The following is a 57671-nucleotide window of genomic DNA, read 5'->3' on the forward strand; positions in this document are numbered from 1 at the left end:
CCCTAATCCCCACTCCCTTGGGGGGAAGTGGGGGCCGGTGAGTTCCCCATCTCCCCACCTCCCCACCTCCCCATCTCCCCATCTCCCCACCTCCCCATCTCATACAAACTCCCCCCTCGCAACCATAACCACTCGTCCTCCCACATTCACGTCAATGGTTATACCTTTTTGCTCTGCTTGTAGCAAAATCAAAGAAGGTCTGTTAATTTCGTATCCCTGCTCAACTCGTAAATTAATTTCTGATTTGCCGAAATAAGAATATTGAACTAAATAACCAGCTAAACATCCATTAGCACTGCCAGTAGCAGGGTCTTCCGGTATACCCAGATAATCACAGAATACCCTGACATTCAGATCATTCTCTTGTTTGTATGTTGCTGGGCAAAATACAAGGATACATTTCGCATCTATGGTGTTAATCAGTTCAAAATATTTGTCTCTATTAACCTGAATTCGCTTCACAGATTCCAGAGTTTTCAGAGGAACAATTATAAAGGGAACGCCTGTAGAAACTGCTTGAATTGGAAAACGAGAATCTATCTCATCTGACTCTATTCTCAAAACTTCAGCTATTTTATGTCTATCCAAGATTTGATGAAAAGTTGGCGCTTGTTGTTGCATCCACAGATATTCTCCAGAACTATTGTGTTCATCAATTTTTACTGGTATTTGCCCAACTTTTAAATTTAATAAAATTTTTTTAACTGAGCTTTTAATAATCTCTTTTTGGAGGATATAGGCTGTGCCTAAAGTAGGATGCCCAGCAAAAGGCAATTCTTGTTTTGGTGTAAATATTTTTACATTATAACCTCCGGATAGTGTCTGGGTTGAAGTCACAAACGTAGTCTCAGAATAGTTGATTTCTTTGGCTATTTGCTGCATCTGCTCTGTAGAAAGATTAGCCGCGTTGGTAAAAACAGCTAGTTGATTACCGGTATATTTTGCTTCAGCAAATACGTCAACTATGTAAAAAATAAGACTGCTCATTTTTTATTTTACGTATTTAGACTGGACTCGTCTAGCAGATTTTTGCATATTTTGTGGATTTTATTTGCGTGTCTTATAAAAAATTTAAATTGAAAAACCAGTATAAATTGCTTTTCACATCTGAAAGTTTTATGGAACATTGATTTGCTTATTTAGCATTAACAGTATAAGATGATCCCTGCTGGTAATCGCTCATTTGGTGTGTATCTAACTAGATGCATATTCTTTTTCAACAAAAGAATTTATGCACAAATAGTTGTTGAGAAACTTGGGAAAACATAAATAAAGTTGCACCTGTAGAAAGGCGCACTGTTCTGAACATTGACAATAACCATGATATTGTTTGGACTACTTTGGGCTACATCCTGGATTGGTTCGTTTTTGTCGCTGAATCAAAGCTTGCCACCAAGCATTACATCAGCAGTTGATTCGACAAAACTTTCTGCTAATTTAGGTAAATTGGTTAGTAAGCCTCACCCATTTTTTGTGCAGCCAAAGCAACCAGTAAAATTTTGGAGTACGACGCTACTACCTACACGTTTTTTAAAGATAGATTGGGGAGATAAAACAGCAAAACCTACGCTAAATAAATCGTCAAATGCTTTGAAAGTAAGGGCTAAAAGCAGCAAAAATCAATTTTGTTCTTCTCTCCAGGTAACTGAAATTCGACAGCCTCCTGTCAAAAGTGTCAGTAATTTATCAGCCGCTACATTTATAGAAGCAACTTCTACTCAACCAGCTTTTCTCGCAGATAAAATCTTGCGATCGCTACATAACTTCTTCCATTTTTCCACGCCTTTCGAGTCTCTTTTTAGTTCTTCATCAGGTTTGCCGGTGGGTGTGGTGTATCGTGATGAAAGTAATTACGAAGTCTGGGTGAATAACCGCTTGATTGCAAATTTACCCAATAGGTTGCAAGCAATTTTGATGCAACAACGTTTGAGACGATTGTTGCAGACACCCAATCTCAATGCATTGCAACTACAACCAGCATTGGTAGATGGTGTACCAGCATTAATGGCAGGGAATCGCTATTTGTTTGGCATTAACAAACAAATTACTCAAAAAGCCAACCGTAGTGGTGAATTATTAGCAATTGAATGGACTAATAACCTACGTACGGCAATGAACGCACCGACATTATCACTTGTGGAAGGGCAGTTAGAGATGTATGGTTTAAAGCCTTCCCAGAAAAAAATGTATGGCTTAGCTTCTTGGTATGGCCCATATTTTCATGGTCGCTTAACGGCAAATGGTGAAATATTCAATCAAAATGAATTGACAGTTGCTCATAAATCCTTGCCTTTTAACACCTTCTTAAAAGTGACTAACTTGCAAACTGGCAAAGCGGTAATTGTGCGAGTAAACGATCGCGGCCCTTATATTCCTCCTCGCAGTCTAGATTTGTCACGAGTAGCCGCTCGTTGTATCAATAGTGAAGTAGCTGGAGTTGTACCCTATGAAGCAGTGATTATGCAACCAAGTGAAGCGAAAATAACTCTGAAAAATCTCAACCTGAGTCTGAAAAATCAGAAACCTAGTAAAAAGCTGGCAATTGTCACGGATTTGTGATCAAAGTGATCAACAAGCCGTGAACTAAAGTTCCGGCTGATAGCTCAAACCCGCTTAAGCGGGTTAGAATTTTTGTTCCAGTAGGTTTAGCACAGTTGTTGCAACTGCTGGAAAATCTCAGAAACAAGGAACCCCGATCATGGCAGCAGCGCAAGATATGCATCGCTTTGGACATCACCTCATAGTCGGTATTTCTGGTACTAAATTAAACGATGAAGATAAACGCATACTGAGCGAGTTAAAGCCAGTGGGGATTATCTTTTATGCTAAGAACTTTCGTTACGGTATTCATTACGAAGAATGGCTGCAAATCTATCAGGATCTAGTTCATCAGATTCGGCAATATGTTGAACGTACCTCGATGTTGATCACTATCGATCATGAAGGTGGTACTGTCCATCGTCCATATTTACCAATCACTCGCTTTCCCCATGCTTTCTTGTTGCAGTCCCAGGCACGTGAAGTCGCAAAAGCAGCAGGATCAGAACTGAAGTCATTGGGAATTAATATATCCTGGGCACCTGTAGCAGATATTTTCTCTAATCCTGATAACCCAATTATCGGGCCTCGCGCTTTTGGTATCACTCCGGAGACTGCTGCTGCTGGTGCGCGTGATTATTTATTGGGACTGCGGGAAGCTGGGATTATTGGCTGTGCTAAGCATTTTCCTGGACATGGAGATACCAACACAGATTCCCATCTAGAGTTACCAGTTTTGGATTTAACCATAGAAGAACTACGAAATCGCGAACTTATACCCTTTAAAGCACTGATCGCCGAACAAGTGCCGATGATCATGACTGCTCATATTTTGTTCCCACAGATAGATGCAAATGTACCTGCAACACTTTCACAAACTATCTTAACGGGCATACTGAGGGAAGAACTGGGGTTTGCAGGGGTGATTGTATCTGATGACCTGGATATGAAGGCAGTCTCAAATATGTATGCTAAAAGTGGGACTGTGGCACAGACATTTAATGCTGGCTGTGATTTATTCATTGTCTCCCGCAATCTACCTTCATCATCTGTGGAACGCACCTTTGCGATCGCTCAAGATTTTGTAGACTCTCTAAGTAACGGTAGCCTGGATGAACCCATTGTCGAAGCAGCAAGAATGCGAATTGATAGCTTAATCGCCATGACGCCGCAATACTCAGTTTCTGCCCTTGACCAAGACACACTCAAGCAACATGCAGAATTAGCGATCGCTTGTACTTTTAAATAGGCTTGTAACTAGATAAAGCGATCGCATTCCTAGCAATTTGGTGAAAAAGTAAAGTTTAGTTGCAGAAAAAACTATATCTAATTTAGTAATGATAATTTATTAATTGAAGCTAAAAAGCTTCCCTGGCAGATTTAACAGCCAATGTTCAATTTAGTTAAGAGGTAAAAAAGCTGTTTTATTGCAATCTGTCTCGTCAACTAACACCAACACCCAACTCGAAAGCTGATATTTCCTCATACTGGTAAATTGAGGGCAATGTAACTGTTTTTAAGCAAATTTCAAGCAGTACAACCCTGAGTTGATTGAAGAAACAGAGGAGATTTCTAAGCGATTAGATGGTTGGGTGTTATTGTTTTAAGAAGAAATTATTCCAAATTTTAGTAGGTCTTTCTTTGGTAACGACACGGCGATGGTACGTGATTCTGCTATTTCTCGAATCAATTAGTTCAAGTTTTTCGGGAACATCCCAAATGTTTTAGTTTATTTTTAAACGCTATGGGTTGCAGAGGTGAACGCAAGGAAACACATAGTGTTAATTAGAGCTTATTCGTTTTGTGTTTTGCAAAATTTGGGATGCTACCATTTTTTCGTTTCTTAGACCTTTTTATACCATTTCATAAAATTATTGATACGAATCCTCCACGCCAGGTAACGCCACGTGACGCCAGGAAAATAGTCCACCGCACTAGTGGTCTATCGCAAAAGTTATGAGAAGTTGTGAGGGGTCAGATCCCCGACTTCTTCAAGAAGTCGGGGATCTTGTAGCCCAGCAAAATTAATGCGATGAACCACTAGTCTCCTTGTCTTCTTTGTTGCCTGGCTGCCGAATGTATCGGACTTATAGTCAAACGGTATTACTCCTCTACATGCCTTTTTCATTCAGGGTTTAGTCTGATTTAACTGCATTTATGGTTGCAAACTAATAGGATTTGAGCAATTAGTTTTAAAATCAGTCACACATTACGTTAAATTATTAATTATGAATTAGAGAATAATTTCATGGCTTGGGTTTTTCTGTTTCTCGCAATCGCTTGTGAAATCTTTGCAACCACTTCTCTAAAATTTGCAGATGGCTTTTCAAAACCGATTTATTTAATGGGAGCAGTAATTGGTTATCCTCTAGCATTTAGCTTTTTTGCATTCTCTCTAAAAACAATTGAAATTAGTGTTGGGTATGCTGTCTGGTCTGGCATAGGAATTATTGGGACATCAATCTTGGGTGCAATGATCTTTCAGGAAAGTATTAGCCTAGCTAAAGCTTTATGTATTGGCTTAATTTTTGTAGGAGTAATTGGTTTAAATGTAATTAAATATTAATATTTTTATTATTCAATTAACTGAAAATTAATCAGATGTAGCAAAATTAATGAAATCACACAATTAAAATTGCGATTGTTTGAGAACATTATAGAGAGTATGTTAGGAAAAACTGATAATTGTAAGGCAAATAGTTTGAGTGTAAAGGGAAGCAATGACCATATAAATTAATCGCTTGGAATATCTGTAACAGCACACCATAAATTATTAGGAGAATCTTGTGATTTCCCCAACTGAACTAGAAATCAAGTTATATGAAGCTTATGATGCTAGCTACCAGGTCTTCCTAAAAAACTGGCAAGTCAATCGCCAAGTAGCTCTTGATTTGATGCAAAAACACCTGAAGCCACACCCCCCACAAATAGCTGTATTAAGTGTCGGGGCAGGACCAGGGGATTTTGATGTACAGGTGATATCTACTCTTAAGCAACAAATATCACAAGAATTAAAACTTCGTTATGTCGCTGTTGAACCAAACCATTTACATCGACAGCGCTATGAGCAAAAAATCACCGCCCCAGAGTTTGCTGATGTCGATTGGAAAGTTCATCCAGAAAAAGTTGAAGAATTTTGGACAGATGAAAAGTTCGATATTATTCACTACACTCACTCGATGTATCATATGCCCGGTTACGAGCAGCTGCTTGTGCAGAGGGCAATGGAGATGCTTAAAGATAATGGCTTTTTGATCCTGACTCTTGATACTACAGACGCCGTTATCTATGACACCATCTTTAAATATGCCGCCCTCACAGGAGAAGGCTTTACAGAAATGCTACAGATGGAAAAAATGCAGACGATGGTTGACGAACTGGGATTGTCTTATGAAGTGGTAAATTATCCAGAATACATGGATGTGACGCTTTGCTTTGAAGAAAATTCTTCAGCAGGGAAAGCACTTATGGATTTCTTTTGTCAGGCAGACTCGAGCCAGCTTTCTGAAGAGCAACGGCAAGAAATGTTACATATTCTAGCGTCTAATGTAAGTGAAAGGGATGGTAGGAAACTCGTTCCACTGCCTGCTGCAACAATGATGATTCCTAAACCAAAAAAACACTAGTTGGCTAATTTTCAGTATATAGACTGGCGATCGCTCTCACCAATTCTTCTGGACCTACAGGTTTAGATAGGTGCTTTTGAAATCCCGCAGCGATCGCCTGCTGCTGATTCACCTCGCCTGCATAGGCAGTCAGAGCAATTGCTGGAATTTCTCCGCCTTGCTGTTTTGAGCGGGTTCTCACTTGTCGAATCAACATATAACCGTCTATTTCTGGCATACCAATGTCACATACCAAAATATTCGGAAGTGAATGTGCCAGTATCTCCAGCGCTTCCCGTGCTGATGCAGCTTTGGTGACATTTGCTCCTGCTTGTTCTAATACAAAGCTAATCACCTCACGGGTATCTGGTTCATCGTCTACAACTAGGATGGCTACTCCATGCAAACTAGGTGAGTCTTCTAATTTAGTGCTTTTTTGGTTTGCCTCTACAGTTGTATCTGCCAAGGGTAACTTGACGGTAAATGTTGCCCCTTGTCCTTCTCCCTCACTCTCTACAGAGACAGAACCGCCGTGCATTTCGACAATATGACGCACGATCGCTAATCCCAATCCTAATCCACCAAATTTACGGGTAGTTGTGCCATCGGCTTGTCGGAAGGCATCAAATACGTAGGGCAAAAATTCCGGGTTAATTCCCTTGCCTGTATCTTTTACTGTGATTTGAGCGTAAGTGTCAATGTACTCCAACTTGATATGAATCTGACCACCATTCGGAGTAAATTTGACTGCATTAGATAGCAGATTCCACACGACTTGTTGTAAGCGATTTGGATCACCACTCACTTGTTTGTTCGTGGGTTCAAATTTTGTTTCAATTTGAATTGATTTAGCTTCTGCTGCCAAACGTACCGTTTCTTTTGCAGCTTCAATAGTCACAACTAAATCAACAGGACATACTTGCAGGGTGAGTTTTCCTTGTAAAATTCGGGAAACATCCAGTAAATCTTCAATCAGTTGAGTTTGCAGTTTGGCATTGCGCTCAATAGTTTCTAGGGCAAATGCTATCTTCGCCTCGTCCAATTTTTTAGTCCGCAACAATTTTGTCCAACCAAGAATCGGATTGAGCGGAGTTCGTAGTTCGTGGGAAAGCACAGCTAAAAATTCATCTTTAATACGATTGGCAGTTTCGGCAGTTTCCCGTGCAATTCGTTCTCGTTGGAGTAGGTGTTCTCGTTCGGCTTCAGCAACTTTGCGTTCAGTGATGTCCAAAAACGCACCGACAGCTCCTCTCACCTTACCTTGATCATCATATAGGGGAGCTGCATAGCCGTACAAATTAAATAACTTACCGTCATGCCGTAGAATATCGACCTCTGCCCCTTGAACTGTTACACCATGAATCGCAGCAAAACGCAGGGGAGTTTCTTCTGGACGCAGTTGTTTGCCATTTCTAAAAATTTTGTAGGGAGGGCTGTGATTACCTTCTGGTGGAGTATACGAGGCGTTGTTCTCCTGGGAAATTCCCAAAATTTCGGCAAAGGCAGGGTTGGCTCGAACCTGTTTAAACTCTGGATCTTCACTTATGAGAATGCCAATTGGAATGACCTCAAATAGGGTTTCCAGTTCGTCAACTCGCTTTTGTAAGTCTCGGTTGAGAGCAGCAATTTGTGCTTCGGCTCGCTTGCGATCGCTTATATTCAGAAAATAGAGCGTTAGTCCCACAGCAGAAGGGTAAGCACGCGCGGAAAACCAAGCATCAAAAGGGGGATAATAGTCTTCCAGTTCTAGTGGCACTCCCTCAGCTACTGCCCGTTTATACATGCGACCGAAACTGCTTTGTGCGAGTTCGGGAAATTCTTCCCACAAATTCTTGCCCAGCAGTTCCTCCGCAGAACGTCCTAAGGTACGCGTGCCTTCATGATTAAGGTAGGTAAAGCGCCACTCACGGTCAAACGCCAAAAAGCCGTCGGTAATACTCTCCAAAATTTTGGTGATTTGTTCTCTGGCAGTTTCTGCTTCCACCCGTGCTGCTTGTTCCCGAAGCAGGAGTTGTTCACGTTCCTGTTCTGCTTGATACATAACAGTAATATCACTGATGGTGACGATCGCCAAAATCACCTCACCCGCTTTATTACGCACAGGTGTCCCTCCATACTGAGCCACCCAACGCTTACCCGTATCTGTTCGGTGCAGTTGCAATCGTCTTCCAGAGAAGGTTTTGCCTGCTAAAGCATGGGAGATGGGCCAATCTGCCACTGCTACGGGTTGACCATCAAGTTCGCGCACGTCGAATAGGCTAGCAAAAGACTGCACGTGTTGACGTACCTCTTCGAGAGATTGGAAACCATGCATAGCTAATGGTGCTGGATTAAACATTAGGACGTTGCCTTGGGGGTCGGCAATCACTAGCCCTTCGGTGATGCTATTAATTACAGCTTCTAATTGTGCCAAGTAGGTTTCCAGTGCTTCCTCGACCTGCTTGCGATCGCTAATATCAATATTGACACCTAGAAACCGTTCAACCTGCCCTTGGGCATTGCGGATAACTTGTCCTTGGGATGCCAACCAGCGGATAGAACCATCTCCTCGAAGAATGCGGAACTCGTCATAATAGTTTTCCCCGTGGGCAAATACCGTTTCTACATTACGCATCGCTTGTTCGCGATCGTCGGGGTGAATAAAATCAATCCAAGGTTGGATACTTGGTTCCTCAGTATTTTGTTCCAGTCCTAATAATCTCCAGATGCCTTCTGACCAGGATACTTCACCAGTTTGCACATTCCATTCCCAAGTACCAATTCTTGCTGCCCTTTGTGCCAATCGCAACCATTGTTCGCTTTCTTGCAATGCTGCATCTGTCTGTTGAAGTTGCGATGCCAACTGACGGACTTCCTGGACTTGTTGGCATTCGGATAGCGTAGCTTGCTGTTGGGTAATTTCTTTGATCGCATTTACGAACCGATGAGGTTTCCTTGTTGATCATGCAACTGGGAAGATTTTACCTGCACTCGCTGAATTTTTCCCTGGGGATTTTGGAAAAGACATTCACGGCAAAATTCACTACCTGCAAATACTGCTTCCACCCACATTGCCATGACAGATTCCCGTTCATTAGGGTGAAGAAACTGCACCCAACTTGCTTCTAAAATTTCCTCAGCCTTGAAGCCACACACAGATTCAGCCTGTGGGTTGAGATAGGTACAGCGACCTTGGGTATCCGTCGTAAAGATACCTATCGGACAACAAGCACTTAAAGCGCGGAAAAAGTCCACACTATGGGGTAATGAGTTCCCTGAGTGGTTAGATTCATCGTTGCCCTGTCTTTGCATAGGTTGCAATGGGGGTGGGGAGTATGCCAATAATGTTCGGTTAAAGGGTAAGAGGAAAAGGAATAAAAACAAACGTTTTTCCAGCTTTTACCTGTGACCTTTTAGATTTAACCTAAGCCTATTGGAGTATAAGCCAATAATTACACATATATATTGATAGAAAACAGTCGCTAACCAGTATAATGAAATATTTTGAATAATAAATTGAGCGATCACTATAATCGACTAATTATTGCCAACCTCTTCATAATTTCTGTAGTAGAGCAAACACGTAATACTACTCATTAGCAAGTTTCAAATACTCGCTTACAAAGTTTTGATACTCGTCTACATAGTTTTGAGACTTGTCCATGAGATTCTGATACTGATTGACAAAGTTTTGATACTCGTCTACATAGTTTTGAGACTTGTCCATGAGATTCTAATACTGATTGACAAAGCTTTGATACTCATCAACGAAGTTCTAATCCTCGTTGACGAAGCTCTAATTCTCGGATTTGAATAATTTACATAAGATGTTGACTCTCAAAAACTCAATGTTGACTTTCAAAGACTCAAAACATCCTGGCTATTCCCACAAAAGCAGTCGTATACACTCAACTTTGATATCCTAACACCTTCTTTCCCCTTGTCCTCCTCATCCCCGATCCCCGATCCCTAATTCCTTCTAAATCCCATGACTCTTCCCAATCACCCAATGACGCCGGAAAAACCTTGCTAAAGAAGACTCTTCCAACGATAAAAAAATCGGGCGTCCGTGGGGACAGGTGCGGGGGTTGCGGGTACGTTGCCAATCATCTAAAATTTGCTGCATCTCTGGCAAGGAAAGGGGTGTACCGTTGCGAATAGCACTGCGACAAGCAACAGCTACTTGTGCTGTTTGTAAGTCACCTCCGCGACTCAGTTCTAAAATTGCATCTGCACAGTCATCTCGCTGCTGTAACATTGCGGGTACGCTGCGGATTGCCCAAAGTTGTTCACCAAAGGGTTCGATATCTAAACCAATACGTTGTAGTTGGGATACTTGCACTGACGACAATTGATAGAGAATGATCGGTGGTTCAACAGGGACGATTTGCCAGCGATCGCACAATTGCTCGTACAATATCCGTTCATGGGCTATGTGCTGTTCCACTAACCACAAACCACCAGGATGTTCGGCAACTATATAAGTATTGTTAACTTGGCCTACGGCTTTGAGGGTGTGGGAAGTTGCGGGATTTGGGGGAGTAGAGGGGTTGGTGTTATAAGCACCAGTTTCTTCCGCAACTTTGATTAATTTTCCTACTCTACTAGTGTGAACTGCCTCCTGAATCGTATCAGAGTTGATGCGGAGTGTTTGTTCAATCGCTTGGCTGACTTGCTGTTGCCAATAACTCAAGTCATTGAGATATATTTCTGTTTTAGCTGGGTTGCGGTTCCAGTTGATTTGATCTGGGCAAATCAACAAATGTAGACAACAAACCGGGTAGCGATCGCGTGGTAATGTTCTGTGAAATGCTCCTAAGATAGTTTGTTCTAATTCTGGAGCTTTTACCATTCTGCCGTTTACTGCTACCCGTAGCCAATCTGGACGATGGCGATGGCAACGGTCAGGCAATCCCACAACTATATTTAGGGAATTTTGTTGAGAATTAGGCAATTCTAGTTGCAATTCTTGCAAGTCACCCGGACGCACTTGCTGGAGAAGTTGCGGTATGAGTTTCCCCATTGTCGGGGCGGGAGAGATGGTGAACCATTCTCGGTCATTTTGCCAAACTTGCCAAGCAACTTGGGGGTGACACAGGGCAATTTGGTAGATTGTTGCTTGCACTGCTTTCATTTGCTGTGCTACTGTTGGCAAGCCTTGACGTCTGGCTATACAACTACCAAAGAGATTGGAGACTGTGACAACTGTACCAGGTGCGATCGCAGCGACTTGTTGTTCTAGTATTTGTCCCCCATGGCCATACACTACTCGCCAACCGACTTCCCCTTCCGTCCCCCCCGTCAACGGAACAGATATACGTGCAGAGGGACGACTCAAAATTTCTAATTCTGCCAAAGTCGTCAAACTGTGCAATGCTTCACCACGAAAACCCAAACTAGTGATTTTCCATAAATCTGCACAGCTACGAATTTTACTAGTACTATGAGCTGATGCTGCTTGCTGTAAGTCTTCCAAGTTCATGCCGCAGCCATTATCAGCAACTCGCACTCGCCATTGTTCGGGCCACAGAGAAACTACTATCCGCGTTGCCCCTGCATCGAGGGAATTTTCGACTAGTTCCCGCACAACAGCTGCTAAAGAGTCTATTACCTCTCCGGCTGTAATTAAATGTACGACTTCTTTTGGTAAAACTTGGATCGTGGATACCATAAAGTCTAGTTTAGGCGAGGAGTTAATTGGTGTAGCATCTAAATAAATTTCCTGATATTTCTATATAAAAATTTATATTTTTTAAGTTAAATTTATTCAATTTTGTCAACCTTAATAAAAATATTTATTCTTTTTAAAAAAAGCTCGAGAAAAATAAATTTTTTGATAGATTGCTGTTTATGGTGAAAATCAACTAACTATTAGGCAAAAACAATCAATTAGGTGGCTATTATGCTTGATTCTGTTGCACACGACTTGAAATCTCGTCTGGAATTGGGTCAACCAGGTTTTACAATAGTGGATGTACGCGATCGCAACAGCTACAATAGCGGTCATATTACAGGAGCAGTACCCATTCCTTTAACTGATTTGGCAAGCCGTGCCAAAACTTCTTTCCATAGCAAGCGTGAGATTTTTGTTTATGGTGAAAACGATGAACAAGCCGCCCAAGCTACACAGGTGCTAAAAGAGGCAGGATTTGCTCATGTCTGTGAAATCAAGGGTGGCTTGTCTGCCTGGAAAGCAGTTGGAGGTGCAACAGTAGGAGCATAATTCAAGGGGATTGGGGATCAGGGACAAGGGGGACGACTTGGGGGACAAGGGAAAATATTTTTGATTGATTCTCTGGGTCATCTACATATCCGCCTTACTGCGTTTTCCCCCGATCCCCGATCCCCGATCTAATTTTGCATCGCTACAAGTTTACTATCTTCATCATTTAGCAACCCATTTAACAACGATGCTGGACGTTGACCGTAAGGCCAAGCAAAAGCATGACGAAAAGCAGCATCCTGACAAGCTTGCAGTTGTTGAAAATTAATGATGTCGTAGGTGAGAAGATTTTCGTACTCAAACGGTAAACGCACGTTATGCAATCCGGCGTTGTCTGTACAAATAGCGATATCTACTCCAGCATCAAAACAACGGTCAAAAACAACCTTAAGTTGCCGCATATCCTCTAAAGTACCTGTTTTGAGGTAAGTTGTGGGGCAAACTTCCAAGCACTGATTGCGTTTCGCTAAATCTGGAAGTAATTCGGGGTATAACAAAGGAATTTGGATACCGTGACCGATTCGCATCAGATAAGGTAACAGTTCTGGGTAACAACCAGCGGTCGTTTCGTAAAGATGTCCTGTTGTGCCAATTCCTAGAGATAGGGCATATTCGTATAACTCTACCCATTCTTCTAGGCGATCGCCATAATAGTTATCCCCACCTGCCACGTCTACTGCACAAACATACTGCTTATTTTGTGTGGCTAAATCTACAATCGCTTTATTTACCTCATAGGGTAGGCGCGAATGCATACAAAGAATTTGACTAGTAACAATCGGATATTCAGGTATTTTGCTTGCCTGGCCCACAACTTCGACAATTTCCGCCATTTTGTCAATTCTTTCTGATTGACTCAGGTGTTCTGGTGTCCGCAGATAAGGTGTGTAACGCAGTTCTAAGTAAGCCAAATTTTCAAATATATAAGCACCCCGCAGCAGACGATAAATAAAATAGGGTAGAGTTTCTACAGTTTGCACACTTTCTACAAGCGTGTGTAACTCTAAATACTCATCCAAGGTATTACGCGGACGTGTGTAAAATTCTTCAAAATCTCCATAGTTAGCAAACCGAGAAATTAACTCGGAAGAATGACGTTCAAAGTATCGCCATAAAACTCTTGGTACAACCGAACCACCAAGGTGTCTGTGTAACTCTGCGTATAAAGCCATAGTAGTGTATTTAGAAAAAATTTTAATTATTATTAACAGTAACAAATAAAAAAACAACCTGCTTTTGGATAAATTTTTTGTAAGTTTCTTTAATTACTTTTGTTGACTGCGGCAATTGTCAGTAATAATTCTTTCGCCGTACAAGGCTTTGATAAAAATACTTTTACTCCTACACCTTGTGATTCGGCTACATTTTTTGTGAGGACAGTCCACTAGTAGAAATAATTTTGACATTGGAATTGATTTTTTGTAGCGTGCGGATCGCGATCGCTCCATCCATTGATGGCATCATCAATATCTAGTAGCACCACACTAATTTCCTGCTTATACTGTGCGTAGATTTTTACCGCTTCCACGCCATCACTAGCAGTAAGTACGCGATAGTTGTAAGCTTCTAAAGAGGATTTAGTAATTTCCCGAATAGTGGCTTCATCATCTACTACCAAAATTAATTCCCCATCCCCTGTAAGTTCTTCCATTTCTTGGGTAGATTGTTGGGTTTCATTACCTTTGTTGAAAAAATTCCCGTGGGTGATAACCAGAATTAATCAGGCGGTGATTTTTTCCCAAAAGTTCTTCTCTGGAATATTTGGAAATTTCGCAAAATTTATCGTTGACGTATGTAATCGTTCCCTGATTGTCGGTAAAAGCCACAATTGCAGCTTGATCTAGTGCAAACTTCATGTCTGCTAGATTTTTAAGCGACTCTTGCAGCGCTTGTTCTCCTTGCTTACGTTTTGTAATGTCTTCTATAACTGAAATAAAATATTTAGGCTCTCTACTCAATTCGCGTACAAGCGATACAGTCAAATTTACCCAAATGCGATCGCCATTCTTCTTGATGTACCGCTTCTCCGATGTATTTTACACCTACAAATGAAAATAGCAAATCTATCTATAGGTGCGATCGCTAACCTATTAAATACAGCAAAAATAATACTATCATGAAACATAATCGCAATATTATTAGGAATTATTTTACTAACAAAGTGACACCTTAATATCGTCTTGGGCTTTGGTAACTTGCGCTCACCCAAAAATAATCAATACTAACTTCCTGAAGCTTGTAGGCGATCGCTCCTCCCAATTACTTTCAGGATGTACACCGCAGAGGTTTGTAAGCAAAGATTTCAATTTGATTGCAAAGACACATTTGCAAATATTATCTCTCTAATAGGAGACGTGCCTACGTTTGTCTCTACTAAACTTTTGCTTTCAAAGCTTGACATCTGCTACAAAATTTGTCGATAATTAACGTTTGTGGAAACTTTAGCTTTTTAAAATAAACTCTTGGCTAACGTCATTGTTATAGGTGCCCAGTGGGGCGATGAAGGAAAAGGAAAGATCACTGATTTACTCAGCCGCTCCGCAGATGTAGTAGTACGTTACCAAGGGGGTGTCAATGCTGGACACACGATTGTAGTCAAGGGTCAAACCTTTAAATTGCATTTGATTCCCTCTGGTATTTTGTACCCGGATACAGAGTGCATTATTGGTTGTGGAACAGTCATTGATCCACAGGTTTTAATAGCAGAACTCGATCAAATAGAAAAACTTGGCATTGCTACTAGCAACTTATTAATTGCTGAAACAGCACATGTAACGATGCCTTATCATCGCTTGATTGATCAGGCATCAGAAGAGCGGCGAGGAAATCATAAAATAGGCACAACTGGTCGAGGCATTGGCCCAACCTATGCCGACAAATCGGAGCGGACAGGCATCAGGATGTTAGACTTGATGGACCCCCAAGGGCTACGTGACCAGCTAGAGTGGACGATTAATTACAAAAACGTAATTTTAGAAAAGCTTTACAACTTACCACCGTTAGAACCCCAAAAGGTAATAGACGAATATCTAGGGTATGCAGAAAGATTGCGACCCTATGTAGTCGATACCTCGCTGAAAATTTACGATGCGGTTCAGCGGCGGCGCAATATTTTATTTGAGGGCGCCCAAGGTACACTTCTCGATCTAGATCACGGGACTTATCCCTACGTCACCTCTTCTAACCCAGTAGCCGGAGGGGCTTGCGTTGGTACAGGACTAGGCCCGACAATGATTGACCGGGTGATTGGGGTAGCAAAAGCCTACACCACTCGAGTTGGTGAAGGGCCTTTCCCCACAGAATTAGATGGGGAATTAGGAGAATTATTGTGTTCCCGTGGAGCAGAATTTGGTACAACCACCGGACGTAAACGTCGGTGTGGCTGGTTTGATGCGGTTATTGGTCGCTATGCTGTGCGTATCAATGGCTTGGACTGTCTAGCAATCACCAAACTAGATGTCCTCGATGAACTAGAGGAAATCAAAGTTTGTGTTGCCTATGAGATAGACGGCGATCGCTGTGAACATTTTCCCACTAGCGCCCGGAAGTTTGCTCAGTGTCGTCCTATTTACAAAACCTTGCCTGGGTGGCAACAGTCTACAAGTAACTGCCGTTCTTTAGATGATTTGCCAAGGCAAGCGTTGGATTATCTGAAATTTTTGGCAGAATTAATGGAAGTGCCGATCGCGATTGTTTCTTTAGGAGCCAGCCGCGATCAAACTATCATTGTCGAAGACCCCATACATGGCCCCAAACGGGCTTTGCTACATGCTGATGGCTCTCCAGCTTCTTTGCTGAGTGCTTAGGCTAGCCCAATTTGTCGATTCACAACTAACAATTTCTATGGAACTTACGATTGAGTGTAAAAAGCGGCCAGAAGGTAGCAAGCCTAATGCTTTGCGTCGTTCTGGGTTAATACCTGCTAATTTGTATGGTCACAAAGGTAGCGAGTCTGTTTCTTTAGTTGTTGATGCTAAAACTGTTGAGCAGTTGCTCAAAAAGGCTCGTGTCAACAAAACTGAGTTTGAACTTAATGTAACAGATTTGGATTGGCGCGGTAAAACCGTGATCCGGGAGGTTCAAACTCATCCAGCTAAAGGGACACCTTATCATTTGAGTTTTTTTGCTTCCAGCAAAGGTTGATACAGTTTGTCATAATTGCTGATGGAACCAGGGTGAAAACCCTGGTTTTTTATTGATTGAACCGCCAAGACGCCAAGGAAGCTAAGAAATGACAGAGGTTTCGATTCCACCTTTAATTCAGCAGATGTTGCAGCCTGGGTTTTATCCCCATCCGGTGCAGGAACCAGTGAAGTTAATTCAGACGCATGTTTCTTATGTGTTGTTGACTGGGGATTTTGTTTATAAGTTGAAGAAGCCGGTAAATTTTGGCTTTTTGGATTATTCGACTTTGGAAAAGCGCAAGCATTTTTGTGAGGAGGAGTTAAGGTTAAATCAACGGGGTGCGCCGGAACTTTATTTGGAAGTATTGCCTATTGCTTTGGTGGGTGAACAATATCAATTAGGGGAAACCCAAGCGGTAGAGTATGCGTTAAAGATGCGTCAGTTTCCCCAAGAGGCGTTGTTGAGTGAGATGTTTGAGCAGGGGAAGTTAAAACAGAGGCACATAGCACAATTGGGACGAGTAGTAGCGGATTTTCATGGGAAAACCGTTACCAATGATTACATTCGTTCTTTTGGGGAAGTATCACAAGTCCGGGCTGCGTTTGACGAAAATTACCAGCAAACGGAAAAGTATATTGGTGGGCCACAGACACAGGTACAGTTTGAGGAAACGAAGAAATATACAGATCAGTTTTTTGCAGAGCGTGGGGAACTGTTTAAAAGTCGTATTGCCAATGACTATATTAGGGAATGTCATGGTGATTTGCACTTAAGAAATATTGCGCTATGGCAAGATAAGATTTTGCTATTTGACTGCATTGAGTTTAACGAGCCGTTTCGCTTTGTTGATGTGATGTACGATGTGGCGTTTACGGTAATGGATTTGGAAGCGCGGCAGTCTCAAGATTTGGCTAATGTGTTTTTGAATACTTATATTGAGCAAACAGGGGATTGGGAAGGTTTACAGGTATTACCTTTGTATTTAAGTCGCCAGGCGTACGTCAGGGCGAAAGTAACTTCCTTTTTACTGGATGATCCGGGCGTACCGACAGAAGCTAAGCAGGAGGCAACAAAAACTGCTGCTACTTATTACAAACAGGCGTGGGAATATACTCAGCCGCGTCAAGGACAGCTAATTTTAATGTCTGGGGTATCTGGTTCTGGAAAAAGTACAACAGCTAGGTATTTAGCTCAACAGATAGGAGCAATTCACATTCGTTCCGATGCAGTACGAAAGCATTTGGCAGGTATTCCCTTACTGCAACGCGGTGGAGATGATTTGTATACCCCCGAAATGACTCAGAAAACCTATACACGCTTGCTGGAATTGGGAATAATGCTGGCAAGTCAAGGTTTTAATGTAATTTTAGATGCCAAGTACGATCGCCAGCAGTTACGACAAGAAGCGATCGCTCAAGCCCAAGCTAAGCAAATACCCTTGGATATTTTGTATTGTAAAGCACCGCATGATGTTTTACAACAACGTCTGCAACAGCGCACTGGTGATATTGCTGATGCAACTGCTGATTTGTTGGCGTCACAACTTGATACTGCTGAGACTTGGACTGAAAAAGAAAAACCATTTGTGAAAATTTTGGACACAACTCAACCAATACAGGCACAATTAAAGGAAATATTTAACTAATAGCCTTGACAGTGAATTTGAGATTCTGGAATTTGGATTTTAGATCGGCAGTTATTAGTGATTAGGAAAGTAATTGTTAGTAATCGGCTTGATGCTCATTAATCCAAAATCCAAAATCCACAATCCAAAATCCACAATCCAAAATCGGTTGACCTTATGGCACCACAAAAGAACAATTTCAACCAATTTCTCTCGATTTCACCCAATTTTTTAAATCAAATCCTATTTGGGATCTTTTTAACACTCATTTTTTTGGTGGTACGTTATCCACTACCTGTGAGTCTTTTTTTGGGCATATTAGGTGGTTTAGCCGTAGGCTGGCTGACAACAGCTAATAAAAGTAGCCCTCAGGGTGATTCTATTGCTTCTTCTGAGGGTGTTGACGCGGGTCTTAAATACTGGTTATTTTTCCTGCTTGGCTTTGTGTTTTTGGGATATCAACCATCCGTAAGTATCTTGCTGGGTTCGTTAGCTGGTATTGGTGGAGGCTGGATTATTGCTTGGTGGAAAAGCAAGGAAGAGACTAGAACACAAATCCCCGATGAATTAACAGATGAAACACAACTAGAATTACCTCCAACCCCAACTGTTAAGCGACGAGTCAGAAAGCCTACACGTCGTTACCGTCGTTCATCTGGAGGTTCTAACTGGCCACAATTTTGGCGGAGGTAAAAAGTTTTGTTAGTAGTTAGTGGTTAGTGGTTAGTGGTTAGTGGTTAGTGGTTAGTGGTTAGTGGTTAGTGGTTTGTTTTCTCCCCTGTCCTCCTTGTCTCCCTTGTCCCTGCTCCCCAATCCCCGATCCCTCTTTATGTTCTTGTATCTCTCAAAGTTGCTACCACTGTTTTTTTATCCCTTGGGGCTAGCTAGTATTTGTTTGCTGGTAGCACTGTTCATGTTGTGGAAACGTCCTCGTACAGCAGCGATCGCTATTACGTTGGCGCTAGTGATATTGCTGTTAAGTAGTAATGCCTGGATTGCTAATTTACTGGTGCGATCGCTAGAATGGCAATATTTGCCACCTGCACAACTACCAAATGCAGAAGCAATTGTTGTGTTAGGCGGTGCTACCAAACCAGCTTTGCCACCACGGCCAGGTGTAGATTTAAATGAAGCTGGCGATCGGGTGATTTATGCTGCTCAACTTTATCGCCAAAACAAAGCCCCTTTAATTATTCTGAGTGGTGGGCGCATTGATTGGGGCGACAATCAAGGCTTAGCAGAATCTGAAGATATGGCCCAAGTCCTCACCTCTATTGGTATACCACCAGCAGTTCTCGTTCAAGAATCTGAATCTCTCAATACCTATCAAAATGCAGTAAATGTCAAAAAAATACTTGACACTCGTGGGATTCGCCGGATTTTGCTAGTAACTTCTGCTATGCATATGCCCCGGTCATTTTTAATCTTTAAGCGTCAGGGTATTGAAGCTATTCCTGCACCTACTGATTTTCTGATAACTAACACTGAAATCAAAGCACTAGGTCATACTCCTAAAGCTGCTATTTTGAGTTTGTTACCAGATAGTTCTAATTTACACAAGTTTACTACGGCAGCTAAAGAGTATGTTGGTATGTTTGTCTATCGCTTGAGAGGCTGGCTGTAAAAATTTCAAACAAACCCGACGCATATTTCTGTTTGCTTTTTTCCTCATCAAATAACAAGTGTAGAGGTTGTAATTTGACCTCAAATAGTGAAAATATATTAATAAACATCGTTATATTAATAAAATTTGAGCGATCGCCTGATAACTAAATAAACCTATATTTTCCAGAGCATAAATTTTTGTGGGAAAAAGCTACAAAAATACACTAGACTTCTCCGACAAATAGTGTACCAGACGTGCCATGGCACGTCTGGTACAAGGATTTTGGGTAACGCATAATTAATTTCTGGAGATGTGTACTAAGTAAGCTATGAAACAAATGGTTACAATACAATCCAATAAGTGCGACCTCTTGATGATGGCTCAGCTTTGGCTGTAACTATTGCCAAGTGGCGTACACCCAAAGGACGAGACATTAATAAGTCAGGGATTATACCTGATGTAGTTGTAAATTTAACACAAGCTCAACAGCAAGCAATGCTTCAAAAGCGTTCATTTGGGACAATGGCAGATCCTCAGTACTCTCAAGCTGTGGAAAAACTTACCCAATTGATACAGAAAAAGTGATGATCAAAGAGTGGCAAGCCAAGGAATGCGATCGCATTTTATACCCCGTAATTAAACTGATAACTGATAACTGTTAAATAAGCCTAATTGTATATCGTGCATCTTATCTTGAGTATGCCAGAGACAAGTTATCTGCCCTTCTGCCTCCAGCATAGCTGCCTTCTTCAATAAGTACGCAATAATGAATGAGGAGTTGAACAAGAAATTATCAACTTTCACTCTTAATTTTTGCTTTTAATTAATTAAAATTATGTATAAAGACTTACCACATATTATTCCTTCCCCTCAACCTCAAATTGAGGAAAGTTTTGCTGTCTACCAAACAACTCACCAGTTTTATCACGAAGTTAAAACCAGAGCAGATTATCAAGAATACTGTGAGTGGTATTACGCAATAGCAGAACAGCATCGTCAAGACCTTAAAAAAGTGCGCGGCGAATTCAATATAATGCAGTTTTTTGTTCGCCGCCAATGAGGGACGTTAAATAATTTCTAACTCCTTTTCGCGGAAGTGAGCTTTAAATTTTTTGCTAAACTGCACTAAAACAGGCAAGTTAGCACTAACTGGTCTATCGTGCCACTGGGTAACAATATCTACCACTTCTCCCTCTGTACCTTTTAGGTCAAATGGATTACCACGATGTTCGGGATGATGGTAAACTACCACGGATTCTTTAACACGGACGCGATCGCCTTTCTTCATAATAGAATTCACACCTAGCTTCTGCTTTTCCACAAGTGTCTCCACTGCCATCCCTCACTGAACTTGCTGCTGATAAAACATAGACTGCTTGCAAAAGTTGCTGTTGGCTTCTAGGCAGTATTGAAGCTTGATTTAATGCCTCAATACTGCCTAGACAAACAAAGCCTGCCTATGCAGGCTTGAATATGGTTTGTTCTCTTAGTCTAAAACCCTTGTTTTCCAATCGACGGGAGAATAAGAGAACCAGGCGACATCTAAAATCACCTGTGCTTTGGCAAGGGGCCTAACCATTTTATCTTCACTCTAGGGTGATACAGCAGTCAAGTTAGTTGGTTGTGGTTGTTGGTGGTTGGTGGTGAGTCAGCGCGCCCCAAGGGGGGTCCCTCCCCCAACCCCAAAGGGGGCCCCTAGCCCCCAATCCCCACTCCCTGTCGGTCGTGGGGGCCGGTGAGTTCCCCACCACCCCACCACCCCATCTCCCCACCTCCCCATCTCCCCACCTCCCCACCACCCTACCTCCGGGGTAGACACAGCTGTTGCACTCTTTGGGGAAGTTGTCTACACATTTGCTGGAATGTTTGCGGCTGCAATTGTTGCCAAGCAAATAACCCTACCGTTGCACCTCCTAGCAACAAAGCCAGTAATCCCAGCAGTAAAACCAAAGGTTTATGTTGGCGTTGAGTAGTATTAGAAGTTTCGCTGATGGGGGAAATGTCTAACTCCAGCAATACTTGTGAACTTGCTGCTAACTCAGATTCTTCTGGTTGTGGTTCTTCTGGGACAATTTCTACTTGTTTTTCTTCGACAACTTCTATTTGTAATTTCTTTTGAGTAACTGGAACCAAATAATCTGGAGAAAGACGATAATGGGCAAGCACCACAGATACATTGTCATGGCCGTTTTTCTGATTTGCCAGTTGAATCCAAGCATGAACAGCGTCTTCTAAAGTCAGTTCCCCTGTTAATACTGGTACAGCGTAATCTCGCCAAGCTTGTTCTACTAAATTATTGTCGCTCAAGCCATCGGAACACAACAATAATATGCCGTCTTCTTCCAAAATCAAGCGCCGAACTAGAGGACGAAGCAATTCACCATCTTTTGTTCCTAAAGCTTGGGTGAGGACAGTAGCATCTGGGCGTTGCAACGCCTGGCGATAGAGACTGCGGGCATGGCATACTTCCCGTGTTGCCACATCATCATCAACTGTAAGTAGCTGGCAGTAGTTACGGGTAATCCAGTAAGCACGACTATCACCCACATTAACTAAATAAAGTTCCTGGGCATTGTCTGATTGCCACCCAGCAGTAGTTTGAATGCGTTGCGGGATTTGGGCAGCCATAACAATGGTTGTAGCCATACGTTGGGTGCCTGTACGTTTTTGTTCGTCATTACAATTGCAAATAATGTTGTTGATTACCCGCAAACTCGCTTCTAACTGTTGTTGCAATAAATCTGGCGGTACAATCTCGGCTTGTTCGGTAACTTCTTGTAATAATGCGCGAATTTGCAGTTTCGCAGACTGCACTGCTAATTGACTGGCAACTTCACCGCCTTCATGCCCACCAATACCATCGCAAACGATCGCTACTCGTGGTAATAATGAATCAGCGATCGCATTGTTGCCATGAGGATAGCAAGTATCTTCGTTTTGTATCAGTCCTTCAGCCCCTTTATCGGTTGCACCTGCTACTTTGATGCTTAAAGGTAATTCCGCCGCAGATGTCAATAATAAAGCATTCAGTTGAGCAGCAATATCTTTTAACCCTGCCTCACCACTACACATTTGTTGAACTATTTTTTGCAAGTCTCTTGCAACTTGGGTTTTGGCAGTAACTACCAAAGGTTGCCAACACTCTCCCAAATGCTTTACACTTGGCTGTCCTGACTGCTGAAGTTGTAACAGCCGCACACACCAACCTTGCACTCTTAAATTATTTGGTATGAGCAAACTACTTGCTACTCCCATTTCAGACAAAGGCTGCCACAATTGCAGAATTTGCCATAGCCAGTAAACTTGTCTAACTGCCGTTGCTTGCTGCCATGCTTTTGTTAATGTTGGGTAAAGATTTCCCGCTTCATCTATAGGCACATTTTCCAGCAAGAGAATATCATCTGCTGCTTCTGTTTGAGAAAGAACAAATCCATAAACTTGGGGTAGGTGTAACCGTTGTTGATATAACCGCAGGTAAGGAATAATTTCTTTTGGTATTGCGCTGGGTATGTTAGGTAACTTTCCTGGTTGAGTATCCAGCCAAATCCGAGGTGCAATTACCTCATATTTATCAGCTACTTTTTCTCCTTGGGGAATTGTACCTGCTGATGACCCAATTACCCAAAGATAGCGATGAATCAGGGGAGTTTGACAATTTGCACAAACACGGTTATCTACAGGGTTGATTGGGCGAGTACAGATAGGATTAGGACAATTAATTATCCGTTGAGCCAAAATCATGCAAGTGTAAATATCTAGGTAAATTGATAGGTGAAGTTCGATTAAATTTAGCAGCCAAAAATTGAAATGTTAGACTAGACTGGATTTACTGGTTTACTTTTAACACTAGTTAATTAAAAGTTGAAAATTTTTACGTAAAAAATTTTAGTACATCACAGTAGAAATATAAATAAATATAATGTTTAGGATGGCGCTATGCCAATTTCTACGGCAATGTGGTTGTCGAGTTCTACCCTCATCTGGCTGCTGGTAGGAGCAGGTTTGTGCTTAATAGAACTGTTTTTGCCAACGGCTTTTGTAGCTTTGATGATGGGAATTAGCGCTTTTGTGGTGGCGCTACTCTCTCCAGTGATTTTAGGAAAATTATGGCTGCAATTAGTTGTTTGGCTACTGCTTTCTGTAGTGCTAATTGTGCTTTGTCGTCGTTTAGTGACACCGGTGCGAGGCAAGTCAAAACTTCAGGATGCAACCACGGCTGAAACTTTAACAGAAATACCACCTGGAAAAGCAGGAAGAGTATTATACGAAGGCAATTCTTGGCGGGCGCGGTGTTATGATGACCATTTAGCGATCGCACCAAATCAAAGAGTTTATGTAGTCAGGCGCGAAGGGACAACTCTAATTGTCATGCCGGAATATTCTTCACTTCAATAGTTGGTGGTTAGTGGTTGATTGTTGATTGTTGTAGAGACGTGCCATGGCACGTCTGTACATTGATTAGTGGTTAGTGGTTAGTGGTTAGTGGTTAGTGGTTAGGAATCAGTACCAGCCGCAGTGGGTAATAGAATTTGATAACTGATCACTGATAACTGATAACTGATTTATTCACCTACTTAAAAATTAGGAGATAAATAATGGAACCTTTGTTTTTTCTTATAAGTTTAGTTTTAGGTGGTTCGGTAATAGCAAGTTCTGTGAAAGTAGTCAACCAGGGTAATGAAGCTTTGGTTGAACGCTTAGGTAGCTATAATAAAAAGTTGGAACCAGGACTGAACTTTGTTGTTCCTTTCATGGATAGAATTGTCTTTCGTGAAACTATCCGAGAAAAAGTTTTAGACATTCCCCCACAACAATGCATTACTCGCGATAACGTCAAAATTACCGTTGATGCAGTAGTTTACTGGCGCATCGTCGATATGGAAAAGGCTTATTACAAAGTAGAAAATCTCCAAGCTGCCATGGTGAATTTGGTGATGACACAAATTCGTGCGGAAATGGGCAAACTAGAACTAGATGAAACCTTTACCGCCCGTTCAGAAGTAAATGAACTTTTATTGCGAGATTTAGATATTGCTACCGATCCTTGGGGAGTAAAGGTAACGCGGGTAGAACTAAGAGACATTCTTCCATCTCAAGAAGTGCAGCAGTCGATGGAATTGCAAATGTCGGCGGAAAGACGTAAAAGAGCAGCAATTTTAACTTCTGAAGGTGAACGAGAATCAGCTATTAACAGTGCCAGAGGTAAAGCAGAAGCACAAGTTCTAGAGGCTGAAGCTCGTCAAAAAGCAGTGATTTTGGAAGCAGAAGCTCAACAAAAAGCCCTAATTCTCAAAGCCCAAGCCGAACGCCAGCAACAAGTTCTCAAAGCCCAAGCTATTGCTGAGTCTGCGGAATTGATTGCCCAAAAAATTAAAACCAACCCTACAGCCTCTAAAGCCTTAGAAGTTCTGTTTGCCTTAGGTTATCTAGATATGGGCGCAACTATTGGCAAGAGCGATAGCAGCAAAGTCATGTTTATAGATCCTCGCACAATTCCTGCTACCCTAGAGGGCATACGCTCGATTGTTTCAGATGTCCCAACAGATTCTAACCAGATTTTAGACAACCAGACGTCAAACATAAATACAAATGGTCTTGGCTGAGATAATTCTTCAATGGTACAAGTCCCCAGATTCCATAGAATCAAACCAATCCACAATCCAAAATCCTGTTAGCGGACGACTATTCCATCGCGGCTTGAGCCATATGGCATTGTTTACACAAACCAAAAAACTCTAAGGTATGGTAAAAGATTTTAAAATTATGGGTGACTTGCAATTGTGTTTCTAGTTCATGGACTGGACACTGATTAATTGCAATGGAAGTGCCACATTGCAGACAGGTGAGATGATGCTTATCTTGCTGCGCCAAGCTATAAAGGGCTTCACCGTTAGCCAATGTCCGCACTTGCACCATACCTTCCAGTTTTAAGGCTTCTAGAGAGCGGTAAACTGTTGCCAAACCCATACTTTGATCGCGGTTACGCAGTTCCACGTAAATATCCTGGGCAGAAATACCTTGTTTGATGGTTTTGAGAAGATTCAGAATCCGCTCTTGGCTACGGGTACGTATAACTTTCATAGACACTATCTTGAAAATGGGAGCAAGGGTAAAGCTATGTCTTGGCTAACTTATAGCTTAACGCCGATAACTTGTAATCTTTATTGTCGCTGAACTGCAACATAAAGATATAGTATGAGCGTAGCAGCATTCAGCGAAAGTCAGTGCAAAGGAAGTATCGAGCCAAAATTTTTGTCACACTCCGTCCTTCAGTTTTAGATCCTGCTGGTGTAGCAGTGCAATCGGGGCTGAAGCAGTTGGGATACAATAACGTGGAACAAGTGCGGATTGGTAAGTATATAGAAGTCACCCTGATTTCACCAGATGAGAATTCTGCACGTCAAAATCTGGATCAGATATGTGATCAAATGTTAGCAAATCCAGTGATTGAAAATTATCGTTTTGAGTTGATTGAAGTGGAATCACAGACGGGAGTGATTTAAAAAGATGGGGAACTCACCGGCCCCTGGTGGGGATTAGGGGCAGTGGGGAGGTTGGGTGATGGGGAGAAGAACAAATGATCTGGACAATTGACCATTGACTATTGACTATTGACTAAAAATGAAATTTGGTGTTGTTGTTTTTCCAGGTTCTAATTGCGATCGCGATGTTGCTTACGTTACCAGGGACATCTTAGGGCAACCAACTCGCATGGTTTGGCATCAAGATACGGATATTGCCGATTTGGATGTGATTATTCTCCCTGGTGGATTTAGCTATGGTGATTATCTGCGCTGTGGTGCGATCGCTCGTTTCTCACCCGTGATGCAGCAAGTCATTGAACATGCACAAAAAGGCAAATTTGTCCTCGGTATTTGCAACGGGTTTCAGGTATTAACTGAAGCAGGGCTATTACCGGGAGCATTGACAAGAAATCGGGATTTGCATTTTGTTTGCGATCGCACTCCCTTGAAAGTCGAACGCAATGATTTAGCTTGGACACAAGCTTACTCTAGTGGTGAAATTATCACTTTACCCATTGCCCACGGAGAAGGACGATTTTATGCAGATAGACCGACATTAGCAGAACTAGAAGATAACGGTCAAATAGTGTTCCGTTACCAGGGTGAGAACCCCAACGGTTCGCTGAAAAACATCGCCGGTATTTGCAATGCTACAGGTAATGTCTTAGGGATGATGCCGCACCCAGAAAGGGCAGCAGATCCCGCCCTTGGTGGTACAGATGGGTTGAAGTTGTTTGCTGGTTTGTTAGAAAAAGCAGTCGTGGCAGCAGGAGTTTAGTACATTAGTACAAATTTAAGCCTCTGGATAGGGTATTCCTCGTGTTTGCGAATCTAAGCTGAGGTGTATTCAGTTACGCAAATCGAGGAAATTATTATGCCCGGTGGACACGCCAGCCATAAAGGCACTTCTGCTAAACCCAACGTCAACGCCAGTGGACTCACAAATGCTGCTGACGATGCTACGGAAAATCCTCAGGAAGTTGTAGGAAATCGTACCGATTCTTCGAGTAGAACGGATGAAGCGACGGTAAATCCTGCTGCTATTGAGCGTCCGCAAGAACCGGATGAGCAAGAGTAGGGTTTGGCAAGTTGAGAGTAAACGTAGGGACACAGTATTGCTGTGTCCTTTGTTGTGTCAATGATTTTATTTCTTCAAATATATTAGTATATATTTTTACTTAAACAATACATGATATAGCAGTTAAACGTAACACGCTTACTTCAAACCCCGAATTACCAACAGACAAATTAGATTTGTTTGTTTACCCAATTACGAAAATTTCGCGTCATCCCCATCACTCCTACTCTCATCAGGTATTTATGGGTTTATTTTATCGTTGTCACGGTGGAGCGATCGCATTTGCTGCTCTGATAGGTTTGAAAGCCACCCATAACTAAAGTTTTCATTGATATAGTATGACCTTCTGCCCTCTGCCTTTTTTTGTAAGAGTTTTGACATAAAAACAGTATTGTAAAATAGAAAGAGTAGGATTCGGAGGACCAGTTCACTGGTCATAGACGCTTATCGAGACTATTTTCGGTAATCTTCAGGGTTTAAAGTCCAGCCAGCTAAAGCAACTACAGCGGCTGTATCATCAACGCATTCCTGGCGATCGCATCACTACGCCGGAGTTTGCCCAGCGTTTGGCAGCTATTAGTACAGAAATCAATCAACCTGTATGTACCTATCTCAATCGTCGCGGACAAGTGATCCGCGTCGGGGTAGGTACTCCGCGTCAAACGCAAATTCCACCGTTGGAATTGCCTCGTTACGGTGCGGAACGACTAAGCGGTATCCGTTGTATCGCCACCCACCTCAAATCAGAACCGCCGAATGAAGCGGCACTGACATCTATGGCATTACAACGGCTTGATGCATTGGTCGTAATAAATATTACAGGAACAGGATTTCAAAAACGGGGTGGTGGGGCTACAGGATATGTCAAAGAAGCATATTTAGCGCACCTGACCTCACAAGAGTCCCGCGCTTTAATTACCAGTCCCTCTTTGAAGGTGGAAAATGGCAATGTGCCATCCCCAAGTTGGAACGTATCGCCACCAATGAGTCTGGATGCACTGGCAAAACAGGACTTAATTGATTTAGTAGAAGGACTGGAAGAAGATTTCCGGCGGGAATTTGTCGCCCAAGAGGTAGACATTGACCATGACCGCGTGGTGATCGTTGGAGTGATGACCGATGATCTGTCATCCCAACAATTCCAAGATATCGTGGCAGAATTAGGACGGTTAGTGGATACTGCTGGTGGAGAAGTATTACAGACTTTATGGCAAAAGCGATCGCGCATTCATCCCCAAACAGTAGTTGGTGAAGGTAAAGTACAAGAAATAGCCCTCACAGCCCAAACACTGGGAGCTAATCTTGTAGTCTTTGATCGCGACCTTTCACCTTCCCAAGTCCGCAACCTCGAGACTCAAATTGGTGTCCGAGTCGTTGACCGCACAGAAGTAATTTTAGATATCTTTGCTCAACGCGCCCAATCTCGTGCTGGTAAATTACAAGTAGAACTAGCGCAGTTGGAATATATGCTGCCACGGCTAAGTGGCAGAGGACAAGCCATGTCTCGACTCGGTGGTGGTATCGGTACTCGCGGTCCTGGTGAAACTAAATTGGAAACCGAACGACGTGCGATTGGTCGACGTATTTCTCGTTTACAACAAGAAGTTAACCAGCTACAGGCCCATCGAGAACGGTTGCGACAACGGCGACAAAATCGAGAAATTCCTTCTGTAGCTTTAGTTGGTTATACAAACGCAGGTAAGTCTACCTTACTGAATGCCTTAACAAATGCCGAAGTTTACACCGCCGACCAATTATTTGCTACCCTTGACCCTACCACACGCCGCTTAGTTGTTCCCCATGCAGCAACTAATGAACCCCAAGAAATTCTCATTACAGATACGGTAGGTTTCATCCACGAATTACCAGCATCGTTAATGGATGCTTTTCGTGCCACTTTAGAAGAAGTTACAGAAGCGGATGCCTTAATACATTTAGTAGATTTGTCGCATCCAGCTTGGTTAAGTCACATTCGTTCAGTCAGGGAAATCCTGGCTCAAATGCCAGTCACCCCTGGCCCAGCACTGGTTGTTTTTAACAAAATTGACCAAGTTAGTAGTGAGGCCTTAGCTCAAGCAAGGGAAGAATTTCCTTTAGCAGTATTTATTTCTGCAAGCAAGCGCTTGGGATTAGAAACTCTACGTCAGCGTCTTGGTCAATTGGTGCAATACGCTACTTCCTCTGGGTAAATACGTAGCTTTCACCTATGTTCAAAATTCCAGCTGCTTTAAAAGCAAAGCTCACAAGCCATATCATTTCACGCTGTTCATGTAAATAATCTAGATCGTAGAGACGGTACTATTCGCGTCTCTACAAAACTTATTTGTATCAAGCATTTTGTGAAACAGTATGACTCCTTATACATCCAACCCTACCACCGTTAAGTTAGGCGGATGCTCAACTATAAACTGATAATATATCTCCTGTTTCCCCTGAGCAGGAATCATCAAATCCCATTCCAATATCCCCATTTCACCAAGTTGAATTGAGGGGTTGCTGCGAGTTAGACGGACTTTTATTTGCTCGTTGCGACTGACTGGTAATTGTTCAGTTAATTTTAAAGTTGCTGGTTGGTTGAGCAAATTGGTAATTAATAATCGATAAGCATAAGTAATTCTGCGGTTATTACCAATTAATTTTTTCTCAACTTGCCGCTCAACTAACTCACGCTCAATTTTCAATCCTTCGTCAATACCTAAGTTAACTTTAAACTCTTGTCCTGGTGCAATATTTTCGAGCTGAGTAGTTCCTACAAAAATATCGTCGCGGTAAATATTTGCTTTACCAGGTAACAAAGTCGCCCCCTCAGAGCTATTTTTTACCTTTGCTTGCAGATAGGCGAAACTCACCAAGCGCGGCATTGCTATGTAATTAAAGCTACATGGAAAATCATCATCGAAAATTGTAGTTTTGTGGGGTGTGCCGTCACTAGGTATATTAGCGCTACTACTCAGTTTAAAAGTAACTACACTCCCTTCTCTAGATACTTCTGCTATTACAGTTTCGGCTACTATGTCTTCTTGTACTTCTCCACTTCCTGGTGCTGGAGTTGGCATTGCAGTATCTGCTTCTGCGGCTCCTAACTGATTCCTCGCACGCATAGGTGCGGCTGTCATGACGTAACCATACTGTCTAGGAATAGGTATGTCAATATACCAAGGTTCAAGTTTAGGTGGCAGTGTACCTAGTCCTGGTTTGGCGGTAGAAAGAGTCAGAGCTACACCCAACCAATCTTCGCCTGTGCTTTGGGTTACTTCTGCTAAATAACCAAGGTTGACAACATTACTGGTACTGCTTACCCGTACGTCATACAAAGGAGTCCAACTGGCACGACTAACTAGGTAAGATACTTCTAGTTCAAATTCTCCTGCACCCGCAGGTTCTATCCCGACACTCAAGCTTAAACTTTCTTTGGGATGGGGTGTTTGAATAGTTTGCAATTGCTGGCGGAGTGCTTGTAATTGCTTGTCTAATTGTTGCTGACGGGTTTTGCATTCTGCTGTGGCGATCGCATACTCTGTATACTGACTTCCCAGAAAGTTAACAAAATCCAAAGTCTCGCTCAGATTAAGATTTTTCCGGGCCAAACTAATAGAAAATTGTTCTTCTGTTTTCTCACGCAAACCTTGGATAAAACTCGACTGCAATGCCAAAGCATCAACTTGTGCTTGCAGGTGTTGCCATTCTGCTTCTAGTTGTTGAATTTGTTGAGTCAACTGAGCAACTTTTGCCGCTATGGGTTCGGTAGAAAAGATGCGATCGCATCTCACTTCCAACAAGCGCACTGCTACCTTTCCCTTACCACTAACCCTTACCGACTCTGTTTCCACAATATCTGGCAGTGGAGTGATGACTAATTCTTTTTCTTGTCCTGTTAAGGAGACAATACTGCTTCTTGTTACCAAAGCTTTGTCAGAGTACACCGTCACTGCCACAATCTGACTTGTTACAATTTTTCGCACAGATGGTATTTCTGGGTTCACCACTGCCAGTTTCCCCCTATGTTTTTATATAGACGTGCTGGTTAATTTTGCAGGTTTACAGGTCTAGCCGTCAAGATTTAGTTAGTTGCTGGTTGATCGCTGGTGGTTAGTGGTTGATTGTTGATTGTTGTAGAGACGTGCCATGGCACGTCTCTACATTGGTTAGTGGTTAGTGGTTGGTGGTTAATTGTTTACTACTCCCCACCTCCCCATCACCCCACCTCCCCACCTCTTCACCTCCCCATCACCCCACCTCCCCACCTCTTCACACTTCCATTCCTTTAGACAGGGTAAAATAAAAAGTCGCTCCCTGATTAACTGCTGCTTCCACCCAGATGCGTCCGCCGTGTTTTTTGACAATCTGCTGCACAGAAGCGAGTCCTACACCTGTACCTGGAAACTCTTCCTGAGAGTGCATTCTCTGGAAAGCTCGAAATAATTTCTCAGCATATTTCATGTTAAAACCAGCACCATTATCCCGCACATAAAACGTTGGCAAACTGTGAGATTCTGGTGTAGCACCAAACTCAATTCGAGCTTTCTGACACTGGGATGTATACTTCCAAGCATTAGATAGTAAATTTTCTAGCACGATACGCAAAAGAACAGGATCGCCATGTGCTGTGAGTTCTGCTTGAATAATAGTTTCCACTTGACGCTCAGGATCACTAGCCTTAAGGTTTGCTAAAATCTCCTGAGCCATGTTGCTGAGATTGATTGTTTGCGGCTGAATTTCCACTCGTGAGAGTTGGTGTAGAGAGAGGATATGCTCAATCTGATTGTTCATACGTTCAGCAGCAAGGCACATGCGGTTAATGTAATATTTTGCTTGCTCATCAAGTTGACTACCGTATTCATTCAGTAAAAGTGTACTGTAGCCATTGATCGCACCTAATGGCGATCGCAAATCGTGAGAGAGGGTATAGGCAAAACCTTCTAGTTCTTGATTAACAGCTTCTAACTCCGCCGTGCGATCGCGTACTCTTTGTTCTAGTTCGTTGTAAACGCGGACGTTTTCTATAGCTACTGATGTAGTGTCTGCCAAAGCTTGAATCAATTCTACTTCTTCTGAAGTCGCCCGATGTGGTGTCGCCCAATAATTACCAATAGCGCCAATTGGTTCTTCTTTGCGGATCGGCACCATCACTAAACTCTTGATAAAAGTGGGCTGATAAGCTTCAAAAGGAATGCGCTCATCACCATACACATCTTCTATAATTACCTGTTGCTTGTGCTGCATACACCAGCCACCGATACATATATTGATTGGGAAACGTTTGCCTTGCCACAACGGTTGAATAGCATTTTCTTCGGCGTAATAACACATGTCTTTCTCAAGCAACACAAAGGTAGCCCCATCAGCATTGGTAAGTTCTCGTGCTGCTACACGTACAATCGCCGTAATTTCTTCCAAGCTACGCGCTAGTGAAAGTTCCTGAACAACCTTAATCAGTTGTTTCATTGCCGAAATATTGGCACCTAAGCTGCTTGGCGATCGCTGTTGCCTTATACCACTAACTGCACGCTGAACAATCGGTACAAGGCGCCACAACTGATTTTTACTAATATAGTCTACTGCTCCTTGACGTAAATAATTAGTAGCTTCTTGCTCATTGATACCAGAGGAGACAAAGAAAAAGGGAACATCAGGACACTTTTGTTGGGCTGTCTCTAAAGCAGCCTGTGCAGAAAATCCAGGGATGCTGCTATCGGACACAATTAAATCAAAATTACCCTCATCCAAAGCAGCGAGATAATCAGAACCCATCTTCGCTAAGAATATTTCACATTCCAAGCCATTTTTAGCTAGCATTAGCCGAATCAGTTCGGCGTCGATAGGATCGTCTTCAAGGTGGAGAATGCGTAGTTTATTCATAAAATATTCTTTTAAAACAAAATATATTCATTTAAAAAAAGCAATATGCTTATTCCAGTACATATACTTATGATTTCTATTTACCAATTACTTTTTGTAATTAAGTTTTAAAAAATATTTAAAATTAATTATTCTCTTTTAATTATTTTATTCAACAAAATCTAAACAATAAATTATTTTTTAAGCAAATAAAATATGTATTTTAATTTTGAAAAATCTGTTTCTTCTATTTTAACAAGCAACTATATGAATTTAAATCTGAAATAAGAGGTCATTTATAAAGTAAAAATAAAATCACTGTAGGTTGTGTTAGGCGCATTAGATACTGCTTAGTACCAAATTGCATAAATCCATCGCGAAATCCCTGTGCTAAACTCTGCTACCTGGTGCGCTCTCCTCTGCGTTTCTCTGCGTTTAATAACGCTATACTTTTAAGCAAAGCCTACCTAACTATATCCACATCTATTTCAAGTTGAGGTTGCTATATAGGGGGAGATTATAGCCAAGAAAAATTACATGACATTTTCCTTCTATGTCTCCCCTGTTTGCAAGTCAAACAAAATTGCTACAGAATTTCATTTTTAACCTTCCCTGTGAAAATCCAAACTTGAAAATTGCAAACTTTAGTTTATGCCGCTTTCCTCATGCTTATCACTACTAGAAACAACAGTTTGCTCAACAATTTGTTTGGCTGCATCAAGTAGGTACTCAAAATAAGTACGAGCAACAATAGATAGTTGTTTTCCAGATGGATAAACCATGTACCAATCTCGTTTAATGGGAAAGTTTTCTACATCTAGAATAGTTAAATCTCCGGTATCTGGTAACAGAGTATGACGAGACAAAACAGAAATTCCTAAACCACCAGCTATGGCATGTTTAATTGCTTCGTTGCTTCCCAATTCTAGTTTAACCTTTACAGTTACCCCATGCTGGTCAAACAATTGCTGCACAGCACGGCGTGTTCCTGAACCTGGTTCCCGCATGATAAAAGGTTCATCAGCAAGACGTTGAATAGGGATGTTTTTTTCTTTCGACAGAGGATGATTAATTGGTGCTAAAACTACTAGGGGATTTTCCAAAAACTGTTGATAACTTACATCCAAATGTTCTGGAACCTGACTCATAATATACAAGTCGTCCATATTGTTAGTCATGCGTTCCAGAATGCCTTCATGATTTGTCACTTGTAGTGATATCTCAATCCCTGGATAAAGTTGACAAAAAGGCCCTAACAATCGTGGTATAAAATATTTAGCTGTGGTAATTACTGCTAAGCGTAATTGCCCTTGTTTTAGCCCTTTTAAATCTGCCACTTTCATTTCAAACTGGGCTATAGTCTCGAAAATTTGCCGACAAGTGGCGTATAATTCCCGTCCAGCCTCTGTCAAATACAGGCGCTTACCTACTTGTTCAAATAACGGCAAACCCACTGATTTCGTCAGTTGCTTGATTTGCATAGAAACAGTAGGCTGAGTAAGAAAAAGTTCTTCAGCGGCACGTGTAAAGCTACCGTGTCGCGCCGCCGCCTCAAACACCTTCAATTGGTGCAACGTCGCTTGGTTCAAGGGTGATTCTCCTCTACTAATGGCAACTTCAAGTAATGAGTTGTAAATATAGATATTACTCTATGCCTGTTATTATTAGATAGGTATTTAACTTATAGAATTAAAAAGTTATTATCAGAACAACAAGCAAAGCGTAAGATGCCTTCCAGCCAACGTTGCACACCTTAGAAGGTGCTTTTTGGGGATAGTAAACAACGTTGTACTAACCTCGTCCTGCTGGGTGTGTACAACGTTTTTTTCTTCGTCACATTTGTTATGATTCCTCCTGTATTTTTACAGGTAATGTAGATAAATCTGGCAACTGGAGTAATTCTGCCTCAGCGACTGGTTCTTTAATATTGAGTGGCAATCTTACAGGTTGACGCTGTTCTAGCCAGCAATTTGCTACTGGTAAAGTTTGCTCTAGTTCATCAAGCGGTCGAGGAATTACCATGACAGCATTTAATTCTCCGATGCGTTCTGCCTCGTACATGCCAGCTTCTACTGCTACCGCAACATTTGCTACAGAGCCACGAATAATGGCTGTACACAAACCTGAACCAATTTTTTCATATGCTGCCAGTTGGACATCAGCAGCTTTGAGCATGGCATCAGCAGCTCCTACCATTGCAGGAAAACCCCGCGTTTCTACTAAGCCAACTGCTTGATTACTCAAACGACTATAAGTACCATCTTCAGTGATTGCACTGAGACGACTATTGATCGGTAATACTACTTCTAGGTTGGGAAACGGTCTAGGAATTACTAAGCTAGAAACAAACTGATCGAACTGTTTAGCAGTTTGCTCACCAGCTTCTACTGCTAGACGGACATCAGCGATCGCTCCTCTGACAATCGCAGTACAATGACCACTACCAATTTTTTCATATCCGACTAGGTGAACCCCAGCGGATTTAAGCATCATATCTGCCGTACCTACTATGGCCGGAAAACTGCGAGTTGACACTAGCCCTAAAGCACTATCCCTGAGGATGTTTTGACGAGATGTCTGGGCATTGTATGCGTCCATGTGAATTCTCCAGGATATTCAAACCGACAACTTACAATTAACACTTACTCAGACTGCTCGTCAGAAGAGGGCTTATTCAAGGATTGCCGATGCGGAAATAAAGTGATCAACAATTGCTGGATGCTTCCCTGTCCGTAAATGTGAGTACCGATGTTATTTGGAGATTCAGTGGTAGGCTCTTGTTTACCCTGAGTGTCCAGTTGTGAGTCCTGAGTAGCGGAAGATAGGGACGAATTTGATTGAGAGTTCCACAAGTCTTCTTGTATGTCTATATCCTCTTCCCTAGAAGCAGGATTAGTAGTAGATGGTTGTGGCTGTTGGGTTTTTTCAGTTACTGCGACAGAATCACTCCAATGGCGACTGTTGTCTCCAAGAACTGAACCCGGTGCAACTACTTGTCCAGGAGCCACGGAACAATTAAACACTGTTGTTGCCGAACCGATGCAAGCATTTGCACCTATTTTACCACTGCCAATCATGAGGAAACCGGCTCCCAGGTTTGCCCCAGTTTCTACTTCTAGGGTTCCTTCATGAACTTTGAGGATTGAACCCATACCAATACAAACCCCTGATCCAATAATAATCTTACTGTTTGGAGCCGCTTGCAGTATCACCCCTGGTGCAATCACAGCACTCGGATGAATCATTACCTCGCCACTGATGTAGGAGTCAAAGTTATTACCCAGGCGCAGTGGCGGCACAGACATGGAATTTTTAACCTCGGAAGCCGAAGAAAATACGATGGGGAGTTGGGGGGCTAGGGGTCCCCACTTTGTGGGGTTGGGGGGCAATGGGGAACTCACCGGTCCCCACTCCCCGTGGGGTGATGGAGTTTACTAGGAAAGAATTTCTTCCCTCCCCCCATTTCCCAATCTCCCCATCCCCTTTTTTACGGGCGCTGAACAATCAACTCCAATACCCGACGCTTGGCTTTGGGGTCAATACCAATCAAGCGTACGTATTCGCCTTGATATTCGTTCATGTAGCCTTCTAATGCTGCGATCGCTTCCCTGATGCTATTAGCCTGAATTTGTCCACAGCTAGCCCAGGAACCTGTACGGAAACGTCTCCCGTCTACGTGTTCCGCGCTAATTTTAAAGCCTCCAGCCAACAGTTGCTGTAGTTGTTCTACTGCTTCGGAACTTAATTTGCTGCTGGTTGCTGTTGCTGTTGTGCCACTAGAAGCAGAAGCATAAGAGGTTGTTGTAGCAGTTAATTTACTGCTACTAGGTGTATTAACTGGGCCATTGGGGCGTTGGATGATACTTTCCAATACCCGGCGTTTCGCTTTGGGGTCGATACCAATCAAGCGCACGTATTCGCCTTGATGGTTATCCATACAATCTTCTAGGGCTGCAACTACATCCCCAGCTGAACTTGATTCAATGGGCTTGCAGCTTTGCCACGAACCTGTACGGAATCGGCGTTCATCGACGTGTTCTGTACCAATTTTGTAACCACCTGCTAACAACTGGCGGATTTGGTCGATTGTTTCACTGCTGAGTCTGCTGTTACCATTGTTGTGGCTGCTGCCGTTACCGTTGTAGCTGCCATTGTTGCTGTAACTAGTAGGAGCTTTGAAGGAACTTGGTGCTTGAACAACACCATCGGGACGTTGGATAATGTTTTCCAACACACGCCGTTTGCCTTTGGGGTCAATGCCAAACAGACGGACATACTCGCCACTATGGTCTCTCAGACAAGCTTCCAAAGCTGCGATCGCTTCATCTAAGCTTCTCGCTTCAATTGGTCTGCAACTAGTCCAAGAACCTGTGCGGAACCGTCTTTGGTCTACGTGTTCTGTACCAATGTGATATCCTTGCTGTAACAGATAGCGTACTTGCTCTACTGTTTCCGCACCCAAGCTATTGCTAGACACCTCGTCGCTCCTTTCAAATACATCAACTTCTATGCTTGTATAAGAATTATTTAATTCATCACGAATAGTTCTAATACATTTACTATCCGCAGCGCACAAATAACCTGCTCTTAGTGCCTGGTTAATCCCAACCACGTGATGGGCAAATTCTTTATCATCAGCTTGCACATCTGGCAAGCGATCGGCTTGTTGCTGGTTAGTAATTATTGCCCCTGAAGGTACATATTTACCTGGGGGAATTTCTACATCTTGGATTAAAGCGTGCATCATGACAATGCAACCTGCTCCCACCCTGGCATTAAACACCGTAGAGCGAAAACCGATAAAACAGTCATCGCCTACGTAGCATGGCCCGTGAATTAAAGCCATGTGGGTAATACAGTTATTCTTGCCGATCCATACAGAGTATTCTTGTCGGTCATCACCAATTACACGCCCTTTTTCCAAACCGTGTATCACAACACCATCTTGAAGATTAGTGTTTTCACCGATATAAAAAGGCGTACCTTCATCTGCCCTCACCGAAGTACCGGGCGCAATGATGACATTTGCTCCTATCCTGACATCCCCAATAATGTTGGAGAACGAATGCAAAAACGCCGATGGATGTATTGTTGGCTCAGCTAAATTCCTTGACCACGGGGTTGGGGGAGCCGCCTCCGCGGTAATGCGGGCTGCCATTGCGAGATTCCTCCTCAAAAACTGTTAGTTGCTAGTTGTTGGTTGTTAGTTGTTAGTTGTTTTTTTACTACTAACTACTAACGACTAACCACTAACCAAAGGTTATCGATATTGCTCTTTTTTGCTGTAAACCATGCGATCTTCAACATAAACTGTATCAATGATCGCTATGACAGCGGCATCTACTGGACGCTGTTCATTGCCAAGAATTTGACGAGCCGCACTACCACGACTCACAAGTACCCATTCATCTACCCCAGCACCAACACTATCGGCGGCTACTTCGTATTTTGGCAGAATGCGTCCTTCTTCATCTACGAACTGCAACAGCAGTAGTTTCACACCCCTGAGATTTGGATCTTTCTGAGTGCTAACTACTGTGCCGCGCACTTTGGCAATTTGCATTATGATTTATGGTCTTCTGCCGAAGGGACGAATTGCATTCACATTCTCACGGAACTGTTCTACATCTTCTGTATAACGAATTGGCAGAACATACTCCAAGTTTTCATGGGGACGAGCAATGATGTGAGTAGACAGAACTTGTCCGCCATTGACTCGTTTGACTGATTCAACTCCTGCTGCTACTGATGCTTGTACTTCCGAAACATCTCCCCGGACAATCACAGTGACGCGACCACTACCGATTTTTTCATAACCGACTAAGGTAACACGGGCAGCCTTTACCATCGCATCTGCTGCTTCCACTACTGCGGGGAAGCCAAGCGTTTCTACCATTCCTACTGCAATTGACATATTCTTTTCAATCCTTAAGAAGCTTCCAACAAACAAAAACAAGCAAAGCCACAAAAATTTTAGATTTTAGATTTTAGATTTTGGATTAGGGTTTGCTAAATCTCAAGCCAAATCTTTCTCATCTATTACCCCTGGAAGCGTTTGCCTGCGAAGTCAATCTAAAATCCGTCTTGAAAAGCTTTGAGCCTCGCGTTACGCGAGGAGCCTCGCTTTTCGCAAAATCACATTATTGTTAAGTGCGGAACTGCTCTACGGCTTCGGTGTACCGAATCGGTAGAACATACTCTAGGTTTTCGTGTGGACGAGCAATGATGTGGGTAGATACCACTTCACCACCGTTGACTCTTCTAGCTGCTTCAACTCCAGCAGCTACTGAAGCTTGCACTTCCGAAACATCTCCCCGCACAATCACTGTTACCCTAGCGCTACCAATTTTTTCATAACCTACTAATGTAACGCGAGCGGCTTTCACCATCGCATCAGCAGCTTCAACTACTGCCGGAAAACCCTTTGTTTCAATCATTCCAACCGCAATAGGCATCGCAGGACTCCTACACAATTAATCCAATTAGTACTTTTTTATGGAAAATTCTGACGGGGATGCTCATCTTGAGCTAATTAACTGTTCTCAAATTAAGCATAAGAAAGCTTGGCTCCCCTGGCAATATAAATTAGTATAATAGTTTATAATAAAATAGTTTAAAAAACTTAATAAATTTTTATATGGGTTTTATATGGGTATTCTACTCAACCAATCTTCACGGTTTACTAGAGTAGCTACTTGTGTTTTATAATTTTTTTATAATATTTCCTGAAACAAGTTCATATAGACGTAAATCCGGTCTCTGGGGGAATGACACGCAAGCTACAAAGTAGTATCGGCGTCCTTCCTTAGTTTCTGCTATTTGCACCAGATAGTTTCAAAATAAATAAATAAGTTTTTATTATATGTAATATAAACGCTTCTTTTCTCATTAGAAATCTCTAGTTATATAGATGGAGGTTAGCATAGATTTAAATGAAAAAATATTTATAGGAAAGATAACTCTTTCTTTCCTGTTGATTAGACAGCAAAAGTCGAATAATGCTGTTTAATGAAATTTAAACGCTTTTAATCATAGAGTCTAATTTATCCATTTCATTTAGCAAGGCGAAGAATTACAAGCTGAGACATCAAGGACAAATTAAATGAATGAGTTTTTGTTCTCAACAACTTGGTGGATACCATTTTATAGCTTATTAGGAGCAATTTTGACCTTGCCTTGGGCAATGGGAATAATTCGTCGTACTGGCCCAAGACCAGCAGCATATTTTAATTTGTTGACGACTGTTTTGGCTTTTATCCATAGCCTGTTGGTCTTCAAGGATATTTGGAATGGAGAACCAGAATATTTTGTAATTACCTGGTTCAGTGCTGCGGATTTAAATATATCCTTTGCTTTGGAAATTTCACCAGTCAGTGTTGGGGCAACAGTTTTAATTGCAGGGCTAAGTTTACTAGCACAAATTTACGCTTTGGGTTACATGGAAAAAGACTGGGGATTGGCTCGGTTCTTTGCCTTAATGGGCTTTTTTGAAGCAGCCCTCAGCGGATTAGCAGTAAGTGATTCCCTGTTTCTCAGCTATGCGTTGCTAGAAATGTTGACTCTTTCCACTTACTTGCTTGTAGGATTTTGGTATGCTCAACCACTGGTAGTGACAGCAGCACGAGATGCGTTTTTAACTAAGCGTGTAGGAGACTTGTTGTTGCTGATGGGGGTGGTGACACTGTCCACGAAAGCAGGAAGTTTGAATTTTTCCAATTTATATGAATGGGCACAAACAGCACAGCTTAGCCCATTAACTTCAAGTTTGTTAGGATTGGCTTTAATTGCTGGGCCTGCTGGTAAATGCGCTCAATTCCCGCTCCACCTGTGGTTAGATGAAGCGATGGAAGGGCCTAATCCAGCTTCAGTGATGCGGAACTCAATGGTGGTAGCCGGTGGCGCCTATGTACTGTACAAATTGCAGCCCATCTTAGCACTATCGCCCTTTGCTCTCAATACTCTGATCATTATTGGTACTGTAACGGCAGTTGGTGCATCTTTAGTGTCGATCGCTCAAACTGATATCAAACGGGCGCTATCTCACTCCACCAGTGCATACATGGGTTTGGTGTTTTTGGCAGTCGGCTTGCAGCAAGGAGGCGTGGCTCTGATTTTACTGTTTACCCATGCGATCGCCAAAGCACTATTATTCATGAGTACTGGTTCAGTAATTTACACCACTAGCAGTCAAAATTTAACTGAAATGGGCGGCTTATGGTCACGAATGCCGGCAACTACCACCGCTTTTGTGGTTGGTTCTGCTGGGATGGTAAGCCTGTTACCCTTAGGAAGCTTCTGGGCGATGTTGTCTTGGGCTGACGGCTTGGCAATTGTCACCCCTTGGGTACTGTGGGTACTAGTAATTGTGAATGGCTTCACAGCATTAAATTTAACAAGAGTATTCCGGTTAGTATTCTGGGGAGAACCACAACAAAAGACCCGCCGCGCCCCAGAAGCCCCTTGGCCAATGGCATTCCCGATGGTAACTCTCACAATCCTTACCCTATTATTACCCATGATGTTGCAGCAGTGGTATCTTCTACCTACCTGGGAAAGCGTCAACTGGTATGTAGTAGCAATGCTGGTGTTGTCTACTCTCTTAGGAGTAGGTATTGGCTCTACAATGTATCTACATAAAGCTTGGTCACGTTCGAGAATATTGGCTTGGAGACTTGTACAAGATTTGCTGGGATACGACTTTTATATTGATCGGATCTATAAATTTACAGTAGTTGGTGCAGTTGCCCTACTTTCTAAAATATCCGCTTGGAGCGATCGCTATCTAGTAGACGGTCTGGTTAACTTGATAGGATTTGCAGCAATTTTCGGTGGACAAAGCTTGAGATATAGCGTATCTGGGCAATCACAAGGGTATTTACTCACTATCCTTGTCGGCATCAGTATACTAGGTTTCTTCATTAGCTGGTCACTAGGTTTATTAGAGAAATTGCCTTTTTAGTCAATAGTCAATTGTCAATGGTTGTTTGTTGGTTGTTGGTGGTTAGTAGTTAGTAGGGGCGAAGCTATGGGCTGAGTATCTTTGCTGAAAACTAAATATCTTGGTACAAATGCACGCGGCCTACAGTGGTTAGTGGTTAATGGCTTACTAATCCTCGCACTCCCCCACCCCTCACACTCCCCCCACCTCCCTTTACTTCCCTAATCCCCAATTGCCTATGCTCAGTGCTTTAATTTTACTGCCGTTATTAGGTGCGGCTTTAATTGGTTTCCTGCCAGTTGGCATGAATGGAAAACTATCTCGTCGTATCGCTCTAGTCTTTGCTAGTTTGGCTTTTGCCTGGATAGTTTTCCTCGCAGTTCAGTTTAACCCAACCATAGTTAGTCAACAATTTGCTGAATTCCTACCTTGGATAGATGCTTTGGGTTTAAACTATTATCTCGGTATAGATGGCTTATCTTTGCCTTTACTACTTTTGAATGGACTTTTAACTGGCATTGCCATTTATAGTACAGACGAAGATATACAACGCCCACGATTTTATTACTCTTTACTATTGCTGTTAAGTGCGGGCGTCAGTGGAGCATTTCTAGCACAGGATTTACTACTATTCTTCCTGTTTTACGAGCTAGAACTGATTCCTCTTTATCTACTAATTGCGATTTGGGGCGGTCAAAAGCGTGGTTATGCGGCAACTAAATTTTTGATTTACACCGCTTTTTCTGGCATTTTAATTTTGGCAAGTTTCCTTGGGTTAGTGTGGCTGAGTGGTTCCCCTAGCTTTGCTCTAGAAAGTCTCAACAGCAAAGGCTTACCTTTAGCAACCCAAATTTTGCTGTTGGCAGGAATTTTAGTTGGTTTTGGCATCAAGATTCCCTTGGTTCCTTTCCATACTTGGTTGCCAGATGCTCACGTAGAAGCTTCCACACCAATTTCAGTCCTGTTGGCTGGCGTATTGTTAAAGTTGGGAACATACGGCTTACTACGTTTTGGCATGTACTTATTACCAGATGCTTGGAGATATGTAGCTCCCGCTTTGGCAACTTGGGCAGTAATCAGCGTCCTTTATGGTGCATCCTGTGCGATCGCCCAAAAAGACATGAAAAAAATGGTGGCATACAGTTCAATTGGACACATGGGTTACATCTTGTTAGCTGCTGCTGCTGCTACCCCATTAAGCATATTGGGAACTGTGATGCAAATGATTAGTCACGGTTTAATCTCTGCACTACTGTTTTTACTAGTGGGAGTAGTGTATAAAAAAGCAGGTAGCCGTGATTTAGATGTGCTGCGGGGACTATTTAACCCAGAACGAGGTATGCCTGTAATTGGTAGCTTGATTGTGATCGGAGTCATGGCCAGCGCGGGCATTCCAGGAATGTTAGGATTTATTGCGGAATTCGTCGTCTTTCGTGCCAGTTTTGCAGTTTATCCAGTGCAAACTTTGTTATGCATGATCGGTACAGGATTAACTGCCGTTTACTTCTTACTTCTCACCAACCGTGCCTTTTTTGGACGCTTATCAGCACAAGTCATCAACCTACCAAGAGTATATTGGAGCGATCGCACTCCAGCAATTGTTCTAGCCGTATTGATTGTCATCTTGGGTATTCAACCTGCTTGGTTAACACGTTGGAGTGAAGCAACAACAACAGCAATAGCCAATACTCAAAGTGTTGTTGCTCATGTTTCAGTACAAAGGATCGGGGATTAGTGATCCATTGGTCATTGGTCATTTGTCAATTGTCATTGGTCATTTGTTATTGGTTAGTGGTTAGTAGTTAGTAGTAATTCCTCTACTCCCCACACTCCCCACACTCCCCACACTCCCCACCTCCCCGCTCCCTTTCATCAGGAGAACTGCAATGGTAACTACTACAAATAATCGTATTCGCCATCCATTAACGGAGTTTATTCAACGGTTGCAAACAGGCGAAGCATTACTTCGCGACACCCCAGAAAATGTATTAGAAGTAGTTGGCATCCTCAAAAGCTACGGCGTTGTTTTAGATGCTTACTCAAAAAATCTTATCTATATTGCCGAAAATCAATTTTTAGTATTTTTCCCTTTTTTCAAATATTTTAATGGCGAAATTTCTTTCCAGAAATTACTGCGTCACTGGTGGCACGATCGCATTAATTTTGAGTATGCCGAGTATTGTATGAAAGCCATGTTTTGGCATGGTGGCGGTGGACTAGATCAATATTTAGACACAAAAGATTTTCAACAAAGAGCTAAAGCTGTGATTGCAGCTAAATTTCAAAATAATCCCATCATGATGGGAATTAATCAACTCTTTCCTGATTTTTTGATTGAGCAGTTGCGCGTTTGTTGTTACTACAGTGGGTTAGGTCAATTTTGGCGGGTGATGGCCGATATTTTCCTCAGCTTATCAGACCTCTATGATCAAGGCAAAATTAAATCAATTCCGCAAGTTGTAAACCATATCAAAACTGGTTTAGTAGAAGCTGCACATAAGCCGATTACCTACTCTGTGAAAATTAAAGATAAAGTTTACGAAATTCTTCCCGCTAGTCTAGGCTTAACATTCCTTGCAGATACAGCAATTCCTTATGTAGAAGCTGTCTTCTTTCGGGGAACACCTTTTCCTGGCACAGTTTCCTACAATGCCCAAGCATATCAAATTCCACCAGACCAAGGTAGATTTCAGTACGGTGCTTTGTATGCTGATCCTCTACCCATTGGCGGCGCTGGTATTCCTCCCACATTGCTAATGCAAGATATGCGTCACTTTCTGCCAGAGTATTTACATGAAGTTTATCGCCACAGTCTTCGGGGAGAAGATGATTTACGAGTAAAAATATGCATGACTTTTCAAAAGTCAATGTTTTGTGTGACTACAGCAGCTATTTTGGGACTTATGCCTTACCCTGCGGATACTCAAGATCCACAAGAACAGGAACTTAACCGAGTCTATTTAGAAAAGTGGATGGATAGATTACAAACATCGCGATTGATGGATGTTAATAGTTAGTTTTGGCAAAGATTATTGGAAATCAGGATCATTCAACTCCTTCCCCTTTAACCTTTAACCCAGCAATAAATGCTTTTTTCAGGTGTTGTATAGTGGTGAAGGTGTAGGGGTGGGAGTTGGAGTTTGGGCAATAACCAAATCCCAAAGGTGAGATAAATAAATTGAGGGTAGCCAATCTATCTTTGTTATGTAAGCATTACTTCTTCAAATTCTATTTCCAGTGGGTCATCGGTAACTATCCAGTCTTCTTTCTGGAGTGCATTTTTGACCGCTTTATGGAATAAGTCTCGCTGACATCAGCAAACAACTTTGTTTGTATTTATAATAGAAGTGCGTGTACATTCTACCAAATACGGTCTTTCAACATTAGTAGTGCTGTGCGATCGCATCCAACAAGATTAAAATGTCGGTGGTAATTCTGGTGAAGGGCTACCAATAGTTAAGAATCATGAAGAATCTGCAAAAATGCGATCGCTCTTATTTAACTAATGAGATGGGAGAGCGATCGCATTTTTTATGTCAAAATCGCAATAAAAATTATACCAAAGAGCGATCAGTTAAAATTTCGTAGCCTGTTTCTGTCACCAACACAGTATGCTCAAATTGAGCCGACAAAGCATTATCTACAGTTACAGCTGTCCAACGATCTGCTAGTATCCGTGTATACTTAGAGCCAGCATTTAAAATTGGTTCAATTGCCAGTGTCATTCCCTCCCGTAGCTTCACATTTGGCATGTCATGAGTCCGAAAATTGAATACCGAAGGTTCTTCGTGGAGGTTACGGCCGACACCATGACCAGTAAAGTCTTCTACTACGGTTAACTTGTTAGCTTTCACATGGTCTTCAATTGCACCTGCAATATCCATCAGGTAATTTCCTGCTTTTACCTGTTCGATACCTTTATAAAGTGCTTCTTCAGCAACGCGAATCAATCTCGCAGCTTCTGGAGTGACTTCACCGACAGCAATAGTAATGCAAGAGTCACCATGAAAACCTTCGTAATAAGCTCCTGTATCTACTTTTAAAACATCCCCAGATCGAATAACTTTCTTCTTGCTAGGAATGCCATGCACCACTTCATTATTGATACTGGAGCAGATAGAACCAGGAAAGCCGTGATAGCCTTTAAAGCTGGGTGTTGCACCCATTTCCCGAATGCGTTTTTCCGCATAAGCATCTAAGTCAGCTGTGGTCATTCCTGGCTGTACCAACTCAGAAATTTCTTTAAGCACAGTTGCCACAATTTTAGCTGATTGCCGCATAATTTCAATTTCACGTGGCGACTTAATTTCAATGCCTCTGCGTTGTCTTTTGGGACGGTTATTTTGAGTTGGTTGAGAAAGCAGGTTACTTAGAATGTTCATGGGGAATTAGTAGTTATTTGCGCCTTGCTGCTTTTTTCATTTTTAGTTGTTAGTTGTTCATTATTTGTTGTTTGAAGCAACTACTAACTACTGTACGAGCAGGGTAAGGTTAGTTGAGAAATAGTATCTATATTTTAAGTTAACGTATTTTTACCTTTTGACTTCCGCCTTTTTCACCATCCGCATATTAGCAACTGGTAACTGATAACTGATAACTGTTCACTGAATGACAATATCTCCTGTCATCCCAGCTTCAGTATGTCCTGCAATTGGACAACGTAAGCCATACTTACCAGGCTTAAGCGGAACAAATACCCACTCAGCCTCAGCCCCTGGCTTCAGTTCCACTTCATGAATGGCTCCTTTTACCTCTACTTTGCCAGCTTCGACTTTTTGTGTCCAAATTCCATCAGCAAAATCTTTAGCAGTAAAGTAGTGCTTTTGATTACTAGGATTAATCAGCTTTAGCTTATAACGTTTACCTGCCAAAAATTCTAGATGATTTGGCTCATATTTCAGTTCGTTGGCAGAGTTACCAAGGCTAACTGTAATTTCTGTAGGTGGCTGCTTCAGTAAATCCCCAGATAAGCTAGCTGCTTCTGTTGGAGTAGCTGTGAGGATAGTGAAACTTAGTAGCACCAGTACAACGCATATAAGTTGTAAAATCTTTAGGAATATTTTTGTCATTTGTCCTTTGTCCTTTGTTCTTTGTCATTTGTTGATTGTTAGTTATTAGCTATTTACCACTAACTACTAACCAATAACCAATAACCAATGACTAATGACTATCCGCTACTATAGTTGGCCCAGCAGTCACCACAACGATTTTATCGGGATGGAGTAACTCACGACCTGCTTGATTGACTTGCTCAAGGGTAACTGAGGCAATTTTACTAACAAAAGAGCGCAATTCTTCTTTATCTAACCCATAAACCTTATTCATCAAAATTCTGTATGCCAATTCCTCTGGATTGGCAAGTGAAACATTGTAGTTACTGATTAAGGTGCGCTTTGCTGTTTCCAATTCTTCAGGGGTGACACCTTGCTGATGAATTTCTTCTAGTAGTTGGCGAGTGCTGTTGATGGCACGAGTTGCGTCTTCTGGTGCTGTTTGCATTTCAATCAAAAATATACCGACGTTTTTCCCAACTTGGAAGGTGCTATAAATTCCGTAGGTCAAGCCTTGACGATCGCGTATTTCTGCCCCCAGTCTACTAGATAGAGTATCGCCGCCTAGTATCTGATTTAATACCAATGCTGCATAATATCGTGGATCTAGGCGATTAATCCCTGTGTTACCCATATAAGTAACAGCTTGGGCTTTACCTGGCAGTACCGGATTAACACGCACAATTTTGTCTGGTACTGATACTACAGGGTATTCTAATTTTGGAGCTTCGCCGCTAACTTTCCAGTTACCAAATTCAGCTTCGATGAGCGATCGCACTTGTTGAGGGTCAAAATCTCCTACCAGTGCCAGTACCATTGCATCTGGACGGTAGTGTTGTGTTTTAAAAGCAACTAAATCTTCTCTACGAATGCGCTGCAAACTCTTTTGTGTAGCAAATTTGTGCAATGGGTGGGTTTTCGGATACACAGATTGCACAAATGTTCTTTTTGCAACTTCTGTAGGATCGTCTAATTCCTCCTTCAAGTTGGTTAAAGCTTGTTGTCGAGTCAGTTCTAATTCTTTACTGGGAAAAGTCGGATTTTTGACTACATCTGCTAAAATTTGCACAACAACAGGCAAGTCTCCTGCCAAGCTGCTACCCTGAATTTCTACACCTTCACGATAAGACTCAAAATCTAAACTAGCACCGCGTTCATCCAAAGCTTTCGCGATCGCCAATACATCCCTTGTTTTAGTCCCGTTCATCAAGTTCTCTGCCACAAGAGCTGCGAGTCCGGCTTTCGCTTCTGAGTCAAATTCATTACCAGCTTTTATATAGCCACTCAAAGTCACTGTTGGCGAACTTTTGTCTGGCAACAACAATACTTCCAAGCCATTAGATAATTTGAATTGCTCTGGTGGAGTGAGGGATAGCCCAGTGGGAACTGTTTTCATATCCACGGGTGGCAAATATTTCACCACCTCGGGAGCTACTTCTGATGTATCAGCAGAGAAATTTTCAGTGATGAGTGTAGAGTGTAATTTAGTGTCGCTCTTTTCTAATGCTTGGATTTGAGTTGGTTCAAAATTGCCAACAAAACGTGCTTTCTGTTGCAAATATTTATTTGTGACACGTTGCACATCCCTAACAGTTACCCGACGGATGGCTGCTAGATAGCGCTCTGTGTAGCGATAATCACCAGCCGTAGTTTGATCGTTACCCAGCTGCATCGCTTGACTGGTAATATCACGGTTATTCAAAATTACAGCAGCTTCTAACTGTGCTTTGGCGCGATTCACTTCTTCTGGTTTTGCTCCCTGCACAGCAACAGATGCGATCGCTTTTTGCATCGCTGTATCAATTTTTTTCAAATTTTCGCCAGGTGCAGCAGTCACAGATAATTCATACCAACCAGCTTCATGCAAACTCACAATCGAACCTGTCACATCGGTTGCTATACCAGATTCCACCAATGTCTGATCAAGCCGGGAGTTCCGTCCTTCTGTCAAGATGTAATCCATCACATCTAACGCTGGTATATCAGGATGATTTACATCTGGTAAAGGATATATCGCTTGCAACAATGCGTTTGCTCCCGGTTCGCGCAAGGTTATGGGAAAGTGGGAAATTTTTTGACTCTTGACGCTTGATACTTGACTTTTGACACTTGATACTTGACTTTTCTGTATTTTCCCAAATATATCTTTCACAACTTTGAGGGTTTTGGCTGTGTCAAAATCACCAACAATTACCAAAACAGCATTATCGGGACTGTAGAATTTCCGATAGTATTCTTGTACCTGTTTAACTTGAAATTTCTCAACATCAACTTTAGTGCCACCTACAGGTAAGCCATAAGGATGTTCAGGAAATACTGTTTGTAGCACCGCACGATTTAGGCGATACTCTGGGCTATTTTCGTAGCCTTGCAACTCAGAAATCACTACCCGCTTTTCACTTTCTAGTTTTTCTGCATCAATCAGAGCATTTTGCATTCTGTCTGCTTCTAATATCAACAGAGCGTTGAGCTTATCACGTTCTGCGGTGCTATAATATGCAGTCTGATCATAGCTAGTGAAAGCATTGGAGTCGCTACCTAAAGCACTAAACAAACGTCCAAATTGAATTGGACGGTTTTTTGTGCCTTTGAACATCATATGTTCTAATTGATGGGCAATACCATTTACACCTGGTTGTTCGTTGCGTGAGCCAACCTTATACCACATCTGTACCGATACCACTGGTGCTGAATGGACTTCCTTTGTCAACACCATCAGACCATTTTCCAGTACTGTCTGAGAAACGTTCTCTGTCACGTAATTTTTTTGTGTTTTTTTTAAAGCATTTTCTTTAAGAGTTTTTACTAAGGTATAATTTGTGGTTGTGTGACTAGTAGCTGATCCATCACTCAGTAGCAAAACCGCAATTAACCAGAGAGTCAACACAAAAATAGAAAGACGATATCTATGCAACTTGTTAAACACAGACATGTATTTGCTTGATGTATCTGTAAATTAAATTACAGAATTTTTCTATGACTATAGTGTATTACTGCTAGGGATTTTGTTACCTCAGCAACACTACAGAGAAAGAATATTCTACTGAGAAAGTAATAAAATGACAACTAGCTCAGGGATGAAGTTTTGTTTGGGGAAGGGGACAAGGGGGACAAGTTTAATTCTTTACCTTTCCCAGATCCCCTATCCCTTATCCCCAAGTGTTGCTAAAACTCGAATTAATTCCAGGGGTAAGCCGTCAGCATCAGCAATAAAAGCGACTTCATAAACGCGATCGCCTATTTGCTGTTGAGTTGGTTCTAACAAAACCTGGAGTGGTTGTAGATATTCTGGTTGTTCTTGTGCAGCAAGAGCAAAAGTTTCTGTTAATTTTGTCAAGTAGCTAGGTAAATCGGGAGTAACTTCACTCAGATCAAAAGATAAGTGATAGTAGCCTACATAATGTTCGTCGGCAAATGCATCTGGTGCTGGTTTTGGTTCTGGTATTTGAATCAGCTCTATTCTGCCGCCTAGTCCTTCCATCCAACAAGCAAGAGTATAACCAGTGGTGAAGCGTTCGCAAACTGTAAACCCTAGTTGTTCATAGAAGGCGATCGCTTTATGGATATTAGCGGTACGAATGGAAGCGTGGTGCATAATTTGGTAATTGGTAATTGGTAATTGGGCATTGGGCATTGGGCATTGGGCATTGGTCATTAGTCATTGGGAATACCCCATAACCAACAACCAACCACTAACCACTAACCACTAACCACTAACCACTAACTACTAACCACTAACCACTAACCACTAACCACTAACCACTAACCACTAACCACTAACCACTAACCACTAACTACTAACCACTAACCACTAACCACTAACCACTAACTACTAACTACTAACTACTAACTACTAACTATCAACAACGAACTAATAACTATTATTCAAACAATCGAAAATAAGGATAGCGCACAGGTACGCCAGGTTCTTTTTCCAAATCAAAATTAATTACTTCCCAACAGGGTTCTTCTGTGGAATCTGGGCTAAACTCTACTGGCAAACCATATAATCGTGCCGCAGTCCCTTCCGACTGTCCTCCCCGCCAAGGAGTGCTGCGTTCTAAATACCCACTCATCAACTCTAGATAGCGGCGAGCGATAATTACCCGTGTTGCTCGATAACCTTGTGTATATAACTTGTCTAGGGCTTCGTGAATTTCAAAGCGAATGCCATCGGGATGGGTATGTTGCCGATACCATTCTCCATTCCATCTGCGCCAATGTCGTCCAGACTGTAAATGAATCAACTCTCCAGTTTTGGGGTTGGCTTCAAACGCGCCATGACGGGGACACAGATAGGTATCTGTCAGTGTCAGTGCCGGTATTGTCTGTCGGCAGTGGGGACACTGTATTTCAGGGCCAAATATTGGGTACTGCAAGCCTGGATTCATCATGAAGTGCATAAAAGAAGAATGGTTTTGTCTTCACCAGTGACGTTGGTTTTTGTTACACTTCTGCGCCACATCATAAGCGTATTTACTGACTGCTGCCTCAGCGAACAGGCTCGAAGCCATGATATTCTGGTTTTGCAACCAGCCTTCAAAGTTGGAAATTTTCCAGTGTTCCTGAGTACCATATTCATATTCATATTCTATCGTGTCTAACACTTTCTACTGGTCTTCTCCTAATATTTCTCAAGCCGCCTTCATTGCACCTAACGCTGTTGTTATCGGTTCAGTGAATATAGCGGCAGGGGTGAGCATTTGGTATGGAGCAGTCATTAGGGGAGATGTAGAACGGATTGAAATTGGCGAATGCACCAACATCCAAGATGGAGCAATTCTACACGGAGATCCGGGTAAGCCCACAATCTTAGAAGACCATGTTACCGTAGGGCATCGTGCTGTGGTACATTCAGCCTACATTGAACGTGGAAGTTTGATTGGAATTGGGGCAATTATTTTAGATGGAGTCAGAGTCGGGGCTGGCAGCATTGTAGGGGCTGGCGCAGTCGTCACCAAAGATGTACCGCCTAAATCCCTTGTAGTGGGGACTCCTGCAAAGGTATTGCGTCAAGTCACAGATACTCAGGCAGCAGAATTGATTGAACACGCTGAACGTTACAAAAAGTTAGCTTTAGTCCATGCTGGGAAAGGGACTGATATTGGTTTTAGCGCACATTGAGGAAGGATGGGGAGGTGGGGTGATGGGGTGATGGGGAGTAGTAAACAATTAACCACCAACCACTAACCACCAACCACCAACCACCAACCACTAACTACTAACCACCAACTACTAACCACCAACCACCAACCACCAACCACTAACCACTAACCACTAACCACTAACCACTAACCAACAACAATCAACAATTGACAATTGACTAAATTTGTAAAGAATCTTTACATAATTGTTGGGAAAAATTGTCCACTTCAGCTAAAAATAAAAAAATGAGAAGTGTTGACAATACTTTAAGTTGTACTTAAGAGAGGGGTATTAGATATGGACTTAGATATGCGTGTAGTTATCGTGTTGGCGCCAGTTGCGATCGCAGCGGGTTGGGCATTGTTTAATATTGGCGCTGCTGCTTTAAGACAAGTACAAAGCTTTTTGAATAAAGAAGCCTAAAATATACTCAACATCATCAGTCTGATACCGACTGTTTCTCATTGGAGCAGTCGGTTTTATTATTTAGTTGTTTGTTGTTTGTTGTTAGTTGTTTGTTTACAATCAACTACCAACTACCAACCATCAACCATCAACCTTTAAGAACTTGTGGATATCAACTCCTTATTACAACCCTTACAAAAGTTTGGCATCCATTTGGGACTTGAAGCCAGCCAAAAATTGTTGGCAAATCTTGGTAATCCCCATCATCAAGTTCCGGTAATTCATGTTGCTGGTACTAACGGTAAAGGTTCTGTTTGTGCCTATATTTCTTCGGTTCTTACGGAGGCGGGATATCGCACGGGACGCTACATCTCTCCCCATTTAGTTGATTGGACAGAACGTATTTGTATTAATCAACAGCCAATTTCTTCTAAGAAATTTTGCAAATTATTGCAAGAAGTTAAAGCTGCTATTTCCCCAAATGATGACTCACCGACTCAGTTTGAGGTGATTACCGCAGCAGCTTGGTTATATTTTGCTCAGGAAAAAGTGGATGTAGCAGTAGTAGAAGTTGGATTGGGAGGACGCTTAGATGCTACTAATGTCTGTGAACAACCTCTAATTACCGTCATTACATCCATTAGTCGCGAACATTGGCAGCGACTCGGCCCTACCGTTGCCGATATCGCTAGAGAAAAAGCGGGTATTCTCAAACCAGGATGTCCCGCTGTGATTGGCCCCTTACCACCAGATGCAGAACAAGTTGTGCGATCGCGCGTTTTGGAATTACAATGCCCCATCTACACACCACAACCAGCCCGTCAAATTGCTGGGGGATGGGCAGAATATGAAAGATTGGTAAGTGGGGAGAAAGATCACCCTATCAAATACCCTTTACCGCTACAGGGACAAATTCAGTTGACAAATTCAGCTATAGCTTTATGTGCTTTGGAAATTTTGCAACAAAAGGGTTGGCAGATTTCTGAGCAAGCCATTATTAATGGTATGGCTAAAACCCAGTGGCCAGGACGAATGCAATGGATTAACTGGAAAAATTATAAACTATTGCTTGATGGCGCTCATAACCCGGCAGCTGCTCAAGTTTTGCGAAATTATGTAGATATTTTATTAAATCCTAGAGAAGCTGATATTTCCCCATTCTTTGATACCCCATCCAAAATCGGCGTAACTTGGGTAATGGGAATGCTTTCAACTAAGGATCATCAGGAAATTTTTCAAGCCTTACTCCGACCAAATGACCAATTGTATTTAGTACCAGTACCCAATCATAGTTCAGCTAATCCTGAGGAATTAGCAAAGCTAGCCAGGGATATTTGTCCAGAATTGAGTATTTGTAATACTTTTCCAGATGTCACATCCGCACTAGAAGCCGCTTTTTCCTCGACGGATGATTTGGTTGTTTTATGTGGTTCATTATATTTAATTGGGCATTTTTTAAAAGAATTAAGAGCCAATAGTTAAAAATAAAATCGCCGTGAACTAAAGTTTCGGCTGATAGCTAAAACCTGCTAAAGCGGGTTCAAGCTAAATTTGTCTTGATTTCAGTCAGTTAAAAATGACTTTAGCTATTGGCCTTGGAATTTATTCCAAGGCGGTAAAATTCGCAAAATCAGGATTTGAATGCTTCTAAACAAAATGACTTTTACATATCTATGACCTATAATTCCTTGATGGTACAAGAAAGTAGATTGCTCTGTGGGAGTAATTCAAAATCCAAAATCCAAAATCGGATGACCATTGACTATTAAATACGGCTATTCCACTCCTGTGCTGCATCTTCTACAGCTTTATCCACAGTCTTCTCATCTAACATTGCTGCTTGCAAGTTCTCATAAATTGCCTTTTGCAGAATATTGAAATTTTTCAAAGTAGGGGTTAGAACTTCTGCTTGTTGCATTTGACTAGCGCTAATTGCCCTAGCTTTATCTATTGTTGAGGCATTTGCTGATACATTCTTGAAATAGCTATCAGATAAAGCCTTGACTGTGGATGGTAGGACATTTGCTTGTTTCGCAAAAGCTAGCTGATTTTCATCATTGGTTAGAAACAGCGCAAATTTGACAGCAGCATCTGGTTGCTTTGTGTCACGAGGAATAACTACGTTCATCACAGCGACATTTTTCTTACCCGTGTCACCAGTAATCTGAGGTGCGATCGCAGAAGCTTTAGCGATCACAGGTGCATTATTAGCTATCTGTTTGAGAAATTCCGGACCTGAAGCTAGTAACGCCGTTTCTCCAGATTGATATAACTCTATAGCATGACGATGCCCTTGTGTCAATACTTCTTTTGGCAGGAGACCTTTTTTGTAAAGATCTATCCAATACTGAAATGCTGCTTTACCTTGCGTAGAGTTAAAAGCAGCTTTTCCTTCGGAATCTACTAGGGTGACTCCCATTTGTACAAAAGATTCTAAAACTTCACCAGAATCTTGCGGAACAAAAGTGACAAAAAAGGCATACTTACCAGTTTTATCTTTAATTTGTTGAGCTACCTGTGCCAATTCAGTATAAGTAGCAGGTGGCTGATTGATACCTGCCTGTTTTAATAAATCAGTGTTATAAATAGTTAGCCGTGTGGTGAGATACCAGGGTATTCCAAAACTCTTACCATTCAGCGTGCTAGCTTTCCATATATTTGGTAGATATGAGGCGCGTACGTTATTTGGGACTTTTGTATCCAAGTCTAACCAAGCATTTCTACTTGCTAACTGAGATGCAAAATCCGGATTTAGGTTCACAACATCAGGTGGCGTTTTTGCGGAGACAGCTGTTAAAATTTTGTTTTCCATTTCCGCCCAAGGTATATCCACCCAGTTAACTTTTATACCTGAATTTTGTGACTCAAAAGTTGCAATCAGGCTTTGGAAGTAGTCGGTAAATTGAGGTTTGAGTTGCATAGTCCAAAACTCAATTTTTGCCGCTCCTAAAGATGCCTGTTTTGTGCTTGGGTTAACGTTACCTGTACTGCAACTGACAATCCAACTTGTCAGTAAGCCAACTAACGCCCAAATAGTTAATCTTTTGAATTTTTGAACTTGAATCATTGTGCTTATAGTTTTTCAGTTAAATCAGGGTGAAAAGTTGATGATTCGTCATTGGTCAATGGTCATTGGTCAATGGTTATTGGTTAATAGTTAGTGGTAAGTAGCTAATAACTAACAATCAACAAATGACAAATGACAGAGGACAAATAACTTTTAAATTTTTCAATTTAGCATTCATGCGGACAAAACAGTGGTTAAAAGCATCAATAATTTGTTTAGCAAATCTAGGGGTGGAGTTGGCATCGAACTGGCGCCACAATGCGTGAAGGTCGCTCGTTTACGCAAACAACGCCAAGGTCTGAAACTAGACGCTTTAACATCAGTACCGGTTCCAGAAGGTGTTTTTGTTGATGGTCAAATTGCTGATCCTCCAGCAATGGCACAAATCATTCAGCAGGCACTCACAGAGAGTAAAGTAAAAGCCTCTCGGGTTGCCACTGCTGTCACGGGACGAGATTCAATTGTACGCCTGATACCCGTTCCATCAGAATTAGATGATAAAGAGCTACGCGAGATGGTGTTAAACCATGAAGCAAGCTTATATTTACCCTATCCTCGTGAAGAAGCTGATGTAGATTATCAGAAACTTGGGTACTTTATAGATGAAGATGGGATTGAAAAAGTACAAGTGCTACTGGTTGCAACTCGCAAGGAAATTACTGATACCTACATAAATACATTCGAGCAGGCAGGATTACAAATTGATGTCTTAGAAATCAATTCTTTTGCGCTGATTCGGACAATTCGTGACCAGTTGCGGCAATACGGGCCACAAGAAGCAGCAGTTTTAGTCGATATAGAATTCGACAGTACAGAGATTGCCATCATCGTTAACGGAGTACCGCAATTTTCGCGGACAGTCCCCTTGGGAACTTATCAAATGCAAATGGCACTGGCCAGAGCAATGAGTTTACCTGCATCACGAGATATGGAATTGTTGCAGGGGATGAGTATTCCTCTAAATACTATGGAAGGCGCAAAAACGGGTGTCACCAAAGCTAATCCTGGTATAGCAGCAATGATGCGAGTGTTAGGAGAACTGACAGATGAACTACGCCGTTCCATCGATTTTTATCTCAACCAAAGTGAAAACTTAGAGGTAGCGCAGATTTTCTTGTCAGGACCAGGTGGAGGACTGGCCCAGTTAGATGAGTTCTTCACACAAAGATTGAGTTTGCCAACCTCTCAAGTAGACCCCATTGGATCTTTATCCTTGCAAGTTGACGAAGAAAAGTTTCCGAATGTGCAACGTCCTGGGTTGGGGATTGTGCTGGGGCTTGGGATGCGGGAGGTGTGAGGAGATGGGGAGGTGGGGAGATGGAGTGATGGGGTGATGGGGTGATGGGGGGCTAGGGGTCCCCACTTTGTGGGGTTGGGGGGCAATGGGGTGATGGGGTGATGGGGTGATGGGGTGATGGGGTGATGGGGAGTTTGGGGGGTGTGGGGAGTGTGAGGAGTAGTAAGCCATTAACCACTAACCACCAACTACTAACTACTAACTACTAACTACCGACCACCAACCAAAAACCAACAACCAACAACCACCAACCAACAACTACCAACCAACAACCAACAACCAACAACCACCAACCAACAACTACCAACCAACAACCAACAACCAACAACCAACAACTAACCAATTACAAATGACGAAAAATGTATAGTTTAGATATTAATTTTCTCAAAGATCGGCCAAACTTTCCGAAAAATGGTGAAAAAAGGGTAAAAGTACCGATGAATACAGGTAATTTAGCACCTGTGTTTATTGGAGTGGCAATTGGTGTTATTTTTCCAGCTTTTGTAGCAACTGGTTGGTGGCTTTTGCAAGCAAAAAATGCTGAGTTGGAGCAAGTAATTGCACAACTGGAACAAGAGAGCAAAAGCTTAGATGCCCAAATCGGTAGTATTAACAAGATTAAAGAAGA

54 protein-coding genes and 2 pseudogenes (1 of these 56 running past the window's edge) are annotated in these 57671 nt (G+C 42.1%); 27 read left to right on the top strand and 29 right to left on the bottom strand.

Going from position 1 to position 57671, the window contains the following annotated elements; translation table 11 throughout:
* Positions 1 to 99: 99 nt before the first annotated feature.
* A complete protein-coding gene (locus tag UYI_RS0101750; protein ID WP_016864972.1) occupies positions 100 to 987 on the bottom strand; it encodes a PhzF family phenazine biosynthesis protein in 888 nt (295 codons plus the stop codon).
* Positions 988 to 1320: 333 nt separating this feature from the next.
* On the opposite strand from UYI_RS0101750, the gene UYI_RS0101755 reads away from it, so the two are divergent.
* The 4 genes from UYI_RS0101755 (at position 1321) to UYI_RS0101770 (ending at position 6164) form a co-directional block, all read left to right on the top strand.
* Positions 1321 to 2559, top strand: a complete 1239-nt coding sequence (locus tag UYI_RS0101755; protein ID WP_016864973.1) for a septal ring lytic transglycosylase RlpA family protein — start codon at positions 1321 to 1323, stop codon at positions 2557 to 2559.
* A gap of 139 nt (positions 2560 to 2698) precedes the next feature.
* Complete coding sequence (nagZ, locus tag UYI_RS0101760) at positions 2699 to 3787, top strand: beta-N-acetylhexosaminidase (protein ID WP_016864974.1); 1089 nt, start codon at positions 2699 to 2701, stop codon at positions 3785 to 3787.
* 999 nt (positions 3788 to 4786) lie between these two features.
* Positions 4787 to 5104 (top strand): DMT family transporter, encoded by a 318-nt coding sequence (locus tag UYI_RS0101765; RefSeq protein ID WP_016864975.1) that lies wholly within the window; start codon positions 4787 to 4789, stop codon positions 5102 to 5104.
* A 220-nt stretch (positions 5105 to 5324) separates the two neighbouring features.
* On the top strand, positions 5325 to 6164 hold the full coding sequence (locus UYI_RS0101770) for a class I SAM-dependent methyltransferase (RefSeq protein ID WP_016864976.1): 840 nt from the start codon (positions 5325 to 5327) through the stop codon (positions 6162 to 6164).
* Between the two features lie 4 nt (positions 6165 to 6168).
* Here the strand turns inward: UYI_RS0101770 and UYI_RS31740 are convergent, their stop codons facing one another.
* From UYI_RS31740 to mutL, 4 genes are all read right to left on the bottom strand, one after another.
* Positions 6169 to 8985 (bottom strand): PAS domain-containing hybrid sensor histidine kinase/response regulator, encoded by a 2817-nt coding sequence (locus UYI_RS31740; RefSeq protein ID WP_016864977.1) that lies wholly within the window; start codon positions 8983 to 8985, stop codon positions 6169 to 6171.
* 71 nt (positions 8986 to 9056) lie between these two features.
* Positions 9057 to 9434, bottom strand: coding sequence for a PAS domain-containing protein (locus UYI_RS38570; protein WP_016864978.1), 378 nt, complete (start codon positions 9432 to 9434; stop codon positions 9057 to 9059).
* Between the two features lie 277 nt (positions 9435 to 9711).
* Complete coding sequence (locus tag UYI_RS36385; RefSeq protein WP_016864979.1) at positions 9712 to 9849, bottom strand: hypothetical protein; 138 nt, start codon at positions 9847 to 9849, stop codon at positions 9712 to 9714.
* Between the two features lie 252 nt (positions 9850 to 10101).
* A complete protein-coding gene (gene mutL / locus UYI_RS0101790) occupies positions 10102 to 11793 on the bottom strand; it encodes a DNA mismatch repair endonuclease MutL (RefSeq protein WP_016864980.1) in 1692 nt (563 codons plus the stop codon).
* 231 nt (positions 11794 to 12024) lie between these two features.
* On the opposite strand from mutL, the gene UYI_RS0101795 reads away from it, so the two are divergent.
* Positions 12025 to 12345 (top strand): rhodanese-like domain-containing protein, encoded by a 321-nt coding sequence (locus tag UYI_RS0101795; protein WP_016864981.1) that lies wholly within the window; start codon positions 12025 to 12027, stop codon positions 12343 to 12345.
* Between the two features lie 128 nt (positions 12346 to 12473).
* Here UYI_RS0101795 and UYI_RS0101800 read toward each other — a convergent pair whose 3' ends face one another.
* From UYI_RS0101800 to UYI_RS38580, 3 genes and pseudogenes are all read right to left on the bottom strand, one after another.
* Entirely contained in the window at positions 12474 to 13517 is a 1044-nt protein-coding gene (locus tag UYI_RS0101800) for an adenosine deaminase (RefSeq protein ID WP_016864982.1), read from the bottom strand.
* An 89-nt stretch (positions 13518 to 13606) separates the two neighbouring features.
* Positions 13607 to 14029 (bottom strand): annotated as a pseudogene (locus tag UYI_RS40095) (response regulator); the annotation flags it as partial.
* Positions 14022 to 14327 (bottom strand): PAS domain S-box protein, encoded by a 306-nt coding sequence (locus UYI_RS38580; RefSeq protein WP_016864983.1) that lies wholly within the window; start codon positions 14325 to 14327, stop codon positions 14022 to 14024. The gene UYI_RS38580 and the pseudogene UYI_RS40095, both read right to left, overlap by 8 nt.
* Before the next feature lie 480 nt (positions 14328 to 14807).
* On the opposite strand from UYI_RS38580, the gene UYI_RS0101815 reads away from it, so the two are divergent.
* From UYI_RS0101815 to UYI_RS0101850, 7 genes are all read left to right on the top strand, one after another.
* On the top strand, positions 14808 to 16151 hold the full coding sequence (locus UYI_RS0101815) for an adenylosuccinate synthase (protein ID WP_016864984.1): 1344 nt from the start codon (positions 14808 to 14810) through the stop codon (positions 16149 to 16151).
* A 37-nt stretch (positions 16152 to 16188) separates the two neighbouring features.
* Positions 16189 to 16488, top strand: coding sequence for a 50S ribosomal protein L25 (gene rplY / locus UYI_RS0101820; protein WP_016864985.1), 300 nt, complete (start codon positions 16189 to 16191; stop codon positions 16486 to 16488).
* A gap of 88 nt (positions 16489 to 16576) precedes the next feature.
* Positions 16577 to 18115: a bifunctional aminoglycoside phosphotransferase/ATP-binding protein gene (locus tag UYI_RS0101825; RefSeq protein ID WP_016864986.1), complete on the top strand. Its 1539-nt coding sequence runs from the start codon at positions 16577 to 16579 to the stop codon at positions 18113 to 18115.
* Between the two features lie 156 nt (positions 18116 to 18271).
* A complete protein-coding gene (locus UYI_RS0101830; protein WP_016864987.1) occupies positions 18272 to 18787 on the top strand; it encodes a hypothetical protein in 516 nt (171 codons plus the stop codon).
* Positions 18788 to 18923: 136 nt separating this feature from the next.
* Complete coding sequence (locus tag UYI_RS0101835) at positions 18924 to 19718, top strand: YdcF family protein (RefSeq protein WP_035137973.1); 795 nt, start codon at positions 18924 to 18926, stop codon at positions 19716 to 19718.
* A gap of 342 nt (positions 19719 to 20060) precedes the next feature.
* On the top strand, positions 20061 to 20285 hold the full coding sequence (locus tag UYI_RS0101840; protein WP_016864989.1) for a S41 family peptidase: 225 nt from the start codon (positions 20061 to 20063) through the stop codon (positions 20283 to 20285).
* Positions 20286 to 20535: 250 nt separating this feature from the next.
* The gene (locus UYI_RS0101850; protein ID WP_016864991.1) at positions 20536 to 20760 is read left to right on the top strand and encodes a hypothetical protein; all 225 of its coding nucleotides are present in this window, start codon (positions 20536 to 20538) and stop codon (positions 20758 to 20760) included.
* A 6-nt stretch (positions 20761 to 20766) separates the two neighbouring features.
* On the opposite strand, the gene UYI_RS0101855 is transcribed toward UYI_RS0101850, so the two are convergent.
* Complete coding sequence (locus UYI_RS0101855; protein ID WP_016864992.1) at positions 20767 to 21039, bottom strand: ferredoxin-thioredoxin reductase variable chain; 273 nt, start codon at positions 21037 to 21039, stop codon at positions 20767 to 20769.
* A 461-nt stretch (positions 21040 to 21500) separates the two neighbouring features.
* Complete coding sequence (locus UYI_RS0101865) at positions 21501 to 23441, bottom strand: protein phosphatase 2C domain-containing protein (RefSeq protein ID WP_016864994.1); 1941 nt, start codon at positions 23439 to 23441, stop codon at positions 21501 to 21503.
* Positions 23442 to 23636: 195 nt separating this feature from the next.
* On the opposite strand from UYI_RS0101865, the gene UYI_RS0101870 reads away from it, so the two are divergent.
* Together UYI_RS0101870 and UYI_RS0101875 are read left to right on the top strand one after the other, a co-directional pair.
* Entirely contained in the window at positions 23637 to 24095 is a 459-nt protein-coding gene (locus UYI_RS0101870; protein ID WP_016864995.1) for an NfeD family protein, read from the top strand.
* A 200-nt stretch (positions 24096 to 24295) separates the two neighbouring features.
* The gene (locus UYI_RS0101875; RefSeq protein WP_016864996.1) at positions 24296 to 25303 is read left to right on the top strand and encodes an SPFH domain-containing protein; all 1008 of its coding nucleotides are present in this window, start codon (positions 24296 to 24298) and stop codon (positions 25301 to 25303) included.
* Between the two features lie 79 nt (positions 25304 to 25382).
* Here the strand turns inward: UYI_RS0101875 and UYI_RS0101880 are convergent, their stop codons facing one another.
* On the bottom strand, positions 25383 to 25781 hold the full coding sequence (locus UYI_RS0101880) for a Fur family transcriptional regulator (protein ID WP_016864997.1): 399 nt from the start codon (positions 25779 to 25781) through the stop codon (positions 25383 to 25385).
* 143 nt (positions 25782 to 25924) lie between these two features.
* Between UYI_RS0101880 and purS the strand changes: the two genes are divergently transcribed.
* The 5 genes from purS to hflX all read left to right on the top strand — a co-directional run bounded on the left by purS (position 25925) and on the right by hflX (position 29491).
* Positions 25925 to 26203 carry a phosphoribosylformylglycinamidine synthase subunit PurS gene (purS, locus tag UYI_RS0101885; RefSeq protein ID WP_016864998.1) on the top strand — a complete coding sequence of 93 codons (279 nt, stop codon included), beginning with the start codon at positions 25925 to 25927 and terminating at the stop codon, positions 26201 to 26203.
* A 118-nt stretch (positions 26204 to 26321) separates the two neighbouring features.
* The gene (purQ, locus tag UYI_RS0101890) at positions 26322 to 27002 is read left to right on the top strand and encodes a phosphoribosylformylglycinamidine synthase subunit PurQ (RefSeq protein WP_016864999.1); all 681 of its coding nucleotides are present in this window, start codon (positions 26322 to 26324) and stop codon (positions 27000 to 27002) included.
* Between the two features lie 96 nt (positions 27003 to 27098).
* Entirely contained in the window at positions 27099 to 27302 is a 204-nt protein-coding gene (locus tag UYI_RS0101895) for a hypothetical protein (protein ID WP_016865000.1), read from the top strand.
* Between the two features lie 176 nt (positions 27303 to 27478).
* Positions 27479 to 27622: a hypothetical protein gene (locus tag UYI_RS36390; protein WP_157226281.1), complete on the top strand. Its 144-nt coding sequence runs from the start codon at positions 27479 to 27481 to the stop codon at positions 27620 to 27622.
* Between the two features lie 126 nt (positions 27623 to 27748).
* Positions 27749 to 29491: a GTPase HflX gene (hflX, locus tag UYI_RS0101900; protein ID WP_071588804.1), complete on the top strand. Its 1743-nt coding sequence runs from the start codon at positions 27749 to 27751 to the stop codon at positions 29489 to 29491.
* 168 nt (positions 29492 to 29659) lie between these two features.
* On the opposite strand, the gene UYI_RS0101905 is transcribed toward hflX, so the two are convergent.
* From UYI_RS0101905 to UYI_RS0101950, 9 genes are all read right to left on the bottom strand, one after another.
* Positions 29660 to 31288, bottom strand: a complete 1629-nt coding sequence (locus UYI_RS0101905) for a mucoidy inhibitor MuiA family protein (RefSeq protein ID WP_016865002.1) — start codon at positions 31286 to 31288, stop codon at positions 29660 to 29662.
* Between the two features lie 262 nt (positions 31289 to 31550).
* The gene (locus UYI_RS0101910) at positions 31551 to 33161 is read right to left on the bottom strand and encodes an ATP-binding protein (protein WP_016865003.1); all 1611 of its coding nucleotides are present in this window, start codon (positions 33159 to 33161) and stop codon (positions 31551 to 31553) included.
* 623 nt (positions 33162 to 33784) lie between these two features.
* Positions 33785 to 34729, bottom strand: coding sequence for a LysR family transcriptional regulator (locus UYI_RS0101915; protein ID WP_016865004.1), 945 nt, complete (start codon positions 34727 to 34729; stop codon positions 33785 to 33787).
* Positions 34730 to 34982: 253 nt separating this feature from the next.
* Entirely contained in the window at positions 34983 to 35738 is a 756-nt protein-coding gene (locus UYI_RS0101920; RefSeq protein ID WP_016865005.1) for a carbon dioxide-concentrating mechanism protein CcmK, read from the bottom strand.
* Between the two features lie 44 nt (positions 35739 to 35782).
* A complete protein-coding gene (locus tag UYI_RS0101925; RefSeq protein ID WP_016865006.1) occupies positions 35783 to 36445 on the bottom strand; it encodes an LbetaH domain-containing protein in 663 nt (220 codons plus the stop codon).
* Between the two features lie 182 nt (positions 36446 to 36627).
* The gene (locus tag UYI_RS0101935; RefSeq protein WP_016865008.1) at positions 36628 to 38298 is read right to left on the bottom strand and encodes a ribulose bisphosphate carboxylase small subunit; all 1671 of its coding nucleotides are present in this window, start codon (positions 38296 to 38298) and stop codon (positions 36628 to 36630) included.
* A 102-nt stretch (positions 38299 to 38400) separates the two neighbouring features.
* On the bottom strand, positions 38401 to 38703 hold the full coding sequence (locus UYI_RS0101940; protein WP_009457331.1) for a EutN/CcmL family microcompartment protein: 303 nt from the start codon (positions 38701 to 38703) through the stop codon (positions 38401 to 38403).
* A gap of 6 nt (positions 38704 to 38709) precedes the next feature.
* Positions 38710 to 39054 (bottom strand): carbon dioxide-concentrating mechanism protein CcmK, encoded by a 345-nt coding sequence (locus UYI_RS0101945; RefSeq protein ID WP_010995041.1) that lies wholly within the window; start codon positions 39052 to 39054, stop codon positions 38710 to 38712.
* 232 nt (positions 39055 to 39286) lie between these two features.
* Positions 39287 to 39595, bottom strand: a complete 309-nt coding sequence (locus tag UYI_RS0101950; protein ID WP_009457333.1) for a carbon dioxide-concentrating mechanism protein CcmK — start codon at positions 39593 to 39595, stop codon at positions 39287 to 39289.
* Positions 39596 to 40242: 647 nt separating this feature from the next.
* Between UYI_RS0101950 and UYI_RS0101955 the strand changes: the two genes are divergently transcribed.
* From UYI_RS0101955 to UYI_RS0101965, 3 genes are all read left to right on the top strand, one after another.
* Positions 40243 to 42099, top strand: coding sequence for an NAD(P)H-quinone oxidoreductase subunit F (locus tag UYI_RS0101955; protein WP_016865009.1), 1857 nt, complete (start codon positions 40243 to 40245; stop codon positions 42097 to 42099).
* A gap of 217 nt (positions 42100 to 42316) precedes the next feature.
* On the top strand, positions 42317 to 43813 hold the full coding sequence (locus tag UYI_RS0101960) for an NADH-quinone oxidoreductase subunit M (protein ID WP_016865010.1): 1497 nt from the start codon (positions 42317 to 42319) through the stop codon (positions 43811 to 43813).
* A 151-nt stretch (positions 43814 to 43964) separates the two neighbouring features.
* Positions 43965 to 45095 carry a CO2 hydration protein gene (locus UYI_RS0101965; RefSeq protein ID WP_016865011.1) on the top strand — a complete coding sequence of 377 codons (1131 nt, stop codon included), beginning with the start codon at positions 43965 to 43967 and terminating at the stop codon, positions 45093 to 45095.
* 185 nt (positions 45096 to 45280) lie between these two features.
* On the opposite strand, the pseudogene UYI_RS39505 reads toward UYI_RS0101965, so the two are convergent.
* The 7 genes and pseudogenes from UYI_RS39505 to UYI_RS36395 form a co-directional block, all read right to left on the bottom strand.
* Positions 45281 to 45376 (bottom strand): annotated as a pseudogene (locus tag UYI_RS39505) (element excision factor XisH family protein); the annotation flags it as partial.
* Between the two features lie 256 nt (positions 45377 to 45632).
* Entirely contained in the window at positions 45633 to 46460 is an 828-nt protein-coding gene (gene map / locus UYI_RS0101970; RefSeq protein WP_016865012.1) for a type I methionyl aminopeptidase, read from the bottom strand.
* A gap of 219 nt (positions 46461 to 46679) precedes the next feature.
* A complete protein-coding gene (locus UYI_RS0101975; protein WP_016865013.1) occupies positions 46680 to 47147 on the bottom strand; it encodes a cupredoxin domain-containing protein in 468 nt (155 codons plus the stop codon).
* Between the two features lie 91 nt (positions 47148 to 47238).
* Positions 47239 to 50061, bottom strand: a complete 2823-nt coding sequence (locus UYI_RS0101980; RefSeq protein ID WP_016865014.1) for a M16 family metallopeptidase — start codon at positions 50059 to 50061, stop codon at positions 47239 to 47241.
* 210 nt (positions 50062 to 50271) lie between these two features.
* Complete coding sequence (locus UYI_RS0101985; RefSeq protein ID WP_026085692.1) at positions 50272 to 50724, bottom strand: VOC family protein; 453 nt, start codon at positions 50722 to 50724, stop codon at positions 50272 to 50274.
* Between the two features lie 286 nt (positions 50725 to 51010).
* Entirely contained in the window at positions 51011 to 51520 is a 510-nt protein-coding gene (locus UYI_RS0101990) for a TIGR02652 family protein (protein ID WP_016865016.1), read from the bottom strand.
* A 33-nt stretch (positions 51521 to 51553) separates the two neighbouring features.
* Positions 51554 to 51736 (bottom strand): hypothetical protein, encoded by a 183-nt coding sequence (locus tag UYI_RS36395; protein WP_146007658.1) that lies wholly within the window; start codon positions 51734 to 51736, stop codon positions 51554 to 51556.
* Here UYI_RS36395 and UYI_RS0101995 point away from each other — a divergent pair.
* From UYI_RS0101995 to UYI_RS0102005, 3 genes are all read left to right on the top strand, one after another.
* Entirely contained in the window at positions 51726 to 52253 is a 528-nt protein-coding gene (locus UYI_RS0101995) for a gamma carbonic anhydrase family protein (RefSeq protein ID WP_016865017.1), read from the top strand. The genes UYI_RS36395 and UYI_RS0101995 overlap by 11 nt on opposite strands.
* A gap of 318 nt (positions 52254 to 52571) precedes the next feature.
* A complete protein-coding gene (locus tag UYI_RS0102000) occupies positions 52572 to 52697 on the top strand; it encodes a photosystem II protein Y (RefSeq protein WP_009457343.1) in 126 nt (41 codons plus the stop codon).
* A 147-nt stretch (positions 52698 to 52844) separates the two neighbouring features.
* A complete protein-coding gene (locus UYI_RS0102005) occupies positions 52845 to 54161 on the top strand; it encodes a bifunctional folylpolyglutamate synthase/dihydrofolate synthase (protein ID WP_016865018.1) in 1317 nt (438 codons plus the stop codon).
* Between the two features lie 283 nt (positions 54162 to 54444).
* Here UYI_RS0102005 and UYI_RS0102010 read toward each other — a convergent pair whose 3' ends face one another.
* Positions 54445 to 55746: an ABC transporter substrate-binding protein gene (locus UYI_RS0102010; RefSeq protein WP_016865019.1), complete on the bottom strand. Its 1302-nt coding sequence runs from the start codon at positions 55744 to 55746 to the stop codon at positions 54445 to 54447.
* A 190-nt stretch (positions 55747 to 55936) separates the two neighbouring features.
* Between UYI_RS0102010 and pilM the strand changes: the two genes are divergently transcribed.
* The gene (gene pilM, locus UYI_RS0102015) at positions 55937 to 57043 is read left to right on the top strand and encodes a type IV pilus assembly protein PilM (RefSeq protein WP_016865020.1); all 1107 of its coding nucleotides are present in this window, start codon (positions 55937 to 55939) and stop codon (positions 57041 to 57043) included.
* Positions 57044 to 57248: 205 nt separating this feature from the next.
* Here pilM and UYI_RS37900 read toward each other — a convergent pair whose 3' ends face one another.
* Positions 57249 to 57386, bottom strand: a complete 138-nt coding sequence (locus UYI_RS37900; protein ID WP_016865021.1) for a hypothetical protein — start codon at positions 57384 to 57386, stop codon at positions 57249 to 57251.
* Between the two features lie 16 nt (positions 57387 to 57402).
* On the opposite strand from UYI_RS37900, the gene UYI_RS0102025 reads away from it, so the two are divergent.
* Positions 57403 to 57671: the start of a PilN domain-containing protein gene (locus UYI_RS0102025; RefSeq protein WP_016865022.1), read on the top strand. 496 nt of this gene lie beyond the right edge of the window; the window shows 269 of its 765 coding nt (coding positions 1-269); its start codon is at positions 57403 to 57405; the stop codon falls past the right edge of the window.

Origin of the sequence: Fischerella muscicola PCC 7414 (assembly GCF_000317205.1) — a bacterium.
GTDB lineage: Bacteria > Cyanobacteriota > Cyanobacteriia > Cyanobacteriales > Nostocaceae > Fischerella > Fischerella muscicola.

What these genes read in the sequence shown, in the direction of transcription:
- UYI_RS0101750 (WP_016864972.1), bottom strand. Translation starts at nt 987, where the DNA reads ATGAGCAGTCTTATTTTTTACATAGTTGACGTATTTGCTGAAGCAAAA.
- UYI_RS0101755 (WP_016864973.1), top strand. Translation starts at nt 1,321, where the DNA reads ATGATATTGTTTGGACTACTTTGGGCTACATCCTGGATTGGTTCGTTT.
- nagZ (WP_016864974.1), top strand. Translation starts at nt 2,699, where the DNA reads ATGGCAGCAGCGCAAGATATGCATCGCTTTGGACATCACCTCATAGTC.
- UYI_RS0101765 (WP_016864975.1), top strand. Translation starts at nt 4,787, where the DNA reads ATGGCTTGGGTTTTTCTGTTTCTCGCAATCGCTTGTGAAATCTTTGCA.
- UYI_RS38570 (WP_016864978.1), bottom strand. Translation starts at nt 9,434, where the DNA reads ATGCAAAGACAGGGCAACGATGAATCTAACCACTCAGGGAACTCATTA.
- UYI_RS36385 (WP_016864979.1), bottom strand. Translation starts at nt 9,849, where the DNA reads ATGGACAAGTCTCAAAACTATGTAGACGAGTATCAAAACTTTGTCAAT.
- mutL (WP_016864980.1), bottom strand. Translation starts at nt 11,793, where the DNA reads ATGGTATCCACGATCCAAGTTTTACCAAAAGAAGTCGTACATTTAATT.
- UYI_RS0101795 (WP_016864981.1), top strand. Translation starts at nt 12,025, where the DNA reads ATGCTTGATTCTGTTGCACACGACTTGAAATCTCGTCTGGAATTGGGT.
- UYI_RS0101800 (WP_016864982.1), bottom strand. Translation starts at nt 13,517, where the DNA reads ATGGCTTTATACGCAGAGTTACACAGACACCTTGGTGGTTCGGTTGTA.
- rplY (WP_016864985.1), top strand. Translation starts at nt 16,189, where the DNA reads ATGGAACTTACGATTGAGTGTAAAAAGCGGCCAGAAGGTAGCAAGCCT.
- UYI_RS0101825 (WP_016864986.1), top strand. Translation starts at nt 16,577, where the DNA reads ATGACAGAGGTTTCGATTCCACCTTTAATTCAGCAGATGTTGCAGCCT.
- UYI_RS0101830 (WP_016864987.1), top strand. Translation starts at nt 18,272, where the DNA reads ATGGCACCACAAAAGAACAATTTCAACCAATTTCTCTCGATTTCACCC.
- UYI_RS0101835 (WP_035137973.1), top strand. Translation starts at nt 18,924, where the DNA reads ATGTTCTTGTATCTCTCAAAGTTGCTACCACTGTTTTTTTATCCCTTG.
- UYI_RS0101850 (WP_016864991.1), top strand. Translation starts at nt 20,536, where the DNA reads ATGTATAAAGACTTACCACATATTATTCCTTCCCCTCAACCTCAAATT.
- UYI_RS0101855 (WP_016864992.1), bottom strand. Translation starts at nt 21,039, where the DNA reads ATGGCAGTGGAGACACTTGTGGAAAAGCAGAAGCTAGGTGTGAATTCT.
- UYI_RS0101865 (WP_016864994.1), bottom strand. Translation starts at nt 23,441, where the DNA reads ATGATTTTGGCTCAACGGATAATTAATTGTCCTAATCCTATCTGTACT.
- UYI_RS0101870 (WP_016864995.1), top strand. Translation starts at nt 23,637, where the DNA reads ATGCCAATTTCTACGGCAATGTGGTTGTCGAGTTCTACCCTCATCTGG.
- UYI_RS0101875 (WP_016864996.1), top strand. Translation starts at nt 24,296, where the DNA reads ATGGAACCTTTGTTTTTTCTTATAAGTTTAGTTTTAGGTGGTTCGGTA.
- UYI_RS0101880 (WP_016864997.1), bottom strand. Translation starts at nt 25,781, where the DNA reads ATGAAAGTTATACGTACCCGTAGCCAAGAGCGGATTCTGAATCTTCTC.
- purQ (WP_016864999.1), top strand. Translation starts at nt 26,322, where the DNA reads ATGAAATTTGGTGTTGTTGTTTTTCCAGGTTCTAATTGCGATCGCGAT.
- UYI_RS0101895 (WP_016865000.1), top strand. Translation starts at nt 27,099, where the DNA reads ATGCCCGGTGGACACGCCAGCCATAAAGGCACTTCTGCTAAACCCAAC.
- UYI_RS0101910 (WP_016865003.1), bottom strand. Translation starts at nt 33,161, where the DNA reads ATGAATAAACTACGCATTCTCCACCTTGAAGACGATCCTATCGACGCC.
- UYI_RS0101920 (WP_016865005.1), bottom strand. Translation starts at nt 35,738, where the DNA reads ATGGACGCATACAATGCCCAGACATCTCGTCAAAACATCCTCAGGGAT.
- UYI_RS0101925 (WP_016865006.1), bottom strand. Translation starts at nt 36,445, where the DNA reads ATGTCTGTGCCGCCACTGCGCCTGGGTAATAACTTTGACTCCTACATC.
- UYI_RS0101935 (WP_016865008.1), bottom strand. Translation starts at nt 38,298, where the DNA reads ATGGCAGCCCGCATTACCGCGGAGGCGGCTCCCCCAACCCCGTGGTCA.
- UYI_RS0101940 (WP_009457331.1), bottom strand. Translation starts at nt 38,703, where the DNA reads ATGCAAATTGCCAAAGTGCGCGGCACAGTAGTTAGCACTCAGAAAGAT.
- UYI_RS0101945 (WP_010995041.1), bottom strand. Translation starts at nt 39,054, where the DNA reads ATGTCAATTGCAGTAGGAATGGTAGAAACGCTTGGCTTCCCCGCAGTA.
- UYI_RS0101950 (WP_009457333.1), bottom strand. Translation starts at nt 39,595, where the DNA reads ATGCCTATTGCGGTTGGAATGATTGAAACAAAGGGTTTTCCGGCAGTA.
- UYI_RS0101955 (WP_016865009.1), top strand. Translation starts at nt 40,243, where the DNA reads ATGAATGAGTTTTTGTTCTCAACAACTTGGTGGATACCATTTTATAGC.
- UYI_RS0101960 (WP_016865010.1), top strand. Translation starts at nt 42,317, where the DNA reads ATGCTCAGTGCTTTAATTTTACTGCCGTTATTAGGTGCGGCTTTAATT.
- UYI_RS0101965 (WP_016865011.1), top strand. Translation starts at nt 43,965, where the DNA reads ATGGTAACTACTACAAATAATCGTATTCGCCATCCATTAACGGAGTTT.
- map (WP_016865012.1), bottom strand. Translation starts at nt 46,460, where the DNA reads ATGAACATTCTAAGTAACCTGCTTTCTCAACCAACTCAAAATAACCGT.
- UYI_RS0101975 (WP_016865013.1), bottom strand. Translation starts at nt 47,147, where the DNA reads ATGACAAAAATATTCCTAAAGATTTTACAACTTATATGCGTTGTACTG.
- UYI_RS0101980 (WP_016865014.1), bottom strand. Translation starts at nt 50,061, where the DNA reads ATGTCTGTGTTTAACAAGTTGCATAGATATCGTCTTTCTATTTTTGTG.
- UYI_RS0101985 (WP_026085692.1), bottom strand. Translation starts at nt 50,724, where the DNA reads ATGCACCACGCTTCCATTCGTACCGCTAATATCCATAAAGCGATCGCC.
- UYI_RS0101990 (WP_016865016.1), bottom strand. Translation starts at nt 51,520, where the DNA reads ATGAATCCAGGCTTGCAGTACCCAATATTTGGCCCTGAAATACAGTGT.
- UYI_RS0102000 (WP_009457343.1), top strand. Translation starts at nt 52,572, where the DNA reads ATGGACTTAGATATGCGTGTAGTTATCGTGTTGGCGCCAGTTGCGATC.
- UYI_RS0102010 (WP_016865019.1), bottom strand. Translation starts at nt 55,746, where the DNA reads ATGATTCAAGTTCAAAAATTCAAAAGATTAACTATTTGGGCGTTAGTT.